This window comes from Georgenia subflava, assembly GCF_009193155.1.
Lineage (GTDB): Bacteria > Actinomycetota > Actinomycetes > Actinomycetales > Actinomycetaceae > Georgenia > Georgenia subflava.
The window spans coordinates 1-56,734 of sequence record NZ_VUKD01000005.1 but is presented as its reverse complement, the minus strand read 5'-3'; the positions used below and the strand labels follow the sequence as shown (position 1 = coordinate 56,734).

The following is a 56,734-nucleotide window of genomic DNA, read 5'->3' as shown; positions in this document are numbered from 1 at the left end:
GCCTGCCGGGCTCCGGGTGGTCAGCGTGGGCACGCTCGGCGAGGCGCGCGACGCCGTCGAGGCCATCGGCTCCGGCGACACGGCCGACCTGCCGACCTGTGTGGGGGCCTCGGACGCCTGACCAGCGGGCACCGCGTCCGGCCCGGCAGTCCCGAGACTCGCACGAAGCCGTACGACGCCGCACGACGCCGCCCGGCGGCGACCGGCGATCAGGAGAGGGTCGCCCGCAACGCCTCGACGAGGCCGGGGACGGCTTCGGGCGAGCCCGCCACCGCGTCGTCGAAGTCGTGGCTGCGGCTGCGCAGCGCGCACCAGGACTCGCCGGTGCGGAGCACGCCGGCCGCCATCCGCACGTCCTGACGGTCGGGGTGCTCCATCAGGTACGCCACGGCGGCATCCGGGTCCTTGGGCATGTCCTGCTCGGCCTCCGGCGGGACCACCATCCGCTCGACGACGATCGCCGCACCGTGGACCTCGTCCGGCCAGGCCAGCTGGCCGAGGAGCTCCTCGATCGTGGACGCCTCCGGGAGACCGTCCTGCTCGATGCTGGTGAGGTGCTCGGGGTCCTCGGCCGCGGCGGCCAGAGCCTCGTCCGGCAGCTCGTCGGCCAGGGACGGCGTCTGCGCCAGCGCCTGGGCGGTGTTCACCAGGGCGAAGACGAAGACTGGGGCGTCCCAGCCGAGAGTGGCCGCGTGCCGCTCGATGTCGTCCACCGCGGACCGCAGTGCGCGTTCGCGAGGAGTCGGGACGGGGGCCGGGGCGTCGGACTCTGAGCTCATGCGGTCCATGATCGCGCACAGCCCGACCGGCGGGCACGTCCGGCTCCCCGTCCACCAGCGGGGTCCCGCGTAGTCACCTTGGTCCCGCAGCGCCTCCCCGGACCTGCAGGCCGTCCCCGCCCGCGGGAGGTTCGTCCGGCACGGCCCGCGGACAGGACCGTTTGGGTTGCGCGAACCGGACCGTTTGGGTTGCAAGGAGCGCGGTATGGGAACCTTTGACCAGGACGACGCGTTGTCCGGGTGGCACGAGTGCCGACCGGACCGCCGTCCGGCAATGACCTGTCTACGCACGACCAACCTTGAGGTGCTGCTCAGTGACGTCCGCATCCGCCCCCCGTTCGACCGGCCCTCAGGCTCCACGGCGCCGCGGAGCGCTCCTGCCCACCATCATCGTGCTGGCCGTCCTCGCGGCGATCGTCATGGCGATGGCCCAGGTGTGGACCGAGGTGCAGTGGTTCGAGCACCTCGGCTTCACCGAGGTGCTCGTGCGCGAGTGGACCACCCGGGTCATCCTCTTCGTCATCGGGTTCGTCGTCATGGGCGGAGCGATCTGGCTGAACCTGCACCTGGCGTACTCCCGGCGCCAGATCTACCCGCCCACCACGCCGGAGGAGCGCAACCTCGACCGGTACCGCGAGAGCGTCGAGCCGCTGCGCCGCCTCATCATGGTCGGCGCCCCGATAGTGCTCGGGCTCTTCGCCGGCAGCTCGTTGAGCGGCATGTGGCGCCAGGTGCTCACGTGGCTCAACCGTGAGGACTTCGGGGTGGACGACCCGCAGTTCGGGATGGACATCTCCTTCTTCGTCTTCACGCTGCCGGTGGTGCGCTCGGTCGTCTCCCTGCTGATGACGATCGTGTTCCTCTCGGCGGTCGCCGCCCTGGTCACCCACTACCTCTACGGCGGCATCTCCCTGGCGCCGCGGCAGCAGCGGGTCTCCCCGGCCGCCCGCGTCCACCTGGCCGTGCTCGCTGCGATCTTCGTCCTGCTCATCGCGGCGAGCTACTGGCTCGACCGCTACTCGATGCTGGTCTCCGAGAACGACAGGTTCGCCGGAGCGTCGTTCACCGACATCAACGCGAACCTGCCCGCGAAGGCGATTCTCGCCGGCATCGCGCTGGTCGTCGTCGTCCTCTTCGTCGTCGCGGCCTTCCGGGGGACCTGGACGCTGCCCGCCGCGGGTATCGCCGTGATGATCGTGTCCGCGCTCGTCGTCGGCACCGCCTACCCGGCGGTCATCCAGCGCTTCGAGGTGGAGCCGAACGCCCAGGAGGTCGAGAGCGAGTACATCCAGCGCAACATCGACGCCACCCTCGCCGCCTACGGCCTCGAGGACCTGGAGACCGAGACGTACTCCGCCACCACCGAGGCGGAGGCCGGCCAGCTGCGCGCGGACAGCCAGTCCACCGCATCGATCCGTCTGCTGGACCCCAACATCGTCTCACCGACGTTCAACCAGCTCCAGCAGAACCGTCAGTACTACGGGTTCCCGGACACCCTCGCGGTCGACCGCTACGACATCGACGGCGAGAGCCGGGACACGGTGATCGCGGTCCGCGAGCTCAACCAGGACGGTCTGGACCCGGCGCAGCGCACCTGGGTCAACGACCACACCGTCTACACGCACGGCTTCGGTGTCGTGGCCGCCTACGGCAACACCGTCACGTCGGACGGCAGTCCGGCCTTCTTCCAGCAGGGCATCCCCAGCGTCGGTGAGCTCGGCGAGTACCAGCCGCGCGTCTACTTCGGGCAGGACACCCCGGCCTACTCGATCGTCGGTGCACCCGAGGGCACCGAGCCGTGGGAGCTGGACTACCCGGACGACGACGCCCCCAACAGCGCCGTCAACAACACCTACGCGGGCGACGGCGGACCGTCCATCGGCACCTTCTTCAACAAGCTGCTGTACGCGCTGAAGTTCGGCGACATGCAGATCCTGTTCTCCGACCGGGTGACCGAGGAGTCACAGATCCTCTTCGACCGCGACCCGCACGACCGCGTCGCCAAGGTCGCTCCGTACCTCACGCTCGACAACCGGGCCTACCCGGCCGTCGTCGACATGGACGGCGACGAGTCCACGCCCAAGGACCTGGTGTGGATCGTCGACGGGTACACGACGACGAACGACTACCCGTACTCCGCGCGCGAGTCCCTCGAGGACGCCACCACCGACTCCCTGACGACGGCGAACGGGCTGCCGCAGACCGTCGGTGTCGCCCCGGAGGAGGTCAACTACATCCGCAACTCCGTCAAGGCCGTGGTCAACGCCTACGACGGCGAGGTGACCCTCTACGAGTGGGACGAGAACGACCCGATCCTGGACACCTGGCAGAACATCTTCCCGGGCCACGTCACGCCGACCGCGGAGATCAGCGGGGACCTCATGAGCCACCTGCGGTACCCGGAGGATCTCTTCAAGGTCCAGCGGACCCTTCTCGAGGACTACCACGTCACCGACGCCGCGACGTTCTACGCCGGCTCGAACGAATGGCGGATCCCGGACGACCCGAACGAGCAAGGTGTCCCGCAGCCGCCGTACTACCTGACCATGCAGATGCCGGGACAGGAGACCGCAAGGTTCTCCCTGACGTCGAGCTTCATCCCTGGCGGTCAGACCGAGCGCAACATCCTCACCGGGTTCCTGGCCGTCGACTCCGAGACGGGTGACAGCCCCGGGGAGGTTCGCGAGGGCTACGGCAAGATGCGCCTCCTCGAGCTGCCCTCCGACATCACCGTCCCTGGACCGGGTCAGGTGCAGAACAACTTCAACGCCAACCCGGAGGTCTCCACCGAGCTGAACCTGCTCAGCCAGGGTGGTTCGGACGTGCTGCTGGGCAACCTGCTCACGCTGCCTGTCGGCGGCGGTCTGCTGTACGTCCAGCCCGTCTACGTGCAGTCCTCGGCGGGTACCCAGTACCCGCTGCTGCAGCGCGTCCTCGTCTCCTTCGGTGACGAGATCGGCTTCGCGTCCACGCTCGACGAGGCGCTCGACGAGGTCTTCGGCGGCGACTCGGGCGCGGAGGCCGGCGATGCCGACGTCGACCCGGCTGAGGAGCCCCCGGCCGACGGCGAGGAGCCTGAGGGCACCACGGAGGTCCCGGCGGCGGCCCAGGAGCGGCTGACCGAGGCCCTGGCCGCGGCCCAGCAGGCGCTGGCAGACGGGAACGCGGCGCTCGCGGAGGGCGACTTCGCCGCGTACGGCGAGGCGCAGGACCGCCTGAGCGCGGCGATCGAGGACGCCCTGGCCGCCGAGGAGGAGATCGCGGCTGCCACCGGCGAGGAGCCCGCGGCGGGCGATACCGCGACCGAGGCTCCGGCCGACGGCGCCACCGCCGAGCCCACCGAGGGTTCGACGGAGGGCTGAGTCGCAGCCGGTGCCGGGCCGCCTGGACAGGGCGGCCCGGCACCGTGCGCGGTCATGTCAGAACCGACCCGACCCGACCCAGGTCTCGGAACCCCGACTGGTGTGACCGAGCGCACGCGGACCGGAGTTGCCCTCGTGGTTCACCGCGACGTAACCTGTAACAGCCGACGCGGGGTGGAGCAGCTCGGTAGCTCGCCGGGCTCATAACCCGGAGGTCGCAGGTTCAAATCCTGCCCCCGCTACGAATCAGGCCCGGGAATCTACGGATTCCCGGGCCTGAGGTGTTTAGAGACTTGATCCACCCTCCGCACAAACCCTCCGCTTTGGCCTCTCCGGCGAGGTTGTGCCGGGTGAGCCGGTACCCGCCGGTCCGAACGTGTGAGTTGCGGCGCGTCCAGCACCAGGGCGTGACCCACACGGGTCCTCGCGGCCCACGTCAAGGTCATCGACGTCGCTGAGCTCATCGGGGCGGGTCGAGTTCCTCGGCGAGGAGGTCCATGAGCAGGCCGTCGTGCCAGCCGGCTCCGTCGGCGTCTCGCTCGTAGCGGCGCATGATGCCGACCGGGCGGAACCCCACGGCGGTGTAGGCGCGGATGGCCGGTTCGTTGTCCGCCGCGGGATCGATCACCAGCCGGTGGTGGCCCCGGTCGTGCACGAGGTGGCGGGCCAGTGTGGCCACGGCGTCGCGGCCGAGCCCGCGGCCGTGGACGGCGGGGTCGAGGAAGATGTCGAGAGAGGCGTGCCGGTAGTCCGGCTCGTCCTCCTCGCCGTACTGCACCATGCCACGTACCGCGCCATCGACCAGCACGGCGAAGCGGGTGGTCGAAGGGTCGTCGAACGGCCACTGCGGCGAGGCGTCCTCATCGCGCCACCGTGCCCGGACCGCGGGAGTGGCGAGGATGCGCCGCAGCTCTTGTACGTGCTCGGCCACGACGGGTTCCAGCACCACGACCCGTCCACGCAGCGTCGGCGGGGTCATGCCGGTACCCGGTGACGTGAGAACGGCGAGCACGGGCTCAGGTCTGGTGCACCACCGGCAACCATGACGGAGTCCATGTCGTCATCATCGCCTGACGGGCTCACCCTCTCCAGGGATCCGGTGATCCCGTTGACCAACCGGAAGCGGCGGTACCACACCAGCATCAGGGCGGTGCTGATCAGGTAGAACGAGTGAAGCAACCAGATCGGTCCGACCGGCAGGCTGAAGATGTAGAGGGAATGGATCAGGTTGCCGATGGTGGCGAGGGCCAGGTGGCCCGTGCTGTACGAGCTCAGGTCCCTGCTTCGGACCGCCTTGACCAGCATCGGGACGTAGCTCGCGACGAAGATGAGGGTCGAGATCGCCCCGGCGAGCACTGGGAGCGCGGGAGTGGACATGCTGGCTTCGATCCTTCCTGCGACTGGTCAGCTGCGGGCAGAGCGCGGCGGGATCGCGATCGCGGAGATCGCTGCGGCGACGAGGGCTGCGACGGCGGCGACCAGGAATGCCTGCCGGAAGCCGGTGTCACCGCCGTCGACAAGGCTGATGGCGGCAATGCTGGAGACGGTGGCCACTCCGACGGTGGCGCCGAGCTCGTGGAAGGTGCTGAGCAGGCCCGAGGCGATGTCGGCCTCTGCCGGTGCGATCTCGCCGAGTGCGGTCGCCGAGGCGACGACGAAGAGCGCGCCGACGCCGAAGGCGCCGAAGCTGACGCCGATAGCGGTGGCGGGCGTGGTGGTCCAGAGCACGGGCACCAGCAGTCCGATTGCGGCGATGACCATGCCGGTCGCGCCGAGGGTGCGCCCGCCGAGGCGGCCGATGAGGCGTCCGCCGAGGTTCGCGCCGGTCATGGTGGCCAGTGCGGTCGGCAGGAACAGCAGGCCGGTGGCGAGGGGGCCGTGGCCGGCGGACTGCTGGAAGTAGAAGGTGCCGAGGAAGAAGACGGCGACCATCAGTGCCGTGGCGATGAGGATCACGAACACGCCTGCCGTCACCGGCCGCCGGCTCAGCAGAGCGAGATCCATCAGCGGGGAGACGGCAGCCTTCTGTCGCCAGCCGAAGAGCGCGTAGAGGACGACGGCGACACCGGCGGCGACGAGCGTCTGCGGCGCGGTCCAGCCCGTCTCGCCCGCGACGGTCAGGGCGTAGATCGCCAGGCCCGTTGCGGCGGTGGCCAGCAGTGCCCCGAGCACATCGAGGGACGACCGTCGAGCGGTCGCCGGCGGCAGGGGTGGCAGGAGCCGCAGCAGGCCCACGAGGACGATCACGCCGACCGGGATGTTGATGAAGAACACCCACGGCCAGCCGGGACCGGCGCTGATGAGGCCGCCGAGCAGCACGCCGATCGCGGCGCCCCCGCCGCCGAGGGCGGACCAGATGCCCAGGGCGCGGTTGCGTTCATCGCCGGAGAACAGCCGCACGACCACCGAGAGCGCCGCCGGTGACAGCATCGCGGCACCCAGTCCCTGCGCTACCCGACCGCAGAGCAAGAGGCCCGCGCCGCCGGCCAGGCCGGCCGCCAGCGACCCGAGGGCGAACGTGAGCAGGCCAGCGAAGAGGACCGGCTTGGGGCCGAAGAGGTCCGCGCTGCGTCCACCGAGCAGCATCAGGCCGCCGAACGTCAGCGTGTAGGCGGCAACCACCCAGGTCACGGCCTCACGCGCCAGGCTCAGGTCCGTGGCCATCTGGGGCAGCGCGATCGCCACGACCGTGACGTCGAGGATCAGCATGAGCTGCGCCGTCCCGAGCAGGCCGAGCGCCAGCCAACGCTGCGGGAGCATTCTCTGTCCGGCCTCGGCCGGCGACCTCGTGGTCGACATCATGGGCTCCTAGCTCGCAGCGGAGAGAGTGGTGAGGGAAAGGACGATGGCCGCCAGGGTGTAGTCCAGGGCTGCACAGAACTGCGCGAACGAGGAGGCCACGACCCGGCCGGTACGGTGGTGGCGCCAGTCCCAGACGGCGTGGGCGAGCAGGCCAAGGGCGGTCACGAAACCGCCGAGCAACGGCGTCGTGACGGCGGCCAGGAGGGCGATGGCACCGAAGCCGATGAGCCCCAGCGTCTGCGCCTGCGTCTCGCGCCGTGTGGCGGGACGGAGGAGCCCGGCTCCGGCCAGCACCGCACCGAGGGCGAGCAGCAGACCTGTGGGGCCCAGGGGAGTGTCGACGAGCTGACCGGCCGTGATCAGCACAACGGTCACGACGAAGACCGGCCATGCGGCCCGCCTACCCATGGCTGCGGCACCCACGTAGACGACGGCCGACGCGGCGAGCACCGGCGCCATTCCTGCACCGGCTGGAAGGTGGAGACTCACATTGACAGCGAAGGCGATGCCGGCCAGCAGAGGCCAGTACCGCAGCAGGCCATGTGTCCCGGCCTGGGGACGGGGCAGAGTTGTCTGGATCATTTTCCTACTCCTCGGAAGTTCATGGCTTGCGAGCTGCTCAGGAAGGCGGCCGACTGCCGGCCCGGTGCGATCGGTCCTGGTGGGATGGCGACGTAGCAACCGAGCCATGTCCTCCCTTCTGGCGTTCGACGGCTGCGTGCTCCGCGCCGGGCCTGTGCCCGGACGTCGATCGGAGTCGCGGCGGCTCATGGGATGGAACAGGATTCCCGCCCTGCCGCCATACCCCCGGGGGGTAGTGCGGCGGAATCCTTGGCATGGATGTCTTTCAGGCAGGGTGAGGCTGCCGAGCGACCCCGTTGCGGTCGCACCTCGCGCTGCTCGAGGTCGCGGGCGGAAACTGCTCGCCACCGTCGACGCCAACGACATCGGGTCGTTCGAGGCGCCCGTCGTCATCCCGTCGGACTCACCGCTCGGGCCCGTCGGGATCAGTGCCGGTCCGGCGTGGGCGGTAAGGGACACGCTCGAGATCGTGAGCAGCGGAGCGGCCCGCTGAGCAGGGGCGGCACTGCGTGACCTGGCGAGAGGTGACTCACACCGGAATACCGTCCACTCCTATTGAGTTGAAACGTCAAGTACTTGTACCGTAGAACCAGCAGCACACCGAACCGACGCGAACGAGGAGAACCAAGGTGACCGAGATGTTCGTCAAGACCAGCCGCCCGACCGAGGACCTGCTCCCCGCCGAGACCAGCATGGGCGCGGTCACGCTCCTCGTCGGTGACCTCGACGGTATGACGCGCTACTACCGCGACGCCGTCATGCTGAGCGTGCTGCGCGCCGAGGGCAACGAGGTCTCCCTCGGTCGCCACGGCACCGAGCTGCTCGTGCTCCGGCACGACCCGTCGCTCCCGCCGGGCTCGCCCCGCAGCGCCGGCCTCTTCCACACGGCGATCCTGTTCGAGGACCAGGCCGCCCTGGCCGCCGCGCTGGCCTCGGTGGCGGTGCGCGCGCCTGGCACCTACGTCGGCTCCGGCGACCACGACGTCTCCGAGGCCTTCTACTTCACCGACCCGGAGGGCAACGGCGTCGAGCTGTACGCCGACCGCCCGCGCAGCACCTGGCAGTGGACCAACGGCCAGGTGAAGATGGGCACGTCCTGGCTCGACCCGAACCGTTTCCTCACCGAGCACCTGACCGACAGCGCCCGGGAGATCATCGCGACCGCCCAGCCCGAGATCCCCACCTCGCCCGCACAGGGACTGGCGGGCGCCATCGTCGGTCACGTCCACCTGCAGGTCGGTGACACCGTCACCGCCCGGCAGTTCTACGTCGACGCGCTCGGCTTCGAGGCCACCACGGAGATCCCGGGGCAGGCGCTCTTCGTCTCCGCCGGCGGCTACCACCACCACATGGCGATGAACACCTGGAACAGCGCCGGTGCGCCCCCGCGTGTCCCGGCCCTCGGGCTCGGCACGGTCGACATCGTCCTGCCCACCACCGAGCAGGTCGCGGCGCTCACCGCCCGGCTCGACGGCCGCGGCGTCGCCACCCGGCACGACGGTGCCGTCCTGCGCGTCAACGACCCGTGGAACAACCTCATCGAGGTCCGCGCCGCCGCCTGACGACGACCGCGACCCGCCCCGATCGCGCTGATTGGCGTTCGGTCGTCGGGTGAGCGCCTGGCCCAGTTTGCCGGCGCCGCCTGGCGACGACGCACCCGCCGCGTCCGGGCAGGCACCCACGGCGAGCCGCTCGAGGAGCCCTCGGGCGGCTCAGCCGTGTCGGACCGGCGGCTCTCGGGTGGCTTCAGCCGTGTCGGACCGACGGCTCACGGGCGGCTCAGCCGTGCCGGACCGGCGGGCTCTCGGGTGGCTTCAGCCGTGCCGGACCGGCGGACTCTCGGACCGCATGCCGGCGAGCAGCACCCAGCCCGCGGCCGCCAGTGCCAGCACAGCTGCCACGGCCAGCCACAGCGGGACGGCGGTCCCGAGCAGCATCGCCCCGGCCACCCCCAGAAGCTGCGCCACCGCCTGCACCACGACGAGGCGCCGACCCGTCGACGCGAGCAGCGCCAGCTCGACCCGGGTCCGCCAGCTCGTCACCGCGGCGAGCCCACCGGTCACGAGCAGCAGATGGATCAGGAGCAGCATCGACGCGCTCTGCCAGCCCAGCCCGCCCGGTGTGCCGAGCATCAGTGCCAGGCCCGTCCAGGCCGCCGCCAGCCCCAGCAGGTAGTGGTTCGGGAGAGCGGTCACGACGGCGGCCAGCACGACGCCGACCACGAGCTGCGGCCAGTCGAGCGTCACCGCACCAGCCGCGACCAGGACCAGCCCCGGCGAGAGTCGGACGAGCCAGCCCGGGACCGAGGGGCCGCTCAGGATGCGGGTGCGTGAGGCGCGCCGTGCCGACGTGCCACCACGGCGCCCGGCCGCCGCCGCGCGATCGCGCCCAGGGCGGATCATCGTCGGCTCCCGGCAGCCGCTCCGGCACGTCGGCGCCCGGCCAGCGCGAGCGCGCCCAGCGCCGCCGTGGCAGGCACCGCGCCCGGCACGTCTGCGGGGCGCCACCTGACGACGTCGACCCCGCCCCGGCGCAGCAGCTCGAGCCTGTCCGCCCGCTCCATGCGCACGAGCCGGAAGGCGGTGCGCTGACCGGGCTCCACGCCCGACTCCCGCAACGGCGGCAGCACGTCCACCGACACCACCTGGTGGCCCGACCGGCGCCAGCTGTGCGCGATCTGGGCCGCCTCCTCGTCCAGGAACGTCGAGAGCAGCACCACCAGCGCGCCCGACGGCAGCAGCGGCGCGCGCACGAGCCGTCCGGCCTGCGGCTCCGGCTGCGCCAGCGCCAGCCGGTGCGTGAGGCGGGCGAGCTGCCGGCTGCCGCCCGCCGGCGGGAGCGCGCGACGGCGCATCCCCAGATCCGCCAAACCAACGCGATCACCCGCCGCGAGATAGCGCCGGGCGATCGACGCCGCCGCCTCACGTGCCAGGTCCAGCGAGGTCGCGTCGTCGGGACGCACCTGCCGGGACCCGCTCCACGTGCCGACGTCGGGGCCCACCTCGTCGCGCGAGTCGACCACCAGCATGACCGTGGCGTCCGCCGTCGCGAACGTCCGGTGCACGTAGAGGTCGCGCACGACCCCGCCGGACGCCCCGGTGCGCCGGGCCGTCGTGCGCCAGTCGATCCGGCGCAGCCGGTCGCCAGGGGCGAACAGCGCCACGTCGCGCAGCTCCCCGCCGTCACCGGCACGGTTGGCGTCGTGGGCACCGGTCAGGCCCTGGAGCCGTCGGGGGAGCGGCAGCCGCCCCAGCGGCACCACGCCGGGCAGCACGAGCGTCGTCACCGGGCCGACGGTGGCCTGCCCGGTGCGCACGACCCCACCGGTCCCCACCCCGGCGTGGTCGACGGTGAAGAGCTGCTGCGCGCCGGTGCGTACGGTGGCGCTGCGCAGCCCCAGGGTGCGCTCCCCGGCGGGGAGGTGGACCAGCGCCTCGGCCGGCGCCAGGCCCGGCGACGCCACGCGCAGCATCATCGCCTCGCACCCAGCAGGCGCCTCGACCACGAGGTCCGCACCGACCTCGCCGGCCGCGACCTCCTGCGAGGCGCTGTGCAGCGCCGTGCGCACCGCCGCCCGGGGGCGAGCCGCCCACCCCCACACGACCGTGAGCAGCAGCGGCACCCCGAGCACGGCGACGTCCGGCCGGCCGAGCACCATCCCGACGAGGAGCAGCAGCACCGCGACGACGACGAAGGCGTGGCTCGCCCCGCTGACCCGCCAGGCACCGGTGCGGGCGCGTGCACCGGCCCCGGTGCCGGCCCCGTTCACGACCGTCGCGCGCCGGCCCCGACGGCGTCCGTCGGCGCGCCGGCTGGCCCGGGGACCGACTCCAGCAGGGTGGCCACGACGTCGGTGCCGGTCGACCCGCCGGCCCAGGCCTGGGCCGTCAGCGTCAGCCGGTGCGCGAGCACGGGGACGGCGACGGTCTTGACGTCCTCCGGCGTCACGTAGTCGCGGCCGTCCAGCACCGCGAGGGCACGGGCCACCAGCACGAGCGACTGGGAGCCACGCGGCGACGCGCCGACCTCGACGGCGTCGTGCCGCCGGGTCGCCGCGGCGAGGTCCACGCAGTACGTGACGATGTCCCGCTCGACGTCGACCGCCTCCACGCCCGCCTGCATCGCGAGGAGCGCCTCGGGGTCGACCACCCGGGCGACGTCGGCCCGTTCCGTCCTCCGGTCCAGCCGCCGGCCGATGACCTCGGCCTCCGCCGCGGCGGACGGGTAGCCGACGTCGAGCCGCACCATGAACCGGTCGAGCTGAGCCTCCGGGAGGGGATAGGTGCCCTCGTACTCCACCGGGTTCGACGTCGCCATGACGTGGAACGGGCGCGGCAGCGCGAAGCTCCTGCCCTCCACCGAGACCTGCCGCTCGGCCATGGCCTCGAGCAGCGCGGACTGGGTCTTCGGCGAGGTGCGGTTGATCTCGTCGGCCAGCAGCAGACCGGTGAACACCGGGCCGGGCCGGAACTCGAACCGCGACTCGGCCGGGTCGAACACGTAGGAGCCGGTGATGTCCGCGGGCAGGAGGTCCGGCGTGCACTGGAGCCGGGCGAAGTCGAGCCCGAGCGCCGTCGCCAGCGACCGCGCGGCCAGCGTCTTGCCCAGCCCCGGGACGTCCTCGAAGAGCACGTGCCCGCCGGCCAGGATCGTGGCGAGCGCCGTGCGCAGCGACCGCTCCATCCCGACGACGGCGGTGCCCACCTGGGCGAGGACCGCACCGCCGAGCCGGGCGACCTCCGGGACGGGGAGTGCGGTCGGGGCGGGGGCGTCGGTGGTCATCGGTTCCTCCGGAGCTGGGTGGTGGGGGTGAGGGACTCGAGTGCGTCGAGGCAGCGGGCCACGTCGGTCTCGGTCGGCGGTGGTCCCCCGTCGAGGAGCACCGCTGCCGGTTCGCCGAGCAGGGCGCGCACGGCGGCGTGGTCGGCGGGGACGGACAGGTCCAGCCCGTGCAGGGCGAGGCGCGTGGCGGCCACGTCGTGCAGCCGGTTGACGACCTGGCCGCGGACGCGGCCGTCCCGGCCGGTCATGCCCGCGGAGAGCTGGGAGATGGTGTAGCGGGTCCCGGCGCGGACGGGCTCGGGCAGCTCGGCGAAGCCGCCGGCGTGCCCGAGCCCACGGGTCAGGACGAGCACGCAGATCACGGCCGTGGCGGCGCCCGCCAGGACGGCGACGCCCGGCGGGCGGTCGAGCACCACGAGGAGCGCGGCCACGCCGACGACCACGGCGACCGCACCGGCGACGGCGCCGGCCGACGGACGGAAGGGGCGGTCAGCCACGGCGCCGGACCCAGCTCTCCGAGAGCGTCGCCAGCGCGGCTCGGGCGGCAGCCACGTCCGCCGCACCCGTGGTGCGTCGTCCGGCGGTGGTGAACCGGGCGCGCAGGTAGAGCCGCAGCAGGGTGTCCACGGCCTCCCGGTCGGCCCCGGTGGCGTCGAGTACCGTCGTCGTGAACTCCGTCGGCGTCTGCGCCGGCTGACGGCTGGCGCCGGATCCCGCAGCCGCGGCCTCGAGGGCGAGCCAGGCGGCGACCACGGCGTCCCGAGGGTCCTGCACGTCGTCGAGGAGCTGCTCGGCGGCGCGGGCGCCCTCCATCAGCACCGGCACCTCCGGGGCGCGACCGACGTCCAGGAGACTGCTCGCGCCGGCGATCGCGACGCCGTCGCCGGCCTCCTCCGGGCGGTCGCGCTGCCGCAGCGCCCGCAGCAGCCGCGGGACGAGGAGGGCGAGTGCCACGACGGCGACGGCGCAGACGAGGGCGGCGCCTATCCAGTCCGCCGACGCGAAGTCAGGTCGCAGCTCCTTGTCCCGCTCGATCGGGTCCGAGTAGAGCGGCGGGTTGTCGACCCCCATCTCGTCGCCGGCGCCGGTCTCGGGCGTCTCCACGACCGTGACGGCGGACCGCTCGCTCAGCGCGGGGCCGGTGGCTGCCACGACGGCGAGGAGGCAGACCAGCAGGGTCAGGGCCAGCGCTCCCCACGGGGCGGCCGGCCGGCCGGACGCCGTCTCCGCGGCACGGGTGCCCGGCTCGACGGCACGGTCGGCCGGGCCACCGACGCGGTCGCGTCCCCCGGTCGCCGTGCCGAGCATCCGTGCCCCCGTTCGTCCAGTCCTTGCCGGTGACCACGGTAACGGCTGTGACGTGGGTCTCGTGCCGCCACCGCCGTGACGGGGGCGGCACGGCCGTCATCGACCTCGGGCGGCGAGGGGTGGTCGGACGTAGGTCGTGATGCGGTAGCGCAGCCCCGTCTCGGAGGTGTGCCAGCCGTCGTCGGGGTCCGTCCGCTCGGGCACCCAGGCGGTGTGCTCGATCCTCGGGGCACGGGCGTCGCCGTCGACGTCGAGGTCGATGTCGGTCACCACGAGCCGGTCGGCCCGGGGCATCGCCTCGGCGTAGACCTGGGCGCCGCCGATCACCCACACGTCGGAGTCGCCGACGAGGCGCAGCGCGGCCTCGAGGTCGTGCGCGACCTCGGCGCCGGGCAGCTCGAGCCCGCTCTGGCGGCTGAGCACGATGTTGCGGCGACCGGGCAGCGGCCGGAACCGGGCCGGGAACGACTCCCAGGTCGTGCGCCCCATCACGACGGCGGTGCCGGTGGTGGTGCGGCGGAAGTGGGCCAAGTCCTCGGGCAGCCGCCAGGGCATCGCGCCGTCGGCACCGATCACCCGGTCGTGGGCCTGGGCCCAGATCATGGCGATCACTAGACGGCGACCGGCGCCTTGATCGCGGGGTGGTGCCGGTAGTCCACCACGTCGACGTCGTCGAAGGTGTAGTCGAACAGCGAGCCGGCCTTGCGCAGCCTCAGCTCGGGGAAGGGGAACGGCTCGCGGGAGAGCTGCTCGCGGACCTGCTCGTGGTGGTTGTCATAGATGTGGCAGTCGCCGCCGGTCCAGACGAAGTCGCCGACGTCGAGGCCCACCTGCTGGGCGACCATGTGGGTCAGCAGCGCGTAGGAGGCGATGTTGAACGGCACGCCGAGGAACAGGTCGGCGCTGCGCTGGTAGAGCTGGCAGGAGAGCCTGCCGTCGGCGACGTAGAACTGGAAGAACGCATGGCACGGCATCAGCGCCATCTGGTCCAGCTCGGCGACGTTCCAGGCGGAGACGATGATGCGGCGTGAGTCCGGGTTGGCCCGGAGCGTGTCGAGGACCTGCTGCAGCTGGTCGACGTGGCCGCCGTCAGGCGTCGGCCACGAGCGCCACTGCACGCCGTAGACCGGGCCGAGCTCGCCGTCCGCGTCGGCCCACTCGTTCCAGATCCGGATGCCGTTCTCCTGCAGCCAGCGCACGTTCGAGTCGCCGCGGAGGAACCAGAGCAGCTCGCCGACGACCGACTTCAGATGCACGCGCTTGGTGGTGACGAGCGGAAAGCCCTCGCTGAGGTCGAACCGCATCTGGTGCCCGAAGACGCTGCGGGTCCCGGTGCCGGTGCGGTCGGCCTTCGCGGCCCCGTGCTCGAGCACGAGCCGGAGCAGGTCCTCGTAGCTGGTGCTCGGCGGGGCGGCGGAACGGGCGGGCGCGGGGGCTGTGCTGGTCTCGCTCACCCGTGCATCGTAGGCGCCGGAGCCGGGTGTCCACGGGATCCGAGTCATGTGTCCCTGGCATCACAATGAGGCGCGGCTTCACCGTGACGCAGGAGAACCCGCCCAAGTGATCCCGGACGGGTTCTCGCTACGACACTCATGGCATCAGTTTCGGGCAGACACCCACCCAGCTTCGAGCTCGGCAGCCACCTCACCGAACTTCTGGTCGAACGTGTTGAATGTGACCGACGAGGATCCGCCGTCGACGGGGATGGTCACGCCGCTGACGAAGGCCGAGAGGTCACTGGCCAGGAACAGGGCGGGGCCGGCGATGTCGGCGGGGACCCCGGTGCGGCCAAGGGGCTGCTCGTCCTGGGTCAGCTCCTCGAGCCGAGCGAGGAACTTCTCGGAGTCCTCCTCGCTCAGCCCGGCGTAACGGGTGAAGATCGGCGTCATGATGATGCCGGGCGCGATCACGTTGGAGCGAATGCCGAACTTGCCCAGCTCGACGGTCGCGACACGGGCGATGCCGAGGACGGCCGCTTTGGCGGAGGAGTAGCCGATGTCTCCCCAACCCCCCTGCAGACCGGCGAGCGACGAGGTGGAGATGATCGAGCCGCCGGTGCCCTGGGACTTGAACTGTCGGGCAGAGTACTTGTGGCCGAGCGCGACGGACCGCACGAACAGGGAGAGCGCCTTGTCGAGGTACTCGACGGAGAACTCGGTGATGGGCGCCGGGGCAGACGGGGCGCCAGCGTTGTTGAACATCACGTCGAGCTTGCCGTAGGTCTTCACGGCGGTGGCGACCAGGTTCTCGACGTCGGTCTCGTCAGTGACGTCGGCGTGGACGTAAACGGCGGAGTCGCCGAGCTTGTCGGCGAGGGCCTTGCCAAGGTCGTCCTGAATGTCACCGATGACCACCTTGGCGCCGTTGTCGACGAACGCTTCCACGGTGGCCTGGCCGATGCCGCTTGCGCCGCCCGTGATGACGGCGACCTTGTCGATGAGCAGATTGGTCATGGTGTCTCCTTTGATATTTGGGGGTTATCCCAGTGCTCGGTATAACCGACGGTTACTGGGTCGGTATTCCAAATATCAACGCTCGTCGACTCCGGACAGCAGCTCGTCAAGGGCGAGTCCACCACTCCGGCTCCGCGGCGTAGGCGAACCGCCCCGGGTTTCGTGGAGGGTTCCTTCCTTGAAGGCAGCGGACGGCAGCGCTCTGGAGACAGCGACGGGCGCCCCGAGTGGTCGGGGCGCCCGTGCTGGGTGAGATCAGGCCGCGTCGGTGGCCTGCTCGATGGTGGTGGGCCGCTCGGCGTGCGTCACCTGGATCTTGCGCGGCTTCGCCTCCTCCGCCACCGGGATGGTCAGCGTGAGGACGCCGTCGGTGTAGCCGGCCTCGATGCGGTCCAGCGCGAGGCCGTTGCCCAAGGTCAGCTGCCGCGCGAACGTGCCGGCCGGGCGCTCGTGGGTGAGCCACTGGACGTCGTCGCCGACGCCGTTGGTGCGCTCGGCGCGCACGGTCAGGGTGCGGTCCTCGACGTCGATGTCGATCGAGGCCGGGTCCACCCCGGGCAGGTCCAGCTTCGCCACGAAGCTCTCGCCCTCGCGGTAGAGATCCAGCGGCATGCCGGGGGAGGACGGCGTCGTGCGCAGCGCGCCTGCCAGCCAGCGGTCCATGTCTCGGAACGGGTCGTATCGGGTAGCCATGAGATCCACCTCCACTGTGTCGGCCCGGACCATCCGGGTCGTCGGTCCCGTCCGGGGCGAGGGGGTCGCCCCGGTCGGCTACTGACATCAGTTTTAGCACTCGGCACCAGAGAGTGCTAAGCCTGATCGCCCAGGGCGAAAAAGTTGAGTGCCCTCGACTCACTGTTGGTCGTAACCGCAGGTGAGCGAGGTGTGTGGGGCACTCTTTTGACTACCTCGCGTGCGCCACACGGGCTGGTCGTCCGGGTCCTGCCTCGCGCGCGGCGCCTGCCGGGCCGACTCGCACTGAGCTCGGCGGCTCAGGCGCCCAGGGCGTCCAGGGAGTCCATCTCGGCGGAGGACAGCTCCAGGTCGAGGACATCGAAGTTGGCGGCGATGCGATCGGCGTGGACCGACTTCGGGATGACCACGAACCCGTGCTGGAGGTGCCACCGCACCACCACCTGCTGCGGCGTCACGTCGTGCGCCTGGGCGACAGCTGCCAGCGCGGGTGCGCCCATGTCGGTGCGCTTGAACGGGCTGTAGCCCTCGAGGACGACGCCGCGGTCCCGCAGCGCGGCCACCAGGTCGGGGTCGTGGTCCGCGGGGCTCCAGGGGATCTGGTCGATCGCGGGCGCGACACCGGTGGCGTCGATGAGCTCGTCGATCTCGGCGGGGGAGTAGTTCGAGACGCCGATCGAGCGGGCGCGGCCGGTCTGCTGCGCCTCGACGAACTTCTCCCACATCTCTGGGGTCGCGCCGGTGTGCGGCGGCCAGTGCACGAGCCAGAGGTCGACGTGGTCGAGGCCGAGGTCGCGCAACGAGGCGTCGAGCGTCTCCTCCTCCCGCCCGACGTGGTCAGGCGGGCACTTGGTGGTGACGAACAGGTCGGCACGGTCGATCCCGGAGTCTGCGACCGCCCGTCCCACCTGCGCCTCGTTGCCGTACATGGTGGCCGTGTCGATGTGCCGGTACCCGACGTCGAGCGCCGTCCGGACGGCGTTGTAGACCTCCTCGCCGCGGGCCTGCCACGTGCCGAACCCCAGCAGCGGGATACGCGGTGAGTCCTCGGCGCCGAGCGCCACGGTGGGCACGGCGCCCGTCATTGGTTCGCGCCCGACTCGACGGGGAACCGGTGGGGCACCGGGCCGAAGGCCTTGCGTGCACCCTCGAGGACGTTCTTCCCGACCGTCTTGGTGCCCTTGTAGCCGATGACGGCGCCGATGCCGAACGGGGCCAGCCGGCCGAGCGCGAGCAGGCCCCCTCGCGCGGCACCAGCGGTCAGCAGGCGACGGGTCAGGCCCTTGTTGACCGACCGGACCAGTCCGATCGGCAGCTTGGTCAGCGCGGCCTTGCCCCAGTACAGGGTGCCGAGCCCCAGCTGCCCGGAGACCGCGTGGGCGCCCTCCTCGCCGAGGAGCGAGGCGAGCAGGAGGGTGCGGCGTCGCTCGACGTCGTCGACCCGGATGCCGTGCAGGCTGGCGACCGCCATGACGTGCGCCGCCGAGGACCGCAGGAACGCCGCGGTCTGCGCCGTCGTGAGCACCAATGCGGCCGCCGTGCCGAGCGCCGGGACCGCCGCCACGGCACCGACCGCACCGCCGAGGCGGGACACCCGCCGCAGGTACCGCTTCTCGAGCTTGCGCAGCAGCTGCTCGGGGGAGGCGTCCGGGTTCTCGCGGCGCAGCTCGGCCACGCGGGACTCGGCGCCGGAGCTGCCGGCGACGGCGCGGTCGAGCAGGCGGTCGAGGAGCGAGGACCTCTTGGCCAGATCGGCGTCCTGGGGATCCGCGCCCGTGGTGGTCAGGTCGGTGCTGCGCCTGCTTCGACTCATCCGGCAACCTCGTCAGTGAAGAGAATGGTGTGGGGCGCCCCCGCGGCGAGGGTGCGTCCCACCGTGCACTGCTTCTCGATCGCCAGCTCGGCGCGCTCGAGGGTCTTCGCGCGGGTCGCGTCGTCCAGGCCGGACAGGTCGGTCACGATCTCGACGGTGAGGGAGTTGTAGCGGTTCTCGTCCCGGTTCTTGTCGTTCGAGACGCCGGCGACCGCAGTGAAGTCCTCGCCGAGGGCGTGGGCGAGCCGGTGGTCCGCGGAGAGGGTGCTGCAGGTCGCCAGTGCCAGCTGGAGCAGCTCGCCGGGGGAGAACTCGCCCTCGCCGTCGCCGACGAGCACCTGGGCGCCCCGCGAGTTGCGCCCGGTGTAGGCCCGGGTGCCGGTGCGCTCCGCCCACAGCGCGCGCGCCGTCGCGTCGTCGTTCTCGGACAGGTCGGTCTCGCTCATGGTGACGATCGTGGCACGTCATCCGCGCGGGGGCGCGTCCATGACGGCAGCGGGGCATCCGCGCGGAGGCGTGTCCGGGACGGTGCCGGAATCGCCGGTGCCGGGCTCCGCCTGCGACCGAAGGTGGCGCCGCGTAGGTTGGCACCGTGACCGAGACGACCGCCGCGCACACGCTCCCCGACTCCGTGATCATCGTGCTCTTCGGGGCCACCGGCGACCTGGCCGGCCGGATGGTGCTGCCGGCGCTGGCCGAGGTGCACGGCCGCGGCCTCATGCCGGAGCGGTGGCGCCTCATCGGCTGCGCGACCGAGGAGTTCGACGACGACCACTTCCGTGAGGTGGTCCGGTCCTCCCTCGAGCGCAGCGAGAAGGGGGTGCCGTCCGACTGGGCCAGCTTCAGCCCCTCGGTGCGATACGCCGGCGGTGCGTTCGACGAGAAGGACGCGGGCGAGCTGCCGGGTCTGCTGGAGCGCGCCCGGGCCGAGCTCACGGAGGGCGGCCGGGGTGAACCTCTCGTGCTGTTCTTCCTCGCCGTGCCGCCGCGCGCGTTCAAGTCGATCGCGCGCGGGCTGGGTGCCCACGGCCTGGCCGACGGCGCCCGAGTCGTCTTCGAGAAGCCGTACGGCACCTCGCTCGAGTCCTTCGAGGACCTCGACAGCGCCGTCAAGGAGGTGCTCGACGAGGAGCAGGTCTTCCGCATCGACCACTTCCTCGGCAAGGAGGGCGTCCAGACGATCTACGTCATGCGGTTCGCCAACCAGCTCTTCGGCTCGGAGTGGAGCCGGGCCAGCATCGAGCAGGTCCAGATCGACGTCCCCGAGGACCTCGACGTCGCCAACCGGGCCTCGTTCTACGAGGCCACCGGGGCGGCGCTGGACATGATCGTCACGCACCTGTTCCAGGTGGCGGGCCAGGTGGCCATGGAGCCGCCGGCCGACCTGCGCGACCCCACGAGCGTCCTCGCCGCCCGGGAGGCGGCCCTGCGCGCGTTCCGGCCGCTGGACCCGACCGAGGACGTCGTCCTGGGCCAGTTCGAGGGCTACACCGACATCGACGGCGTCGCGCCGGACTCCACCCAGGACACCTACGTCGCCGCGCGGCTGTGGGTGGACACCGAGCGGTGGCGCGGTGTGCCGTTCCTCCTGCGCACCGGCAAGCGCATGGCGCGCAGGACCCAGCGCATCACGCTGGTGCTGAAGCCGCCGTACGGACCGCTCGCGAACGAGCTGACCGACCCGAACACGATCGAGATCTGCTTCGCCGGCGACGGCGAGATCCAGCTGGGCATCACCGTCAAGACGCCGGGACCGGACCTGACGTACTCCTCCGGCAAGGCGGTTCTCGAGCTCGACGACGTCCCCGGTGGCGAGCCCATCTCCCCGTACGCCTCGCTGATCCACGACGCCCTGATCGGCGACCGGTCGCTCTTCACGACCGCCGAGGGGCTGCGCGCGGCGTTCACCGCGTTCGCCCCGCTCCAGGGGCCGGACCGGCCGACCCCGCTGCCGTACGCACCCGGCTCCTGGGGGCCGAAGGAGGCCGACCGCCTCGCCGTCCCGCACCGGTGGATGCTGGGCGGGTAGAGGTCCGTGCCGCCCCGGCGCGATACCCCGGCAGGGACCGCGCACCGGAACCGTCCGTGGTGTGGGTCACGTTCGGGTACGGTGTGGGTGCTCCTGGTTCAACGGCGAACCAGGTGCCTCAGCCTTTGCCGTCATTCGCTGCGCGCGAGGTGTTCCAGACCGAGGCGCCGCTCGACGGCGACCACCTTGTCCACCGTGTCCACCGCCGCCTGCTCCACCGGGCGCCCGAAGAGCGGGATCTTGGCCGTGACCTCGCCCTCGTAGGTCTCGGTGCAGCCGGTCGCCGTCGGCTCGAGGCGCTGGCTGCCGGCGATGCGCACCGGTACGCCCTGGATGTCGAGGGCCAGCGTGGACGAGCGGGAGCCGTCAGGGTCCGGCGCCTCCCAGGCCTCGACGAGCCGTACGTCGAGGAAGTCCCCGACGAGGGACCGGAAGGCCGCGGGCACCGCCGTCGTCGGCATCTTCGCCCGGGTGGTGACCGTGAAGGAGCCGCCCTCGTGGTGGATCTCCACCTCCGACTCCTCGGCGCCGGCCGCCGCCATCTTGCGCCGGACGAACCCCTCGTCGGCCAGCATCGCCGCGACGGTCTCGACGTCGGCGGGGTAGCTGATGGTGGCGGCGAAGTGCACGAGGGCTCCCGGGTGCGACGGTCGGCAGGACGGCGCCAGCGTATCGGCGCGCGGATCGACGTGCCTTCGGCCGATGACGCTCGCCTACGCTTGGCCCGTGCCCACGACCCTCGCCAACATGATCGCCGAGTCCGGGATCGATCCTCACGACGCCGAGTGGCTGCACCAGCTCGTCGGAGACTGGCAGGTCGTGGCCGACCTCGCCTTCGCCGACCTCGTGCTGTGGCTGCCCACCCAGGACGGCAGCTTCGTCGTCGCCGCGCACAGCCGGCCCTCCACGGCCGCGACGGTGCACTACGAGGACATCGTCGGTCAGCGGCCCACGGAGGTGCGGCGCCAGCTCATGCGCCAGACCATGTCCGACCGGGGCATCCACGTGCGCGCGGACCCGGTCCAGCGCGGGGCGGACGCCGTGCGGGAGGTGGTCCTGCCGGTGGTGCACGAGGGCAACGTGATCGCCGTGATCACGCGCGAGGTCAGCCTCCCGATGTCGCGGGTGCCCTCGCGCCTGGAGATCTCCTACATCGAGATCGCCGACGTCCTGTCCGGGATGATCAGCCGGGGCGAGTTCCCCCAGCAGGGGGCGCCCACCGGGTCGCGACGCGGCGCCCCACGCGTCGGCGACGGCCTCGTCCGGCTCGACTCCGACGGCCGGGTGGTCTACGCCAGCCCGAACGCCCTCAGCAACTTCCACCGGCTGGGGGTCATCGGCGAGCTCAAGGGCCAGGTGCTCGCGGAGGTGGTCACCGAGCTCATCGAGGACCACACGACCGTCGAGGAGACCATGGCGGTGGTGGTCATGGGGCGGGCGGCCTGGCGCACGGAGGTCGAGTCGCGCGGCGTGACGCTGACCCTGCGCGCGGTGCCCCTGACCGACCGGGGGGAGCGGCGCGGTGCGCTGCTGCTGTGCCGCGACGTCTCCGAGGTGCGCCGCCGCGAGCGTGAGCTCATCACCAAGGACGCCACGATCCGCGAGATCCACCACCGGGTAAAGAACAACTTGCAGACCGTCTCGGCGCTGCTGCGGCTGCAGGCCCGGCGCAGCGACATCCCCGAGGCGCGCGCCGCCCTCAAGGAGGCCGAGCGGCGGGTCGCCACGATCGCCCTCGTGCACGAGACCCTCTCGCAGAACATCGACGAGGTCGTCGACTTCGACGAGGTCTTCGGCCGGGTGCTGCGACTGGCCGGCGACGTCGCCTCCCCGGACTCGTCGGTCCGCACGGTCGTCGACGGCACGTTCGGGGCGGTCGGGGCGGAGGCGGCCACCTCGCTGGCGGTGGTGCTGACCGAGCTCGTGGCCAACGCCGTCGAGCACGGCCTGGCCGGTCGCTCGGGCACGGTCACGGTCGACGCCCGGCGCACCGGCGCCCGGCTCGAGGTGCGGGTGCGCGACGACGGTGCCGGCATCGAGGAGGGCCGGGTGCTGGCCGGTCTCGGCACGCAGATCGTCAACACCCTGGTGACCGGGGAGCTGCGCGGGTCGATCAGCTGGACGCGGGTCCCCGAGGGCGGCACGGAGGTCGTGCTGCGGGCGCTGCTGGGGGAGGCGCGCCAGGTCGGCTGACCTCGGCCGTCACGTCGTTCGGCGGACAGACCGGCGCCTGACCGGCGGAACGACCCGGGGCGGCGACCTACGTCGTGCGGTGGACGGGCCTGCGCCCGACCGGCCGAACGGCCCGGGGCAGCGACCTACGTCGTGCGGTCGACGGACCGGCGCCTGACGGCGAAACGGCCCGGGCGACCGGCTCCGCGCCGGCCGGAGAAACGACGACGCCGCCGGTCTCCCGGCGGCGTCGTACGTAGTTCGGTTCTGGTTCAGCCCGCGCGGCGGGCGCGAGCGGTGCGGCGCTTGAGCGCACGCCGCTCGTCCTCGCTCAGCCCGCCCCAGACGCCGGAGTCCTGGCCGGTCTCGAGAGCCCACTTCAGGCACGTGTCGACGACCGGGCAGCGCTGGCAGACAGCCTTCGCCTCTTCGATCTGCACGAGCGCCGGACCGGTGTTGCCGATCGGGAAGAACAGCTCGGGGTCCTCGGTCAGACAGGAGGCGCGGTGACGCCAATCCATAGGGGCTCCTTAGCGCATGCGTCGGACCACCAGGTCATGGAGGGAAGCAGCGGTCCGGACGCTCGGGTTCAAACTGCTCGGACAAGATTCGCACGCGGCCGGACGGACGACAAGAGGTTTCGGGAAAATGACGGTCCGGTTACCGGAGTGGTCTTCGTCACAGCCGGGCGGCCGCCGGGGCCGCGCGGTACGGAACCCTGCGTACCCTTCAGACGTGCCCGTTCCTCCCGCCGAAGAGCCCGTCCCGACAGCGAAGCCGACCTCCCGACGGGTGCCCCCGCCGCTGCTCGTCGCCTGCCTGCTCGTGGCCCTCGAGTCCGCCGCCCTGGTGGGTATGGCGGTCACCTTCGTGGTGGACGTGGTGCGGGGTGCGACGGCGGACACCCTGAGCCCGCTCGCCCTGGCGGTGTTCTTCGTCGGCTTCGCGCTGCTCATCGGCGGTGCCGCACGGGCGCTGTGGCGCGGCCGCCGGTGGGGCCGCGGACCGGTGGTGACCTGGCAGGTGCTGCAGGCCGCGAGCGTGCTCACCCTCGCCGGCAGTCTCTCGGCCGTGGTGGTGGTGCTCGTCGTCGCGGTGTCGCTCGCCGTGGTCGTCGGGGTCCTGTGGCCCTCGTCGCGTGAGCACGCGTCCGCCGTCGGGGCGCCCACCACCGTCGTGTGACGTTCACGGGGCGGCTACCTGCACCGGGGTCGCCCGTCCGCGCCTGAGCAGCACCCCCAGACCGGGGTGGAACGGTCGGGTCGGGTCCGTGGCTGCCGCCAGCCCCGGTTCCGCCAGCTGCGCCGTGGCCGGGTGGGCGGGCTGGAGCACGAGCAGCGTGGCGCCGGTGCGCCACGTGGCCAGCGGGCCACGGAAGGCGCCCGCCACCGACTCGGTGCGGGCCGCCGCCACCACGGCGAGGTCGTCACGGGAGACGACGAGCGCCTCGAGCGCGGCCATCGCCTGCAGCGGCCAGCGGTCGACGTCGTCGAGGAGCAGCACGACCGGTCCGGCTGGAAGACGTGGATCCTCGGCCGGCGCGACCTCGACGACCCGGCGGCCGTCGAGCTGCTCACGCACCGCGGCGAGGACGGTGCTGCGGCCGCTCCCGGCCGGCCCCACGACGAGGAGGACATCACCGGGCCGGAGGTACGCCCGGACGGCTCCGGCGTCGTCGCCACCGAGCCCGACGACGACGGCACCGTCCTCGACGGGTGTGCCGCGGTGGAGCAGGTCCGGCAGGCGGACCATGGTGGGCAGCGGCGCCAGGCGCAGGGGCCCCGACGCCGTCCCGTCGGCCCCGGCTGCCCCGGCTGCACCGGCTGCTCCGGCTGCTCCGGCGCCGGAGGGTTGCGCAGCACCGGACGGCCAGGCGGCGCTGCTCTCGGCCACCTGCACGACCGTCGCACGGCCGGGCTCGAGCAGCACCCCGCGCCCCGGAACGGGGCGTCCGGCCACCAGGGCGCGGGGCACGCCGGCGAGCAGCGCCTCGGTCTCGTCCCGCGGTGCCAGCACCAGCCGGGTACGCACGCCCTCGACCCAGCGCGCGCCGGCGAGCGACGGCGGTCCGGACAGCACCGGTGCCAGTCCCGCGCGGCGGGCGTCGCGCAGCAGCTGTCCGAGAACCGCCGTGCCGTGGCCCGGTGGTCCCATCAGGTCCAGCCGCTCCGCCACGGCCTCGGCGTCGTCCACGAGCAGCAGGGACGGCGTCGTGCCGGCCTCGCGGTTCGTGCGCAGCAGCTCCAGCAGCCGGGCCGCCCGGCGGGGGTCGTCGGCCCCGACGACGGTCCCCAGCCCCGGACCCCGCAGGTCGGCGAAGCGCGCAGGCTCGGCGGCGACGACGTGCACGCAGCGGCCGGCGGAGAGGCCGGCGACGGCGACCGTCCGGAGCGTCTCGGTCCGTCCGGTCCCCGGCCCACCGGTCACGAGCATCCCGTCCGGCACCCACGTCCACACGCCGAGGCGCTGCTCGGCCGGCAGGTCGGTGAGACCGAGCGCCAGCCCGGCGCCCGGGTCGGCGCCGGGGACGTCGAGCTCTGCGGGCCGGACCCGGTCCGGCAGCTCGGGTGCCCACGGCCGTCCGGGCACCGGCCCACGGGCCTCGACGAGCCACGCGCGGCGGGTGGCCTCGACGACATCGCCGGCCCAGCCGTCCGCGCCGCACCACGGGGTCTGCACGGCGCGCAGCCGGTCGGTGCGCACCAGTGCGCGGCCGGGCAGCGCGGGCAGGTCGGCGGCCGCGGCAGTGCCGACCACGTCCTGTGAGTCGGGCGCCTCGAGGACCCGGAGGCAGATCCGTACGGTCAGGTTGGCCCGGACGTCCGGCCCGACCGAGCCGCCCGGCCGCTGGGTGGCCAGGACCAGGTGGATGCCGAGCGAGCGCCCCTGGGCGGCGAGCCGGACGAGCGCCTGCAGCACGTCCGGGTGGGTCTCGCCGAGCGCCTGGAACTCGTCGACCACCAGCAGCAGCCGCGGGAGCACCTCGTCCGGCCTGAGGCGGCGGAAGCTCGCGAGGTCGGCGGCCCCGACGTCCGCCAGCAGGCGCTCGCGGCGGCGGACCTCGGCCCGCAGGCTCGTGAGAGCACGGTCCGTCCCCGCGGGGTCGAGGTCGGTGAGGACGCCGGCGGTGTGCGGCAGCGGCGCGAGCCCGGTGAAGGTCGCGCCGCCCTTGTAGTCGACCAGCACGAGCTGCAGCGCCGTGGGCGCGTACCGCAGCGCGAGGCCGAGCAGCCAGGCACGCAGCAGCTCGGACTTGCCCGAGCCGGTCGTGCCCGCCACCAGCGCGTGCGGTCCGTCGGCCACGAGGTCGAGCTCGAGGACACCGTCGGCGGTCACGCCGAGCGGCGCGGCCAGCCCGCCGTGCGCGGCCGCCCACTCCGGTAGGACCCGGTCCGGCCCGCCGACGAGGTCGGCGAGACGGACCTCCTGCGGCAGCTGCGCACCCGTCGGCCCGGGCGCCGCCGCGGCGAGCAGCCGGACGACCTCACGTGCCCAGGCGACTCCGACCGCACCGGCGCGCCCGGGCACCCGGACGACCCGCGTGCACCAGGCGGGGACCTGGTCCATGCGTTCGGCGAGGACGACGAGGCTGCTCCCCGGGACGTGCTGCGGCACGGGCTCGTGCTCGGGGGACCAGGCCGGGCGGACGCCGACCCGCCGGCCAGGGGCGGTGACGTGCTCGCCGTCGCGGTGCGGCAGCGTGGCGGCCCACCGCCAGGCCGGGGGCAGGTCCAGGACGAGGTCTGGTGGAGCGTGCCACGTCGCGAGCTGGCAGACGATCCAGCGGGCGGCCCCGAGCACCGCCGTCCGGCTGCCAAGGAGGGCGACGTGCTCGCCGTCGGCCAGGTCCAGGACGGTGGGTGCCGGTTCCTGGCGGGGTCGCCGTCGTGGTGGCCGCCGCGGCCGTCCCTCCTCCGGCGGGGCGACGGTGACGCGCAGGGTCTCGGCGGGCGGGGCGGCGGCCGCTCCGGCGGCCGCCGTGAGCACCAGCGCAGCGGGGTCGGCGACGGCGGCCTCGACGTCTGCGGGCGCGGCCCCCCGGACCGCGGAGGTGATCGCCACTGCCACGACGAGCAGCGGCAGGGCCAGCAGCGCCCACCGCCACGGCCCCGCGCCGGCGCCGAGCAGCAGGGGCACCATCGTCAGGGACATCAGCAGGGGCAGGGCGACCCGAAGCAGGTCGGGGCGGTGCCGTGCGGTGCCTGCTGCGTCCGTCGGGCCGGCGGGCGGTGGAGAGACGGGCCGGAGCGGTCGCGCGCGCACCTCCAGCACGGTGGTCCCGATCCGCAGCCGGCCGCCGGCCGGGATCTCCCGCCAGCGGTGCGGGCGCAGACGCCGGGCCCGGCGTCCGGGCCGTCGCCGGCGGCTCGCGCGGGCGGGACGCCGCCCCGGCGGGATCCATCGGGTGCCGTTGGCCGAGCCGGTGTCGCGGACCTGGACGCGGTCCCGGCGCGTGCGCACCCGCAGGTGACGGCGGGACACCCGCGGGTCGCTCAGGGCCAGGTCGCCGACGCCGCGACCGACCTCGGCCGCACGTCCCAGCGGGAGGCACCACCCGGTCTCGGGCCCGGCGACGACGGCGAGGTGCCACGCCGTGCGCAGGGCCTCGTGTGCGTCCGGCGGGCCCGGGGCGTCGTCGGCGGGTGTGGTCGTCGTGACCGGGCCGGGGGCCGGTGGCGCCGCCGGCCCGGCGGCCCGCTCGGGAGCTGTGCGCACCGGTCCAGGCTGGCGCCGGCGCTCCCCGGCTGCAGCGACCCTGTGGACGGCCCGGGGTCAGTGGCCGTCCACAGGGGCGTTCGGACGTCAGGCGGCGAGCGCGGCCACCGGCGGCGTGCGCACCGCGGACCGGGCCGGCAGCACCGACGCGGCGAGGCCGGCGACCAGCGCGACGACGGCCACCGCGCCGAGGTGGGGCCACGGCACGACCAGGGCGAGCCCGCCGGTGCCGCCGAGCAGGACGGCGCTGCCCGCCCAGCCGTACAGCAGGCCGAGCACCATCCCGAGCCCGGTGCCGACGGCGGCGATGAGCAGCCCCTCGACCACGAGCGTCCCGCGCAGCTGTCCGCGGGTCATCCCCACCGCCCGGAGCAGGGCGTGCTCGTGCCGGCGCTCGATCACGGACAGGGACAGCGTGTTGGCCACCCCGATGAGCGCGATGACCACGGCCACGCCGAGCAGCCCGATCACGATCGCGAGCAGCGTGTCGATGATCTGGGTGTACCCCTCCCGCTCGACGGCGGCGCCGGTCACGAAGGGAGCCGCCGAGTCGCTGACCTCTGCCACCGCGTCCTGGACCGCCTGGATCGTGGCACCGGCGGGGGCGTCGGCGGCCAGCCGGGCCCACACCTGCGTGACGGCGGCGTCCTGGTCCAGGATCGCCGTCGTCGCCGGCGTGACCACGCTCGTCCAGCCGCCGTCGGGCAGCACCCGCACGGTCAGCTCCGTCGAGCCGTCCACGCCCGCGACCGGCACGCGCTCGCCGTCCGCCGTGCCGGTGGCCTCGGCCAGGTCCGCACCGATGACCACCGTGTCGTCGCCGAGGCCGGCGACGAGGGCGGCGTCGCGGAGGACCTCCCGGCCGGCGGGGTCGAGACCCACCACGGCGGCCTCGACCGCGGAGCCGCCGTCGCCGACCGTTGCGTGCGTCCGGCGCACCGCGACCGCCTCGGCGACGCCGTCCACGTCACCTACCGCGGAGATCTGGGCGGCCGTGAGCGCCTGGTCCCCGGTGCCGACCATGACGTCGACCGGGAAGGTGGAGTCGAGCGTGGCGTCGAGGCTCGCCCGTGCGCTGCCCGCGCCGGTGGCCATCATCGTCACGAGCGCGACGCCGATGACCAGCGCGGTGGCCGTCGCCGACGTGCGCCGCGGGTTGCGCCGGGCGTTGACCGTGGCGAGCCCGACCGTGGCACGTGCCCGGCGGGAGACCGCCGCGGCAGCCGCCCCGACGGCGCGCACGGCCTGCGGCACGACGAAGACCGCGCCGACCATGACGCCCGCGAAGGAGAGCATCCCGCCGAGGATGCCGACAGCGAGGGCGAGCATGACCACCATGTCTGAGTCGTCGGTGAGGAGGGCCGCGCCGACCGCGCCGGCCAGCATCGCGGCGCCGGTCACGGTCAGCACGACGGCGCTCCAGCGGCGCAGGCGTCCGCCGCCGGCCCGCGTGCCGGGGTCGGCCGCCGGCCGCAGCGCGCTGACCGGCGCGACCCGGGTGGCCGCGCGGGCCGGGCCGAGGGCGGCCAGCAGGGTGACGGCCGTGCCGGTCAGCAGCGGCACGGCGACCACGGCCGGCGTCGGGCTGATCGCGGCCGGGAGCGCGATGCCCAGATCGGCGCTCTGGAGGAACCACAGGGCGACCTGACCCAGTCCGAGGCCGGCGGCGAGGCCCGCGAGCGAGGCGAGCAGGCCGAGCGCCGCGGCCTCGAGGAGGACCGAGCGGTGCACCTGTGCCTTGGTGGCCCCGACGCAGCGCAGGAGCGCGAGCGTGCGGGCACGTTGGGCGACGAGCACCTGGAACGTGTTGGCGATGACGATGGCGGCGACGAACATCGCCACGCATCCGAAGCCGAGCACGAGCGCCGTCAGGGACTCGGTCGACCCGGTGAGCTCCTCGGTCCGGGCGAGCGCCTCCTCCTCCGCGGTGCGCACGAGCGTGTCCGGCACGGCGGAGCGGAGCGTGTCGGCGAGCGCGTCCGGAGCGGTGCCGTCGGCAGCGGCGACGAGCACCGACTCGTAGGTGACGGTGGCGTCCGGCCGGAGCTCGGCGGCCCACGTCTCGACGTTCGCACGGGAGACCAGCACCGTGGAGAACGGGGCGACGATGGCCGGCGGGTCCGCGACGGTGCCGGACAGGACGAGGTCCACGCCCCGTGTGACCCACTCGTCGTCGGTGGTGAGCACGTCGCGCTCGACGCGCACCTCGTCGCCCGGGGCGACGCCGAGGCGCTCGGCGGCGGACTCGGTGAGGGCGAGCTCGCCATCGTCCGCGGGTGCGTCGCCGGAGACCCACTCGTAGGGGTCGAGCTCCGCCGAGGCGGCCACCGGGGTGAGCAGGGCGGAGTCCTGGGTGCCGCCTGCGCGCACCTGACCGTAGACCTGGACCATGCCCTCGGCGGCGCTCACGCCGTCGAGGGAGTCGAGCCCGGAGACCACCTCCGGCGTCAGCTCCGTGCCGGCCGGGCGGACGATGACGTCGGCGTCACCGAGAGACGCGGTGACCGCACCGTACGTGGCGTCCTTGATGAGGGAGCCGGCGAGGAGGGTGGCGGCGACGAACGCCGTCCCGACGACGATGGCGACCGCGGCGGCGGCGAGCCGCCCGGCCGAGCGGCGCGTCTGCGCCCAGGTGAGGCGGATCAACGTGCCACCTCCGCGCCGCGCAGGGCGTCGAGCCCGGCCAGGACGGAGTCGGGCGTGGGGTCGGAGATCTCGCCGGCGAGGGTGCCGTCGGCGAGCAGCACCACGCGCTCGGCATAGGCGGCGGCCGCGGGGTCGTGGGTGACCATCACGATGGTCTGGCCGAGCTCGCGCACGCAGGTGCGCAGGAAGGACAGGACCTCGGCGCCCGCGCGGGAGTCGAGGTTGCCGGTGGGCTCGTCGGCGAAGACCACGTCGGGTCGGGTGATCAGCGCCCGGGCGATCGCGACGCGCTGCTGCTGCCCGCCGGACAGCTCGGACGGACGGTGGCCCAGGCGCTCGGTGAGCCCGAGGATGCCGACGAGCTCGTCGAACCAGGCGCGGTCGACGGCGGTGCCGGCCAGCTCGCAGGGCAGGGTGATGTTCTGCTCGGCGGTGTACATCGGCAGGAGGTTGAAGGACTGGAAGACGAAGCCGACCCGCTCGCGGCGCAGCAGCGTCAGGCGCTTGTCGTCGAGCTGGCTCAGATCGGTCTCGCCCAGCAGCACGCGGCCGGAGCTGGCCTCGTCCAGGCCGGCGAGCAGGTGCATCAGGGTGGACTTGCCCGAGCCGGACGGGCCCATGATCGCGGTGAAGCGGCCGGCGGCGAAGGAGACGTCCACCCCGCGCAGCGCGTGGACGGCGACGTCGCCGCTGCCGTAGACCTTGCTCAGACCGACGGCCGTGACGGCTGCTGGCGGGTTCGTGGGACTCATGGTGCTCCTGCGGTCGACTGCCGCGCGGCGAGGCGCCGCGGCCGGGCGTGTCCCGGCACCTTCGACGCTACGGACGAGCGCCCGGGCAGTCGTCGGGCCCCGGGCTGGTCCTTCAGTCATCCCGCAGGTGGACCTCGGCCCTCGCAGCTCCTCCCGACGGCGCCGTCCTCGCCCAGTGGCACGAAGTGGTGGGGTTTCGGCGCGCGGAGGGGTGTGGAAGGTGTCGTTCGGCGCGTGGGTTCGTCGAGTGGCACGTAGTGGTGGGGTTTCGGCGCGCGGGGTGGTGTGGAAGGTGTCGTTCGGCGCGGGTGCTCGTCGAGTGGCACGTAGTGGTGGGGTTTCGGCGCGCAGGGTGGTGCGGAAGGTGTCGTTCGGCGCGTGGGTTCGTCGAGTGGCACGAAGCGGTGGGGTCTCGGCGCGCACGGTGGTGCGGAAGGTGTCGTTCGGTGGCCGCGGCGGTGGCGGGTCGACGCGCGCTGGAGCTCACGAACCCGGGGTGACCAGGCCGGTTTCGTAGGCGACGACGACGGCCTGGACCCGGTCGCGGGCGCCGAGCTTGGCCAGCACTCGCCCGACGTGGGTCTTCACGGTCGCCTCGGCGACGAAGAGGTCGGCGCCGATCTCGGTGTTCGACCGGCCCCGTGCCATGAGCACCAGCACCTCGCGCTCGCGGTCGGTGAGGGACTCCAGGACTGCGGGGGAGGCCTTCTGCTCGTCGGGCAGCACACCGGCGAGGTGCTCGATCAGCCGACGGGTCGACGACGGGGCGATGACGGCGTCGCCCCGGTGGACCGTGCGGATGGCGGCGAGCATCTCCTCCGGCGGGGCGTCCTTGAGCAGGAAGCCGCTCGCGCCCGCCTTGATCGCCTGGAGCACGTACTCGTCGAGGTCGAAGGTCGTCAGGATGATGACCCGCGGGGCCGAGCCAGTGGGTGCGGCGCCCGAGGTGAGCCGGGCGGTGGCGTCCAGACCGTCCATGGTGGGCATGCGCACGTCCATCAGGACGACGTCGACGTCGTGCGAGCCGAGCAGCCGCAGGGCCTGGGCGCCGTCGCCGGCCTCGATGACGACGTCCATGTCCGGCTGGGACCCGATGACCATGGCGAAGCCGGCACGGACCAGCTGCTGGTCGTCGACGAGAGCGACGCGGATGGGGGAGGTGGACGGCTCGGCCTGGCTCATCGATGTCCTTGGTCGGGCCGGCTGTGGCCGGCGGGTCGTGCGGGGTCAGGTGGGACGACGGCGGATCGTGCGGGGTCACGTGGGTCGACGGCGGTGTGCCCGGAGGCGGCCTCGGCGCCCGGCGCGGGGAGGCCAGCCGCGGGTGCAGACGCGGCGCCAGGGGTCGGCGCGGGCGGGGCAACCTCGGGTGCGGACGCGGAATCCCGGGGCGGCACCGGGACTCCTGCCGTGTATGCGGTCGCGGCATCCCGGGGCGGCGCGGGTGCGGCAGCCACACGTGCGGACGCCGCACCCTGGCTGGCGGAGGCGGTGCCCGGCAGCGGGATCTCGGCCAGCACACGGTAGCCGCCACCGGGGCGCGGGCCGGTGGTCACGGTGCCGCCGAAGAGCGTGGCGCGCTCGCGCATCCCGACGACCCCCTGCCCCAGACCGTCGGAGGTGGCGGCGGCGCCGCGGCCGTCGTCGTCGACCTGCAGGACGAGGCCGTCAGGACGCCACTGCTGCACCACGGTGACCCGCGCGTCCGGGCCGGCGTGCTTGAGCACGTTCGTCAGCGCCTCCTGCACGATCCGGTAGACGCTGAGACCGGCGCCGGGCGGCAGCGGCTGGGGGCTGCCGGTCCGCACGAGGGACACCGCCAGCCCGGTCGCGCGGACCTGCTCGACCAGCGCGTCGAGGTCCGCGTCGTCGGGCTGCGGCTGGTGCTCCGCGGGGGCGCCGCCCGCGGTGCGCAGGACCCCGAGGATGCGCCGCATGTCCGCCAGGGCGTCGCGTCCCATCCCGGCGATGGTCTCCAGCGCGCGCTCGGCCGCCGCGGGATCGGTCCGGGCGGCGTAGCGGCCGCCGTCCGCCTGGGCGATCACGACCGAGAGCGAGTGGGCGACGACGTCGTGCATCTCGCGGGCGATGCGGGTGCGCTCGGCCGCCGTCGCGATCTGCACCTGCTGGTCGCGCTCGACCTCGAGCCGGTGCGCGCGCTCGACCAGCGCATCCATCCGCTCGATGCGGCTGCGCCGCGCGATCGCCAGGGCCCAGGTCGCGAAGACGATGCCCGCCACGGCGAGGGTGCCCGAGGCGAAGCTGAGCCAGGAGAAGTCGCCGGACCAGGGACCGGACACCATCACGCCGATCAGCAGCGCCCCGGTCAGAGCGCCGAGCAGGCCGGCTCGCCGCGCCCAGCGCGGCGCGTAGATGGTGACCGAGTACAGGGCCACCAGCACGAGCACGTCGGTGGGCAGCAGGGGCGCACCCAGGACGAGGTGCAGCAGGGCCGCGGCGTACACGGTGGCCGCGGACGCGGCGGGGCGGGTCCGTCGCCAGGCCAGCGCGCCGCACATGACGACGGCGCAGACGCCCGCGACCGTCGGGGCGAACGTGGTGCCGTAGCTGTACGCGTGCGCGTTCGCCATGCTCGGTGCGCCGAGGAGGAAGACGAGCACGACGGCGACCAGCGAGTCGACCGTCCGCACCCGGGTCGCGGGGTCGCGAAGGCGCGCGCGCAGGCCCTCGATCGCTCCCATGGTTCCCAGCGTAAGGAGTGCCGGGCCGGCGCGGATCAGCCTCCGGGCTGAGGTGCCCGCGACCGGCAGTCATGCCACGGTGGGACGGACGAGGCTCAGCGAAGTCTCATCATTCGGTCAAGGAATCGCCTAGAAGGTCTCGGCTGGATAACGAAACTCTTGTCAAATCGCTATGATGTGGTTCACATCCGCACGCCTGCCCACACGGCGGGAACGGTGGTGTGGCAACGGTTTCCGCCTGCAACGGTGGGCGGCGACCGGTGACGGGCGGGCCGGAACACAGAGGTTGTGGCCCGTCGCAAGGGTCCATAGCGTGACTGAGCACCATGACCACTCGGGGTGACCCGTCCGGTGCTGCGCGCCCCGGGGGAGCGGCAGCCGCCGGGAGGCTCTGCCTCGTCCAACCGAAGGGACCATGATGACAACCACCTCACGCCGCAAGGCCGCGATCGCCTCGCTGGCGGGCGCCCTCGCCCTGGGGCTCGCCGCCTGCGGCAGCTCCGACGACGGCGACGACACCGGCGCCGACGGCGGCGCCACCGGGGGCGGAGAGGCCGGCGACGTCCTCACCCTCGAGCAGCTCCAGGAGGACGGCACCATCACCGTCGGCTTCGCCGGCGAGGCGCCGTACAGCTTCCAGGAGGGCGGGGAGCTCACCGGCGCGACCGTCGCCCTGCACGAGCGGATCTGGGGAGAGCTCGGCATCGACAACGTCGAGGGGCAGCAGGCCGAGTTCGGCCAGCTGATCCAGGGCCTCAACGCCGGACGCTTCGACGTCATCGCCGCGGGGATGTCGATCCTGCCCGAGCGCTGCGAGCAGGCCTCCTTCTCCGACCCGGAGTTCATGTACACCACTGCGCTCATGGTCGAGGAGGGGAACCCGCTCGGTCTGTCCGACATGCAGTCCATCGCCGACGCCGACGGGGTCCAGATGGCCGCCATGACCGGCGCCATCGAGTCGACCTACGCCGACTCCCTGGGGCTCGAGACCCTGCAGGTCGGCAACCCGCAGGACGGGATGGACGCCGTCGTCAACGGCCGTGCGGACGTCTTCGCCCTCACCGGCATCTCCCTGAACTGGATGGCCGACAACAACCCCGACGCCCCGGTCGAGGTGACCGAGTCCTTCGTGGCGGTCATCGACGGCGAGGAGCAGGTGGGGGCCGGCGGCACGGTCTTCCGCGACGCCGACACCGACCTGCGCGACGCCTACAACGAGGAGCTCGCGAAGATCGTGGGGGACGAGGCCACCTACCTCGAGGTCGTGGGTGACTTCGGCTTCACGGCCGAGGAGCGCCCCACCGGTGACCTGACCACCGAGCAGCTCTGCGCCGGCGACCTGGGCTGACCCTCTAGTCCATGGACAATATCGACGCACTGATCGCGCGGCTGCCGAGCCTGGGCGAAGGGGTGCTGGTCACCCTGCAGCTCACGCTCGGCGGCGGCGTGCTCGCCTTCGTCATCGCGGTGGTGCTCGGTCTGTCGGCCCGTAGCCGTCTGATGGTCGTCCGCGGCGCGGCCCGGGTCCTGATCGAGTTCTTCCGCGGAACCTCGCTGCTCGTGCAGCTGTTCTGGCTCTTCTACGTGCTGCCCCTCTTCGGGGTCCAGCTGAGCTCGCTGTTCTGCGGTGTGCTCGCGCTGGGCCTCAACTACGGCGCCTACGGTGCCGAGGTGGTGCGCGGGGCGATCAACTCCGTGCCCAAGGGCCAGTGGGAGGCCACGACCGCGCTGAGCATGAGCCCGGCCCGCACGATGGTCAAGATCATCTGGCCGCAGGCCTGGGCGATCATGATCCCGTCCCTGAGCAACCTGCTCGTCATGCTGCTGAAGGGCACCGCCGTCGCCTACATCATCCTCATGCACGACCTGACCTTCGTGACCGAGCGGCTGCGCCAGGCCACCAACGACACGTTCTTCTCCTACGGCGTCGGGATGGTCATCTACTTCCTCATCGCGTACTGCCTCGTGCTGATCGCCAACGCGCTCGAGATCCGGGCCAAGCGCCGGCTGGGGCAGGCGCCCCCGAAGCGCGGCCGGTTCGAGGCGAAGGCGCCCACCGCCCATGCCGGGGAGGTGGCCTGATGGGTAACGACATCTGGAGCTGGGAGCGAGCGGGCGAGGTCTTCCCGCAGCTCATCGAGACGTTCCTGCAGGTGACCCTGCTGGCCACGGTCGTCGGCTCGATCATCGCCGCCGTGCTCGGCCTGATCGTGGCGATGGTCCGCCGACTCGCACCGGTCTGGATCGCCAAGCCGCTGCACTGGGTGATGGAGTTCATCCGGATGACCCCGTTGGTCATCCAGCTGCTCTTCGCCTACTACACCTTCTCGGCGTTCGAGGGCCTCACCATCGGCATCACCGTGCTGGGCATCCACTACGCCGCCTACATGGCCGAGGTGTACCGCTCCGGCATCGACGCCGTGCCGAAGGGGCAGTGGGAGGCCACCACGGCGCTGTCGATGTCGAAGTCCCGGACCTGGCGGAAGGTGATCATCCCGCAGGCGCTGCGCACCACGGTGCCGGCGCTGGGCACGTGGGTGATCTCGATGTTCAAGGACACCCCGTTCCTCACGGTGATCTTCGTCGTCGAGATGCTCACCCGGGCGGAGGAGTACGGCGCACGCACGTTCGTCTACACCGAGGCCATCACCCTGGCGGGTCTGATCTTCCTCGCCGCCAGCTACCCCACGTCCGTCCTGCTGCGCAGATTGGAACACCGCCTTGCCCGATACTGAGAACGAGACCGTGCCGGGCGGCACCGACGTGCCTGCCCTGCGTTTCGAGAACGTCGTCAAGAAGTTCGGCGAGAACGTCGTGCTCAACGACCTGAACTTCGACGTGCGGAAGGGTGAGCGCGTCACGCTCATCGGCCCCTCCGGCTCGGGGAAGACGACGATCCTGCGTCTGGTCATGACGCTGGAGGAGCTCACCGGCGGCTTCATCTACGTCGACGGCAAGCCGCTCACGCACGAGCTGCGCGACGGCAGGCGGGTCGAGCGCAGGCCCAAGGACGTCGCGAAGATGACCACGATGATCGGGATGGTCTTCCAGCAGTTCAACCTCTTCCCGAACATGTCGGTCCTGGAGAACATCACCGAGGCGCCAGTGCACGTGCTCGGGAAGTCCAAGGAGGAGGCCGACCGCCGGGCTCGCGAGCTGCTCGACCTGGTCGGCCTCGGGGACAAGGCCGACGCCCACCCCACCCGGCTCTCCGGCGGTCAGCAGCAGCGGGTGGCCATCGCGCGGGCGCTCGCGATGGACCCGGAAATCCTGCTGCTGGACGAGGTCACCTCGGCGCTCGACCCCGAGCTGGTCGGGGAGGTGCTGACCGTGCTGCGCGACATCGCCCGCAACACGGACATCACCATGCTGATCGTCACGCACGAGATGCAGTTCGCCGCCGAGGTCTCCAACCGGGTGCTGATGTTCGACGGCGGCCGGATCATCGAGGAGGCGTCGCCCGACGTGATGTTCTCCGACCCCAAGCAGCAGCGCACCAAGGACTTCCTCCAGGCCGTCCTGTAGCCAGCGACACGCAAGGGCGACGCCGCTGCGGCGTCGCGCCGTCGGGCGCTGGGGCGCCACCGGATCCGGTGGCGCCCCAGCGCCTCGGTGGTGCGGCTCGCTCAGCGCACCACTGTGTACCGGGCGCACGTGAAGTCACGGTTGCGCGCGACCTCCTCCAGCCTCAGCTCGATCCGTCGCGGCAGCAGCGGTGCCCCGCCCCCGAGGGTCACCGGGGCGTACTGCACGAACAGCTCGTCGAGCAGTCCCAAGTCGGCGAACTGGCCGGCGAGGTCGCCGCCGCCCACGACCCAGAGGTTCTTGCCGGCCGCGGCCTCGGACATCCGCCGGTGGACGTCGCGGACGTCGTCGCTCGTGAAGGTGATGTCCGCGCCGGGCCCGCCCGGCAGGTCCCGGTGCGTGAAGACCCAGGACGGCATGGTGTAGGGCCACGTCGCGCCCTCCTTCGAGAGCTCGTGCTCGAGGAGCCACTCGTAGGTCGTCGCGCCCATCGCGACCGCACCGACGTCGGCGATGAACGAGGGATAGCTCATCGGCCCCTTCTCGTCGATGTCGCGGGTGAGGAGCCAGTCGAGCGAGTTGTCGGGGTCGGCGATGAATCCGTCGACGCTGGACGCGGTGTAGTACTGGGTTCGCATGCCTCCCACCTCACCGTGCGGCGGGCGCCTCTGTCGAGGGTTTACCGCCGTCGAGCGCCGGCGGCGCGGACGGTCCGATCAGCTCGCCGGCTCGATCAGCTCGCGGGCTCGATCAGCTCGCCGGCTCGATCAGCTGCGGCCCGTTGTTGCGCACGGAGTTGACCGTGGTGGACACCTCGTGCCACGCCAGCCGCGGTGCCGGCTCGGACAGCGCCGCCAGGGCCTCGTCCGCATTCGTGACAGAACGGTCGAGCCAGTGGTCGACCGCGTCGGGACGCAGGACCACCGGCACGCGGTCGTGGAGCTCGGTCATCGGTCCGGCGGCGGCGGTGGTCAGGATCGTGCAGGTGAGCAGCCACGGGGCGGCGTCGGCCTCGTCGTGTCGGGCCGGGTCACGCCACCAGGCGTACAGGCCGGCGAAGGCGAGCGGGGAGGAGTCCTCGGTCCGGATGAAGTACGGCGTCTTGGTCCCACCGCCGGCGGCGGGGTCCGGCTTCTGCCACTCGTAGTAGCCGTCGGCCGGCACGATGCAGCGCTTGGTCCGCAGCGGCGTCGCGAACGCGGACTTCTTCGCGACCGACTCCACCCGCGCGTTGATCATCCGCGCCCCGACCGAGAGGTCCTTCGCCCAGTGCGGCACGAGGCCCCAGCGCGCCACGTGGAGCTCCCGGCGCACCGCGCCGACCTCCTCCGGCTGCGGCGCGTCCTCCGCAGCGGGCACGGACCGCTCGAGGACCACCCGCACGCCGTCGGTCGGGGCCACGTTCCAGGAGGGCGGGACGTCGGCCGCCTCGTCGGCCACGACGGAGACGTCGAAGATGTCGGCCAGGTCCTGTGCCTGGCGGAAGGAGGCATATCGACCGCACATGGCTCCAGCCTGCCACCAGCCGCCCACAGGTCCCGTCACGCCACCAGCTGAGCAGCCCTCCCGGGCCCGGACCGGTCGGCGTCGGCCGGCTCGCGCAGCGCCGCGGCAAGCAGGTCCGCGTACCTCCCGCCGGCCCCGGCGAGCGTGGCGTGGTCGCCCACCTCGACGACGCGGCCGCCGTCGAGGACGGCGATGAGGTCCGCGTCGCGCACGGTGGAGAGGCGGTGCGCGATGGTGATCGTCGTCCGGCCGCGGCTGACGACGTCGAGCGCGGCCTGCACGCTGCGCTCGGTCCGGGTGTCCAGCGCGGACGTCGCCTCGTCCAGGACGAGGACGCGCGGGTCGCGCAGGAGCGTGCGGGCGATGGCGATCCGCTGCTTCTCCCCGCCCGAGAAGCGGTGGCCCCGGGCCCCCACGACGGTGTCGTAGCCCTGCGGGAGGGAGACGATGAGGTCGTGGACCTGCGCGGTGCGCGCGGCCCGCTCGATCTCGGCGTCCGTGGCGTCCGGCCTGGCGTAGCGCAGGTTCTCCCGCACCGTGGCGTGGACGAGGTAGGTCTCCTGGGAGACGATCCCGACGATGCCGGCCACCGTCTCCAGCCGGAGGTCGCGCAGGTCGACGCCGTCGATGCTCACGGCGCCCGTCGTCGGGTCGTGCAGGCGTGCCACCAGGGACGCGAGGGTGCTCTTGCCCGAGCCGGTCGCCCCGACCAGGGCGAGGCTGCTGCCGGCGGGGACGACCAGGTCGACGTCGGCCAGCGCCGGACGCTCGCCTCCGGGGTAGGTGAGGCCGACGCCGTCGAGCCGGACGGTGCCGGCGACCGTGCTCGGGTCGAGGTCCACCGGGTCCGCAGGGTCGGCGATCTCGACCGGGAGGTCGAGGTACTCGAAGACCCGGCTGAACAGCGCCAGCGAGCTCGTCACCTGGACGCCGACGTTGAGCACGCCCATGAGCGGACGGAAGAGCGCCGCCTGCAGCGCGGTGAAGGCGACGAGCGTGCCGATCGTCATCCCGCCCGAGGTGGCGGGCAGACCCGCGGCGAGGTAGATGAGGGCGGGGATGGCGGCGAAGACGACGCTCATGGTCGCCATCCGCCACCGGCCGGCGAGCTCGGCGCGGACCTCGAGGTCGAGCAGGTCCGCGGAGCCCCGGTCGAACCGCTGGGACAGCGCCGGGCCGGCGCCCATCGTCTTTCCGAGCAGCACGCCGCTGACCGAGAGCGACTCCTCCACCTGCCCGTGCAGGTCGGCCAGGGCCCGCTGGCGGCGGGCGGTGACCGCGCGGCGCATGAGCGCGACCTTGCGGGTCAGCCAGATGGCCGGGGGCAGGACGACGAGCGACAGCAGGGAGAGCCGCCAGCTCAGCGCGGCCATCGCGACGGCGGTCCCGACGGCGGTGGTGACGTTCGAGGCGATGGAGGTCGCCGCCGTCGTGACGACGGACTGCATCGCGCCGATGTCGTGGGTGAGCCTCGACTGGACCTCGCCCCCGCGCGTGCGGGTGAAGAAGTCGAGCGACTGGCGCTGCAGGTGGGTGAACACCTGCGTGCGCAGGCGGTGCATGACGCTCTGCCCGACGGTCGTGGACAGCCAGGTCTGGAAGACGCCGAGGACCGAGCCGATCACCGTGACGGCGAGCATGCCGCCGACCAGCCACAGCAGCAGCGGCACGTCCTGGTGGGGGATCGCCTCGTCGATGAGGCGGCGGGTGAGGAACGGCGTCGCCAGGCCGATCGCCGATGCCGCCACGATGAGGGCGACGACGACGGCGAGACGTCCGCCGTAGGGACGGAAGAGGGCGCCGATGCGGCGCAGGCTGACGGGGTGGGACTCGAGCTGGACGAGGTCCTTGGGGTCCTTGCGAGCCGGACCGCCGCCGCGGGGGCCGCCGTGCGGCCCGATGATGACGTCACTCACGGACATCACCTCAATTCTTGTTCAGAGGTTCACGATGGTGAGGTTACCTCACAATGAGGCTTTACATCTACAGGTACGCTGGTGTTGTGCCCGACGACACGTCCCCGCCCCACGACACGCCGCAGCCCGCCGACCGCGAGCCGACCGATCTGCTGCTCCATGCGGGGCGTGCGCTGCGCCGGCTCTGGGCCGAGGCGATCGCGCCGTGGGACCTGTCGCTGCACCAGTCGCGGGCGCTGCGGGTCGTGTGTGCCCGCGAGCAGGCGCCGCGGCTGGCCGACGTCGCCGACGTGCTGCGGATCGCGCCACGCTCGGCCACCGAGGTTGTCGACGCCCTGGAGTCCAAGGGCCTGGTGCGACGCTCACCCAGCCCGACCGACCGTCGAGCCGTGGTCGTGGAGCCGACTCCCGAGGGCCTGCGGGTCCGGGCCGCCGTGGAGCACGCCCGGGTCGAGGCTGCCGAGCGCTATCTGTCCCCGCTCGACGCGGGCGAACGGCAGACCCTCGCCACGCTGCTCGGGCGCCTGGTCCAGGAGCACCACCGAGGCCACGACGGCCGCCGCGGTGGCGTGGGCCGCGGCGACGGACGAGGCGGTGCTGACCACGACCACGCCCACGATCACGAGCGCCACCGCGACCACGAACGCGGTCACGGCGCTGCCGGCCGGCCCCACGGGAGGCGCGGGCCGGTCCCGGGGCCTGCGGGCGACGAGCGGTAGACCCGCCGGGTCGGGAGGCGCGGGCCGGTCCCGGGCCTGCCGGCGACGAGCGGTAGACCCGCCGGGTCGGGACGCGCCGGTGTCACTACCGTGCGTCATCATGGGGGCGTGACTGCCGAGAACCCTGTCGCCGAGCACCCGGCCGAGGCGGCTGCCGAGATCCCGACCGACCCCGAGGGTGCCGTCGTCGAGGTCCCCGAGGCGGCGGACGCCGACGCGCGCCAGCGGTGGACCGAGCTGGCCGAGACCCTCGACGCCGCCCAGTTCGCCTACTACGTCCGCGACGCCCCGACGATCTCGGACGCCGAGTACGACGCCCTGCTGCGCGAGCTCGAGGCGCTGGAGGCGTCCCACCCCGATCTCCGCGTGCCCGAGTCACCCACCCAGCGCGTCGGCGGGACGTACTCCACCGACTTCGCCACGGTCGAGCACCGCCAGCAGATGATGAGCCTCGACGACGTGTTCTCGCTCGAGGAGCTGCGCGAGTGGGCCGCCCGGGTGCACGCCGAGGCCGGACGCACCGACGTCGCCATGACCTGCGAGCTCAAGATCGACGGGCTCGCCGTCAACCTCCTCTACGAGGACGGCCGTCTCGTGCGGGCCGCGACGCGCGGGGACGGCCGCACGGGCGAGGACGTCACGCTCAACGTGCGCACCATCGGCACGATCCCTCAGCAGCTTGCCGGCACCGACCATCCCGCGAGCATCGAGATCCGCGGCGAGGTGTTCTTCCCGGTGGCCGCCTTCGCCGAGCTCAACGAGTCCTTGGTCGCCGCCGGCAAGGCGCCCTTCGCCAACCCGCGCAACTCCGCCGCGGGCTCCCTGCGGCAGAAGGACCCGAGGGTCACCGCGTCCCGGGCGCTCGACATGATCGCCCACGGCGTCGGCGCGGTGGACTGGGCGGGCCGCCCACGGCCGGAGACCTGGCGCTCGCAGGCGGACCTGTACGACCAGCTCCAGGCGTGGGGCGTGCCCGTCTCCAGCCACACCCGGGTCGTGCGGTCCGAGGCGGACGTCGAGGCGATGATCGCCCACTACGGCGAGCACCGGCACGCCGTCGAGCACGAGATCGACGGCATCGTCATCAAGGTCGACGACTTCGCGCTGCAGCGCCAGATGGGCTCCACCTCGCGCGCCCCTCGGTGGGCCGCCGCCTACAAGTACCCGCCCGAGGAGGTCAACACCAAGCTCCTCGACATCCGGGTGCAGGTCGGCCGTACCGGGCGGGTCACCCCCTACGGCGTGATGGAGCCGGTCCTCGTCGCCGGCTCCACGGTGGCGCAGGCGACGCTGCACAACGCCAACGAGGTGCGCCGCAAGGGCGTGCTCGTCGGGGACACCGTCGTGCTGCGCAAGGCCGGCGACGTCATCCCCGAGATCGTCGCCCCGGTGGTGGACCTGCGCGACGGCACCGAGCGCGAGTTCGTCATGCCGGAGGACTGCCCGTCCTGCGGTACCCGGCTGGCCCCGGCCAAGGAGGGCGACGTCGACCTGCGCTGCCCCAACGCCCGCTCCTGCCCCGCCCAGCTCACCGAACGCGTCGCGCACGTCGCCTCGCGCGGGGCGCTGGACGTCGAGGCGCTCGGGGGCGAGGCAGCCCTCGCCCTCACGGACCCGGAGGCCGGTCGCGAGCTGGCTGCTGCCGCGCGCGCCCGGGCAGCGGGGGAGGACCCGCACGACGGCGCCGCGCTCGCCGCCGCCGAGGCGGACCTCCCGCCGCGCCAGCTGCCGGTCCTCACCACGGAGGCTGGTCTCTTCGAGCTCACCGCCGAGGATCTGGCCGACGTGCGCGTCTGGCGCGAGATCAGGAAGGACGGTGTGGGCACCGGACGGTGGGAGCAGCGGCTGTTCTTCTGGACGACGCCGGCCCGCAAGAAGGACGGGACCCTCGAGCGGGCGTCGAAGCCCGCCGCCAACACCGAGCGGATGCTCGCCGAGCTGGACAAGTCCAAGGCACAGCCGCTGTGGCGGGTGCTGGTCGCCCTGTCGATCCGGCACGTCGGCCCCACCGCGGCCCGTGCGCTGGCCACCGAGCTCGGCTCCCTCGACGCGATCCAGGCAGCCACGCCCGAGGCCCTGGCCTCGGTCGACGGCGTCGGTCCCGTCATCGCCGAGGCCCTGGCGGAGTGGTTCGCCGTGGACTGGCACCAGGAGATCCTGCGGCGGTGGGCGGCCGCGGGAGTGCGTACGGCCGACGAGCGCGACGAGTCGCTCGTGCGCACCCTCGAGGGCCTGACCGTGGTGGTGACCGGATCGCTGGAGACCTTCACGCGGGACTCCGCCAAGGAGGCGATCATCGCCCGTGGCGGCAAGGCGGCCGGGTCGGTGTCGAAGAAGACCGACTTCGTCGTCGTCGGCGAGAACGCCGGCACGAAGGAGGCCAAGGCGCGCGATCTCGGGCGGCCCATCCTGGACGAGGCCGGCTTCGTGACCCTGCTGGAGGGGGGCCCGGAGGCTGCCGCCGAGGTGGTCCAGACCTGACGGTCCGAGGCGGTTTCACGGCCCCGTGGCTGCGCCGGCCCGTGAAGGCGCTGCGTCGGTCCAGCCATAATGGGCCGGTGCAGCACACCGTCCGCATCACCGTCGAGACCGCCCGCCCCGAGGACTTCTCCAGGATCGGGGAGATCGGCGTCGCCGCCTATGCCGGCGTCCAGCTCCTCAGCGACGAGTACGCCGCCGTCCTGCGCGACGTCGCGCGCCGGGCCGCCGAGACCGTCGTGCTCGTGGCGCGCGCCGGGGGCGAGGTGCTCGGCTCGCTCACGCTGGCGGCCGCCGGCGGCCCGTACGCGGACCTGGCCCGGGACGAGGAGCTCGAGGTGCGCATGCTCGCCGTCGATCCGACGGCCCAGCGCCGGGGCGTGGCGGAGGTGCTGCTGCGCGCCGCGGCCGAGTGGGCGCAGGAGCACGGCTACCCAGCCCTCGTGCTCTCGGTGGTGACCACCGACGGGCCACGCACGCCGCACCGCCTCTACGAGCGGCTCGGCTACCGCCGGGACCCGGCGCGCGACTACGTCGGCTACTGGGAGGGGCACCCGCAGATGTGGTTCTACGAGCTCGCGCTCTGAGCCAGGGGCAGTATCACGACGCCCACCGAGCGTCAGCGCACCGACGAGGCAACGAAAGGTCTGCGTCCGGCAGCGTTCAGAGCAGCGGACCGAGCGGGCGCAGGATGCGCTCGAAGACGCGCTCGAGCGCACTGCGGCTCTGCCACTCCTCCCGGGTGAGCTCGCGGCAGTTGGTCAGGTCGGTCGCGAAGATCGACTCCATCTGCGCGGCCAGGTCGTCGTCGTAGAGCTCGAGGTTGATCTCGAAGTTGCCCGTCATGGACAGCCGGTCGATGTTCGTGGTCCCCACGGTCGTCCACCGCCCGTCGACGGTCATCGTCTTGGCGTGGACCATCGCCCCCTGGAACAGCCACAGGGTCACGCCGGCCTCGAGGAGCCGGCTGTAGTAGCTACGCGCTGCCCAGTCCGCGATCACGTGGTTGGACACCTCGGGGATGAGCACCTTGACGTCGACGCCGCGACGCGCCGCGGACATCAGACCGTTCAGGATCTCCCGGTCCGGGATGAAGTACCCCTGCGTGATGTAGATGTGGTCCTGCGCCCGGTCGATCGCCTCGAGGTAGATGCCCCGGACCGGGAAGAGCAGACGGGCCGGGGCGTTCTGCGCCGAGCGGATCCGCGCGTCCCAGGATCTCGCGCCCTGGTCGGGGATCTCCGGGTGACGCCGGCGCCTGCGGTGGTCGTTCCAGAAGTCGACGAACGCGTTCTCCAGCTCCCAGACCGACGGGCCGTCCACCCGGAGGTGGGTGTCGCGCCACTGCGTGGCGTACAGGGACCCGATGTTGTAACCGCCCACGTAGCCGATCGCCCCGTCCACGACCAGGAGCTTGCGGTGGTCCCGGCCGGTCTTGCGGATGTTCATCGTCAGCAGGCCGGGGCGGAAGAACGGGAACCGCAGCACGTGCAGGTTCGCCAGCTCCGGGAAGCGCTTGAACGACGGCGGCACCACGAAGTTGCCCCAGCTGTCGAAGGCGATGTACACGTCGACGCCGCGACGGGCCGCGGCGAGGAGCGCGTCCTTGAAGGCCTGCCCGGTCTCGTCGGACTTCCAGATGAACGTCTCGAAGTAGATGGTGCGCTCCGCGCTCCTGATCGAGGCGAGCATGTCCTCGTACAGGTCGGCGCCGTACGTGAAGGTCGTGACCGTCGAGTCGGCGACCGGAATTGTCGCCGGCGCGGTGCGTGGGAACTCACCGGTCGGGGGTTCGCGACGCTTGCGGATGCGGTCCACCGTCACGACGGTGGTGATCGCAGCAGCCTGGACGGTCGCGACCGCGCCGACGTACCACCGGACCGCACGCCACACGTCGCGACGGCTGATGTGCTGAAGGTCGAGGATCGCGTGGCCCAGTCGGCTGCGGAGCGGCATGTCGCCAACCTAAGGGACACGTGAGACTGGCGGGAACTCCGGGCGGCGTGCCCGCACGAGCGCCGCCGCCCGTGGTGGGCCGGTGCGACCAGGTCGCCCCCGGTGCGCGCGGGTCGCCCCGGTGCTCTCGGAGCGTCGATACTGGACGGATGATCTCTCTCGAGCTGGCCGTCGAGCTCCAGGCCGCCGGGCTGCGCTGGCATCCCGAGGCCGGTGACCGCTTCACCATCGACAAGCCCGGGCTGGTCGGCGACGTCTTCACCCTCTCCGAGATGACGGTCGAGGCGCACACCTACCCGACCGGCACGATCCTCGGGTTCAACGGCACCACCGAGTGGGCGCTCGACTCCGTGGCGCTGGAGGAGACCTTGTGGCTGCCCCGCGAGGACCAGCTGCGCGAGCTCCTCGGCGGCACCTTCCGCGGCCTGGACCGCGACGACGGACTCTTCCGTGTCACGACGACGCCGCCCGGCACGAGCGGGCCGGGAGTCGCCGAGCACGCCGCCGAGAACGCGGCCGACGCGTACGCCCTCGCGCTCCTGGACCTCATCGGCCGCTCCTCGGACTGACCGCCGCCACACCAGGACGACCTGTTCGCCGTCCGGATCGCTGCGAGGTCGTGCCGCATGCGCCGCGCCCTCCACGCGATGGCCGGCACGGCGCCCGCGCACGACCGCGTCGCGACGATCGGCGACGTCGTTCCGACCCATCGGTCCGTCGGCGGCGCCGGACCGGACGGACGGGGCGTCCGGACGTTTAGACTCGCGTGCATGTCCACCATCTCTTCCGACGAGGTCGCGCGCGTCGCGGCCCTGGCCCGGATCGCCCTGACCCCCGACGAGATCGACCGGCTGGCCGGCGAGCTCGACGTCATCGCCTCGGCGGTGGCCCGGGTCAGCGAGGTCGCCACCCCCGACGTGCCCGCCACCTCCCACCCCATCCCGCTGACCAACGTCATGCGCGAGGACGCGGTGGTCGAGACCCTCGACGTCGACGCCGTCATGGCCGGCGCTCCCGCGGGCCGCGACGGCATGTTCGTCGTCCCGCAGATCCTCGGGGAGGACGCATGAGCGACCTGACACGGCGCACCGCTGCCGAGCTCGCCGAGCTGCTCCGGACCAAGGAGGTCTCCAGCGTCGAGGTCACCCAGGCGCACCTGGACCGGATGGCCGCCGTCGACACCGACGTTCACGCCTTCCTGCACGTCAACACGGACGAGGCGCTCGCCGCCGCGGCCGACGTCGACGCCCGCCGCGCGGCCGGGGACGAGCTCGCCGAGCTCGCCGGCGTGCCGATCGCCGTCAAGGACGTCGTCGTGACCAAGGGGCAGGTCACCACCGCAGCCTCGAAGATCCTGCAGGGCTGGGTCCCGCCCTACGACGCGACCCTCGTGACGCGGCTGCGAGCCGCCGGCATGCCGATCCTCGGCAAGACCAACCTCGACGAGTTCGCCATGGGGTCGAGCACCGAGCACTCGGCGTACGGCCCCACCCGCAACCCCTGGGACCTCGGACGCATCCCGGGCGGCTCGGGCGGTGGCTCCGCGGCCGCCGTCGCCGCCTTCGAGGCGCCGCTGGCCATCGGCACCGACACCGGCGGCTCGATCCGTCAGCCCGCCGCCGTCACCGGCACGGTCGGCGTCAAGCCCACCTACGGCGGGGTCTCCCGGTATGGGCTGATCGCCCTGGCCTCCTCGCTGGACCAGGCCGGCCCGGTCTCGCGCACCGTGCTCGACTCCGCCCTGCTGCACGAGGTCATCGGCGGCCACGACCCGCTCGACTCCACCTCCCTCGCGGGCCGGGCCACCGGCTACGTCGACGCCGCCCGCTCCGGCGACCTCACCGGGCTGCGGGTCGGTATCGTCAAGGAGCTCGGTGGGGAGGGCTACCAGGACGGCGTCCGCGCCTCCTTCGAGCACTCCGTGGACCTCCTGCGCTCCGCGGGCGCCGAGGTCGTCGAGGTCTCCTGCCCGAGCTTCGACTACGCGCTGGCCGCCTACTACCTGATCCTGCCGGCGGAGGCGTCCTCCAACCTGGCCAAGTTCGACGGCATGCGCTTCGGCCTGCGGGTCGAGCCCGAGGACGGTCCGCTCACCGCCGAACGCGTGATGGCCGCCACCCGCGGCGCCGGCTTCGGCGACGAGGTCAAGCGCCGCATCATCCTGGGCACCCACGCCCTCTCGGCCGGGTACTTCGACGCCTACTACGGCTCGGCCCAGAAGGTGCGCACCCTGATCCAGCGCGACTTCGCCGCCGCCTTCAGCCAGGCGGACGTCCTGGTCTCGCCCACCGCGCCGACCACCGCCTTCCGGTTCGGCGAGAAGCTGGACGACCCGATGGCGATGTACCTCAACGACGTCGCCACCATCCCGGCGAACCTCGCCGGCGTGCCGGGCCTGTCGCTGCCGTCCGGCTTGTCCGACGACGGCCTGCCGGTCGGCTTCCAGGTCCTCGCGCCCGCGCGGGAGGACGTCCGTCTGTACCGGGTGGGCGGCGTGCTCGAGCGCCTGCTCACCGCCGAGTGGGGCGGCCCCATCCTCGACCGCGCCCCCGAGCTGGAGGTGGCTGCCCGATGAGCACCGACACCGTCGACCTCGTCGACTACGACGAGGCGGTCCGCCGCTACGACCCCGTGCTGGGCATCGAGGTGCATGTCGAGCTGGGGACGGCGTCGAAGATGTTCGACGGCGCCCCGCAGACCTTCGGTGCCGCTCCCAACACCGCCGTCACGCCCGTCTCGCTCGGCCTGCCCGGCGCCCTGCCGGTGGTCAACGGCACCGCGGTGGAGTACGCGGTGCGCATCGGGCTGGCGCTGAACTGCACCATCGCCGAGACGTGCCGCTTCGCCCGGAAGAACTACTTCTACCCGGACGTGCCGAAGAACTTCCAGACCTCGCAGTACGACGAGCCCATCGCCCACGACGGCTACCTCGACGTCGAGCTCGCCGACGGCACGGTCTTCCGAGTCGAGATCGAGCGCGCCCACATGGAGGAGGACGCCGGGAAGAACACCCACGTCGGCGGCGCCACGGGGCGGATCCACGGGGCGGAGTACTCGCTGGTGGACTACAACCGCGCGGGCATCCCGCTCGTGGAGATCGTCACCCGGCCGATCGAGGGCGCCGGTGAGCGGGCGCCGGAGGTGGCGCGGGCCTACGTCAACACCCTGCGCGACATCTTCCGCACCCTCGGCGTCTCCGAGGCGCGGATGGAGCGCGGCAACGTCCGCGCCGACGTCAACGTCTCGCTGCGGCCCACCCCGGACTCGCCGCTGGGCACCCGCACGGAGACCAAGAACGTCAACTCCTTCCGCTCCGTCGAGCGGGCCGTGCGCTACGAGATCTCCCGCCAGGCGGGCGTGCTCGACGTGGGCGGCACCGTCATCCAGGAGACCCGCCACTGGCACGAGGACTCCGGGTCCACGTCACCGGGCCGGGTGAAGTCCGACGCCGAGGACTACCGCTACTTCCCCGAGCCGGACCTGGTGCCGCTCGCCCCGCCGCGCGAGTGGGTCGAGGAGATCCGCGCGAGCCTGCCCGAGCTGCCGGCCGTGCGCCGTCGCCGCCTGCAGGGGGACTGGGGCTTCACCGACGCCGAGATGCGCGACCTCGTCAACGCCGGTGCCGGTGACCTCGTCGAGGCCACCGTCGCGGCGGGCGCGGCCCCGGCGGCCGCGCGCAAGTGGTGGATGGGCGAGCTGTCCCGCACCGCCAAGAGCGAGGGCGTGGGCCTGGAAGAGCTGGCCGTCACCCCGGAGCAGGTCGCCGAGCTCACCAGGCTCGTCGACTCCGGCCGCATCAACGACAAGCTCGCCCGGCAGGCGCTCGAGGGCGTCCTGGCCGGCGAGGGCTCGCCGGAGGAGGTCGTCGTCGCCCGGGGGCTCGAGGTCGTCTCCGACGACGGCGCGCTCGAGGCCGCCGTCGACGAGGCGCTGGCCGCCAACCCCGACGTCGTGGAGAAGATCCGCGGCGGCAAGGTGCAGGCAGCCGGGGCCATCGTCGGTGCCGTCATGAAGGCCACCCGGGGTCAGGCCGACGCCGCCCGGGTGCGCGAGATCCTGATGGCGCGTATCGGCTGACCGACGCCCGACCGACTGGCGGCGGCCCCTTTCCCGAGCAGGGGGAGGGGCCGCCGTCCGTTGTCCTCCCGACCTCCCACGGCGCATTGCGCGATCGGCCGGCGAGCCCCGTACTCCAGGAGCGCCCGCTCCACCGACGCCGCGGGATCCGCGCATCGCGGGGCCGGGTCGCGCCGTCCCACCCGGGCGGGCCACCGACAAGATGTGCCGTCGCGCTCGCACGGCACGCCGCCGAACGGAGCGGTGGGCTGCCGGCCGGCGCTGCCGGGATAAACTGCGACCTCCGTCACACGTCGAAAGGTCGCCCCACATGGCTCTGCCCAGTCCTAGCTACACGATCACTTTGCGGGTGGAGGTGCCTGCGTCTCAGCGGGCGACGTCGACGGTGGTGGCGGCTGTCGCGGAGGCGGGGGGTGCGGTGATGGGGGTGGATATCGCGCACTCGACGAACACGCAGCTGGTTGTTGATGTCACGTGTGACACGGTTGATGGTGAGCATGGTGAGCGGGTGCGTGCGGCGTTGGACGCGCTCGAGGGTGTGCGGGTGCTGAAGATGTCGGACTCGACGTTCTTGATGCATCTGGGTGGGAAGATCGAGGTGACGGCGAAGGTGCCGTTGAAGACGCGGCGGGATCTGTCGCGGGCGTATACCCCGGGTGTGGCGCGGGTGTGTCTGGCGATCGCGGAGAAGCCGGAGGATGCGCGTCGGTTGACGATCAAGCGGAACACGGTGGCGGTGGTCACTGATGGGACGGCGGTGCTGGGGCTGGGGGATATCGGGCCGGCGGCGGCGTTGCCGGTGATGGAGGGCAAGGCGGCGTTGTTCAAGGAGTTCGCCAATGTGGATGCGTGGCCGGTGTGTCTGGACACGAAGGACACCGAGGAGATCATCTCGGTGGTGAAGGCGTTGGCGCCGGTGTACGGGGGTGTGAATCTGGAGGACATCTCGGCGCCGCGGTGTTTTGAGATCGAGCGGCGGTTGCGGGAGGAGCTGGACATCCCGGTGTTCCATGATGATCAGCACGGTACGGCGATCGTGGTGCTGGCGGCGTTGATCAACGCGTTGAAGGTGGTGGGCAAGGAGCTCGCGGACGTGCGGATCGTCGTCTCCGGCGTCGGCGCCGCCGGCACCGCGATCATCAAGCTCCTGATGGCGCAGGGCGCCCGGAACATCGTCGGTTTCGACCGGTACGGCGCCCTCCACGCCGGCACGCGGAACGGGGACGAGCACCGCAGCTGGATCATCGACCACACCAACCCCGAGGGCTTCGAGGGGTCCTTGAAGGAAGGTCTCGCCCGCGCCGACGTGTTCATCGGGGTCTCGGCCGGTGACATCCTCACGGGTGCGGACGTGGCGCGGATGAACGAGGGGGCGATCGTGTTCGCGCTGGCGAACCCGACGCCGGAGGTCGACCCGATCGAGGCGGGGCAGAGCGCGGCGGTGGTGGCGACCGGGCGCAGCGACTACCCGAACCAGATCAACAACGTCCTGGCGTTCCCGGGGCTGTTCCGCGGGCTGCTCGACGCCGGTGCCTCGCACATCTCCGACGAGATGCTGCGGGTGGCGGCGGTGGCGATCGCCGAGGTCGTCGGCGACGACGAGCTCAACCCCGCCTTCGTCATCCCCGGCGTCTTCGACACCCGCGTCGCCGAGGCCGTCGCCGAGGCCGTCCGCGCCGAGGCGCAGCGTCACCTCGACGAGCAGGCGACCGCGGTCCCCTCGGCCTGAGCAGGCCGCGCCGGTACCGCTGCCCGAGCCTGGTCGGTACCGGGGAGCGTGCCGGACGGCCCTGGTCGCAGGACCAGGGCCGTCGCGGTCACCGGGGGAGCGGGGACCGGGAGGGTCAGACGGTCAGCGCAGCCAGCCGTTGCCGACCTTGCCGGCCCACCACCGGCCGAGGCCCCAGGTGTCGCCCGAGAGGGTGACGGCGGAGATGATCAGGACCAACGCCTCGATCCAGTGCGAGTCGGTGACCGGGTTGGTGCCCGGCTCACCCACGAAGGGCAGGGCGGCCAGGTACATGAAGAACATCAGCAGGGTGCCGGTGATCGCGGCGATCTTCAGGCCGGCGCCGGTGATCATGGCGACCCCGATGCCCAGCAGTCCGAGCATGAAGAGCCAGTCACCGAAGGGGTTCGAGAAGATCTGGAAGAAGTCGGTGAACGGACCGTAGACGGCGTTGTCCAGGTAGCCCTGGGCAGGCTCGCCGCCGTTGATCCAGGAACGCTCGGCCGGGGTGGTGAAACCGAGGCCGAACGTCTTGTCGAGGAAGGCCCACAGGAAGACCCAGCCGATGATGATCCGGCCGGCTGCCAGGGTCTTGCGGGCGCCGGCAGCGGAGACGATCTCCTCCTGGTACATCCTGCCGGCGGTGGGACGGTGCTGAGTGGTGGTGGCCATCACGGTCTCCTTCGAACGTTGGGGATGACGTCTCACGCACAGCATGGACGCGGTTCTCGCCCGAATCGCGGGGCCTTCGTCCCGGTCGGGGCCCCGCCCGTCGTCCCTGCGGCCGTGAGGCCCGTCCCCTCCTCCGTCCCGGCTGGAGTCGCGGACGGTCGACACCATCCGGCTGGAGTCGCGGACGGTCGACACCATCCGGCCGGACCGCGGACGGTCGACACCACCTCGAGCTGCTTGACAGCCGCGGCGCGGGGGAGTGTACTGCCATCGGTTGGAACGAAACTTCCATTGAGTGAAATCGAAGTCGATCGACAGGCGGCGGACGGACCCACATGACATCGCCAGGACTGGAGCGGTTCAACACAGCCTCCGACGAGGCCGTCCGCCGGCTGCTGCTCGGTTGTGCCGACGTCCCGCGCTGGGCGGACGAGGTCGCCGCCGGCCGCCCCTACGCGGACGTCGAGGCGGCCCTGCGGGCCGCGCGCACGGCTGCCGAGCCCTGGACCGACGGCGAGGTCGACGCCGCGCTCGCCCGTCACCCACGCATCGGTGAGCGCGCCGAGGGGCAGGCGCGCGACGCCGCCCACTCCCGTCGCGAGCAGTCCGGTGTCGACCCCGCCGACACCGACGTCGCCCGGCGCCTGCGCGAGGGCAACCGCGCGTACGAGGACCGCTTCGGTCACGTCTTCCTCATCCGGGCGGCCGGGCGCAGCGCCGCCGAGATCCTCGCGGCGCTGGACCAGCGACTCACCCACGACCCCGAGACCGAACGCCGGACGGCGGCCGAGCAGCTGCGCGAGATCGCCGTCCTCAGACTCCAGGGAGAGCTGGCATGACCTCGCACGTCACCACGCACGTCCTCGACGCCGTCCGCGGCGTCCCCGCCGCCGGCGTGGGTCTCACGCTGTCCCGCCACGACGAGGACGGGCTGACCGAGATCGCCGCGGGCGTCACCGACGCCGACGGACGCAACCGGGAGCTGGGACCCGACGCGCTCGAGGCCGGCACGTACCGCCTGGTCTTCGCCACCGGCGAGTACTTCGACGCGCAGGACCGCCCCGCGTTCTACCCCGCCGTCACGATCGACTTCCGCGTCGAGGACGGGCAGGGGCACTATCACGTGCCGATCCTGCTCAGCCCGTACGCCTACTCGACCTACCGGGGCAGCTGAGCCCACGCCGGCCGGGCGAGGGCGGCCGGACCGAGGAAAGCACGTACGAGCGAGCAGCACGAGCAGTCGCACCACTACCGAAGGAGCTAGAGATGAGCGACACGAGCACGACCACCGTCGGCGCAGCGGCGGAGCAGGACACGATCGTGCTGGGCGAGAACCAGTACGGCAAGGCCGAGGTCCGCCTGGTCAAGGTCGACCGGGACACGCCGCGCCACCGCATCACCGACCTGTCGGTGACCTCACAGCTCCGCGGGGACTTCGGCGTCGCGCACACGGAGGGTGACAACTCTCCGGTCGTGGCCACGGACACCCAGAAGAACACGATCTTCGCGCTCGCGAAGGACGGCATCGCCTCGCCCGAGCAGTTCGCCATGCGCCTCGCCGAGCACTTCACGTCCTCCTTCGACTGGGTCACCGGCGGACGCTGGGGCGTCAAGCAGTACAGCTGGGCGCGCATCCCCACCTCGCTGACGGACGACGCGGCGGACGGCGAGCACAACCACTCCTTCGTCAAGGGCGGCACCGAGACCCGGACGGCGGTCGTCCAGCGCGACGGCGACGAGGTCTTCGTCGTCGCCGGCCTGGAGGACCTGTCGGTCCTGAAGTCCACCGGCTCGGAGTTCCACGGCTTCCCCCGCGACCGGTACACGACCCTGGTGGAGACCGACGACCGCATCCTCGCGACCTCGGTGACCGCGCGCTGGCGCTACTCGAGCGTCGACGTCGACTTCAACGCCGTGTACGAGGACGTGCGCCGCGTGCTGCTGGAGACCTTCGCCGACGTGCACTCGTACGCACTCCAGCAGACGCTGTACCAGATGGGCAAGCGAGTCCTGGAGGCGCACCCCGAGATCGCCGAGATCAAGTTCTCGATGCCCAACCTCCACCACTTCCTCGTCGACTTCGCGCCGTTCGGCATGGAGAACCCGAACGAGGTCTTCTACGCCGCCGACCGGCCGTACGGGCTGATCGAGGGCGAGGTCAAGCGCGCCGGCGCCGCCCCGGAGCCGCGTGCCTGGGCCAGCGTCACCGGCTTCTGCTGACGACGACGCACCGCCGTCGACGCCGTGAGGAGCAACGCGATGCGGTGGCCCTGCGACGCGGGCGGCAGAGTGCCGGACGCCGCCCGGTCAGCCGGCGCTGATCAGCTCGGTGGAGATCTGCTCGGCCACCCGGTGGAGGAGCGGCAGGGCGTTCTCGCCGAACTCGTAGGTCACGCGGGCGGCGGGTCCGGAGACGGACAGCGCCGTCGGCGTGGGGGCGTGGGGGACGGGCACCGCGAAGCAGCGCACGCCCACCTCCTGCTCGCCGTCGTCGATGGCGTAGCCCTGGGAACGGATCCGGGCCATCTCCGCCAGGAGCGCGTCGACGTCGGTGATCGACTGGTCCGTGGCGGGCGGCATGCCCACCCGGGCCACGATCTCCCGGACGGTGGTGTCCGGCAGCTGCGCGAGGACCGCCTTGCCCACCCCGGTGCTGTGGCAGAACACCCGGCGGCCGACCTCGGTGAACATCCGCATCGAGTGCGACGACGAGGCCTGGGCCACGTAGACGGCCATGTCGCGGTCGATCATCGCCAGGTTGGCGGACTCGCCGAGCTCACGGGCGAGCAGCTCCAGGTGCGGCCGGGTGCCGGCGCCGAGCTGCCGTCCGGCGCTCTCGCCCAGCCGGATCAGTCGCGGGCCGAGCGCGTACCGTCGGGACGGCAGCTGCCGGGCGTAGCCGCGGACCACGAGGGTGCGCATCAGCCGGTGGATCGTGGGGAGCGGCAGGCCGGAGCTGCCGGCGAGCTCGCTCAGCGCCGCCTCGCCGCCGAGGTCGGTCAGGATCTCCAGCAGGTCGATCGCCCGGTCGACCGACTGCACGGCGGTGCCGTTTGCCATCGCGATGCCTTCCCGTCAGCGCCGGGCGCGCCCGGCGGGTCTAGCGGACCAACGAAACCGATCCGCAGAAGTAGTCTTCCACATGTCGGAAACCACGTCACCAGTTGTCATCAGTCGAAGGGAAGCACCCATGGCTCTGCCCAGTCCTAGCTACACGATCACTTTGCGGGTGGAGGTGCCTGCGTCTCAGCGGGCGACGTCGACGGTGGTGGCGGCGGTCGCGGAGGCGGGGGGTGCGGTGATGGGGGTGGATATCGCGCACTCGACGAACACGCAGCTGGTTGTTGATGTCACGTGTGACACGGTTGATGGTGAGCATGGTGAGCGGGTGCGTGCGGCGTTGGACGCGCTCGAGGGTGTGCGGGTGCTGAAGATGTCGGACTCGACGTTCTTGATGCATCTGGGTGGGAAGATCGAGGTGACGGCGAAGGTGCCGTTGAAGACGCGGCGGGATCTGTCGCGGGCGTATACCCCGGGTGTGGCGCGGGTGTGTCTGGCGATCGCGGAGAAGCCGGAGGATGCGCGTCGGTTGACGATCAAGCGGAACACGGTGGCGGTGGTCACTGATGGGACGGCGGTGCTGGGGCTGGGGGATATCGGGCCGGCGGCGGCGTTGCCGGTGATGGAGGGCAAGGCGGCGTTGTTCAAGGAGTTCGCCAATGTGGATGCGTGGCCGGTGTGTCTGGACACGAAGGACACCGAGGAGATCATCTCGGTGGTGAAGGCGTTGGCGCCGGTGTACGGGGGTGTGAATCTGGAGGACATCTCGGCGCCGCGGTGTTTTGAGATCGAGCGGCGGTTGCGGGAGGAGCTGGACATCCCGGTGTTCCATGATGATCAGCACGGTACGGCGATCGTGGTGCTGGCGGCGTTGATCAACGCGTTGAAGGTGGTGGGCAAGGAGCTCGCGGACGTGCGGATCGTCGTCTCCGGCGTCGGCGCCGCCGGCACCGCGATCATCAAGCTCCTGATGGCGCAGGGCGCCCGGAACATCGTCGGTTTCGACCGGTACGGCGCCCTCCACGCCGGCACGCGGAACGGGGACGAGCACCGCAGCTGGATCATCGACCACACCAACCCCGAGGGCTTCGAGGGGTCCTTGAAGGAAGGTCTCGCCCGCGCCGACGTGTTCATCGGGGTCTCGGCCGGTGACATCCTCACGGGTGCGGACGTGGCGCGGATGAACGAGGGGGCGATCGTGTTCGCGCTGGCGAACCCGACGCCGGAGGTCGACCCGATCGAGGCGGGGCAGAGCGCGGCGGTGGTGGCGACCGGGCGCAGCGACTACCCGAACCAGATCAACAACGTCCTGGCGTTCCCGGGGCTGTTCCGCGGGCTGCTCGACGCCGGTGCCTCGCACATCTCCGACGAGATGCTGCGGGTGGCGGCGGTGGCGATCGCCGAGGTCGTCGGCGACGACGAGCTCAACCCCGCCTTCGTCATCCCCGGCGTCTTCGACACCCGCGTCGCCGAGGCCGTCGCCGAGGCCGTCCGCGCCGAGGCGC

At 72.5% G+C, this 56,734-nt stretch carries 52 protein-coding genes and 1 tRNA gene (1 of these 53 cut by a window edge); 23 read left to right on the top strand and 30 right to left on the bottom strand.

The genetic code is table 11. The features are described from left to right. Positions 1–121 carry the end of a YlbL family protein gene (locus GD748_RS16235; RefSeq protein ID WP_226921484.1) on the top strand. Its footprint begins 1,328 nt before the window's first position, so the window shows 121 of its 1,449 coding nt (coding positions 1,329–1,449); the start codon falls outside the window, past its left edge; it ends in the stop codon at positions 119–121. Positions 122–209: 88 nt separating this feature from the next. Here GD748_RS16235 and GD748_RS16230 read toward each other — a convergent pair whose 3' ends face one another. Continuing rightward, positions 210–779 (bottom strand): PPA1309 family protein, encoded by a 570-nt coding sequence (locus tag GD748_RS16230; protein WP_226921482.1) that lies wholly within the window; start codon positions 777–779, stop codon positions 210–212. A 314-nt stretch (positions 780–1,093) separates the two neighbouring features. Between GD748_RS16230 and GD748_RS16225 the strand changes: the two genes are divergently transcribed. Together GD748_RS16225 and GD748_RS16220 are read left to right on the top strand one after the other, a co-directional pair. Beyond that, complete coding sequence (locus GD748_RS16225; protein WP_226921480.1) at positions 1,094–4,141, top strand: UPF0182 family membrane protein; 3,048 nt, start codon at positions 1,094–1,096, stop codon at positions 4,139–4,141. Positions 4,142–4,309: 168 nt separating this feature from the next. After that, a tRNA-Met gene (locus tag GD748_RS16220) sits at positions 4,310–4,383 on the top strand. Positions 4,384–4,601: 218 nt separating this feature from the next. Here GD748_RS16220 and GD748_RS16215 read toward each other — a convergent pair. From GD748_RS16215 to GD748_RS16200, 4 genes are read right to left on the bottom strand one after another with little or no spacing between them, the layout of a single operon-like run. Further along, entirely contained in the window at positions 4,602–5,120 is a 519-nt protein-coding gene (locus tag GD748_RS16215; protein ID WP_152196287.1) for a GNAT family N-acetyltransferase, read from the bottom strand. Beyond that, positions 5,117–5,518, bottom strand: coding sequence for a hypothetical protein (locus GD748_RS20035; RefSeq protein ID WP_226921478.1), 402 nt, complete (start codon positions 5,516–5,518; stop codon positions 5,117–5,119). Before GD748_RS20035 ends, GD748_RS16215 begins: the two co-directional genes overlap by 4 nt. Positions 5,519–5,545: 27 nt before the next feature. Then, the gene (locus tag GD748_RS16205; RefSeq protein WP_152196286.1) at positions 5,546–6,940 is read right to left on the bottom strand and encodes an MFS transporter; all 1,395 of its coding nucleotides are present in this window, start codon (positions 6,938–6,940) and stop codon (positions 5,546–5,548) included. Between the two features lie 9 nt (positions 6,941–6,949). Further along, positions 6,950–7,525: a hypothetical protein gene (locus tag GD748_RS16200; RefSeq protein ID WP_152196285.1), complete on the bottom strand. Its 576-nt coding sequence runs from the start codon at positions 7,523–7,525 to the stop codon at positions 6,950–6,952. A 638-nt stretch (positions 7,526–8,163) separates the two neighbouring features. On the opposite strand from GD748_RS16200, the gene GD748_RS16195 reads away from it, so the two are divergent. Then, a complete protein-coding gene (locus GD748_RS16195) occupies positions 8,164–9,087 on the top strand; it encodes a VOC family protein (protein WP_226921543.1) in 924 nt (307 codons plus the stop codon). 252 nt (positions 9,088–9,339) lie between these two features. On the opposite strand, the gene GD748_RS16190 is transcribed toward GD748_RS16195, so the two are convergent. The 12 genes from GD748_RS16190 to GD748_RS16135 all read right to left on the bottom strand — a co-directional run bounded on the left by GD748_RS16190 (position 9,340) and on the right by GD748_RS16135 (position 19,020). Next, positions 9,340–9,927 (bottom strand): hypothetical protein, encoded by a 588-nt coding sequence (locus tag GD748_RS16190; RefSeq protein ID WP_152196284.1) that lies wholly within the window; start codon positions 9,925–9,927, stop codon positions 9,340–9,342. Then, on the bottom strand, positions 9,924–11,294 hold the full coding sequence (locus GD748_RS16185) for a DUF58 domain-containing protein (protein ID WP_152196283.1): 1,371 nt from the start codon (positions 11,292–11,294) through the stop codon (positions 9,924–9,926). Before GD748_RS16185 ends, GD748_RS16190 begins: the two co-directional genes overlap by 4 nt. Next, a complete protein-coding gene (locus GD748_RS16180; protein WP_152196282.1) occupies positions 11,291–12,307 on the bottom strand; it encodes an AAA family ATPase in 1,017 nt (338 codons plus the stop codon). The genes GD748_RS16185 and GD748_RS16180 overlap by 4 nt, the downstream gene beginning before the upstream one ends. Then, the gene (locus GD748_RS16175; RefSeq protein ID WP_152196281.1) at positions 12,304–12,804 is read right to left on the bottom strand and encodes a hypothetical protein; all 501 of its coding nucleotides are present in this window, start codon (positions 12,802–12,804) and stop codon (positions 12,304–12,306) included. Before GD748_RS16175 ends, GD748_RS16180 begins: the two co-directional genes overlap by 4 nt. Next, on the bottom strand, positions 12,797–13,615 hold the full coding sequence (locus GD748_RS16170) for a DUF4129 domain-containing protein (RefSeq protein WP_152196280.1): 819 nt from the start codon (positions 13,613–13,615) through the stop codon (positions 12,797–12,799). The genes GD748_RS16175 and GD748_RS16170 overlap by 8 nt, the downstream gene beginning before the upstream one ends. 96 nt (positions 13,616–13,711) lie before the next feature. Continuing rightward, positions 13,712–14,218: a dihydrofolate reductase gene (locus GD748_RS16165; protein ID WP_152196279.1), complete on the bottom strand. Its 507-nt coding sequence runs from the start codon at positions 14,216–14,218 to the stop codon at positions 13,712–13,714. 8 nt (positions 14,219–14,226) lie between these two features. Then, complete coding sequence (locus tag GD748_RS16160; protein WP_226921476.1) at positions 14,227–15,069, bottom strand: thymidylate synthase; 843 nt, start codon at positions 15,067–15,069, stop codon at positions 14,227–14,229. Positions 15,070–15,213: 144 nt separating this feature from the next. Continuing rightward, positions 15,214–16,068 carry an SDR family NAD(P)-dependent oxidoreductase gene (locus GD748_RS16155; protein WP_152196277.1) on the bottom strand — a complete coding sequence of 285 codons (855 nt, stop codon included), beginning with the start codon at positions 16,066–16,068 and terminating at the stop codon, positions 15,214–15,216. A 255-nt stretch (positions 16,069–16,323) separates the two neighbouring features. Further along, on the bottom strand, positions 16,324–16,761 hold the full coding sequence (locus tag GD748_RS16150) for an Hsp20/alpha crystallin family protein (RefSeq protein WP_152196276.1): 438 nt from the start codon (positions 16,759–16,761) through the stop codon (positions 16,324–16,326). Positions 16,762–17,060: 299 nt separating this feature from the next. Then, entirely contained in the window at positions 17,061–17,846 is a 786-nt protein-coding gene (locus GD748_RS16145; protein WP_152196275.1) for an aldo/keto reductase, read from the bottom strand. Further along, the gene (locus GD748_RS16140) at positions 17,843–18,574 is read right to left on the bottom strand and encodes a hypothetical protein (RefSeq protein WP_152196274.1); all 732 of its coding nucleotides are present in this window, start codon (positions 18,572–18,574) and stop codon (positions 17,843–17,845) included. Before GD748_RS16140 ends, GD748_RS16145 begins: the two co-directional genes overlap by 4 nt. Beyond that, entirely contained in the window at positions 18,571–19,020 is a 450-nt protein-coding gene (locus GD748_RS16135) for an OsmC family protein (RefSeq protein ID WP_152196273.1), read from the bottom strand. The genes GD748_RS16140 and GD748_RS16135 overlap by 4 nt, the downstream gene beginning before the upstream one ends. Positions 19,021–19,166: 146 nt before the next feature. Here GD748_RS16135 and GD748_RS16130 point away from each other — a divergent pair, with 146 nt between their 5' ends. Further along, entirely contained in the window at positions 19,167–20,603 is a 1,437-nt protein-coding gene (locus GD748_RS16130; protein WP_226921473.1) for a glucose-6-phosphate dehydrogenase, read from the top strand. A gap of 131 nt (positions 20,604–20,734) precedes the next feature. On the opposite strand, the gene GD748_RS16125 is transcribed toward GD748_RS16130, so the two are convergent. Next, positions 20,735–21,232 carry a DUF2505 domain-containing protein gene (locus GD748_RS16125; protein WP_152196272.1) on the bottom strand — a complete coding sequence of 166 codons (498 nt, stop codon included), beginning with the start codon at positions 21,230–21,232 and terminating at the stop codon, positions 20,735–20,737. Between the two features lie 118 nt (positions 21,233–21,350). Between GD748_RS16125 and GD748_RS16120 the strand changes: the two genes are divergently transcribed. Continuing rightward, positions 21,351–22,796 (top strand): sensor histidine kinase, encoded by a 1,446-nt coding sequence (locus GD748_RS16120; RefSeq protein WP_405002697.1) that lies wholly within the window; start codon positions 21,351–21,353, stop codon positions 22,794–22,796. A 251-nt stretch (positions 22,797–23,047) separates the two neighbouring features. Here the strand turns inward: GD748_RS16120 and GD748_RS16115 are convergent, their stop codons facing one another. Continuing rightward, positions 23,048–23,296, bottom strand: coding sequence for a WhiB family transcriptional regulator (locus tag GD748_RS16115; protein ID WP_123913725.1), 249 nt, complete (start codon positions 23,294–23,296; stop codon positions 23,048–23,050). Positions 23,297–23,510: 214 nt separating this feature from the next. Between GD748_RS16115 and GD748_RS16110 the strand changes: the two genes are divergently transcribed. Continuing rightward, the gene (locus GD748_RS16110) at positions 23,511–23,957 is read left to right on the top strand and encodes a hypothetical protein (protein WP_152196270.1); all 447 of its coding nucleotides are present in this window, start codon (positions 23,511–23,513) and stop codon (positions 23,955–23,957) included. Positions 23,958–23,960: 3 nt separating this feature from the next. On the opposite strand, the gene GD748_RS16105 is transcribed toward GD748_RS16110, so the two are convergent. The 5 genes from GD748_RS16105 to GD748_RS16085 form a co-directional block, all read right to left on the bottom strand. After that, positions 23,961–27,491 carry an FtsK/SpoIIIE domain-containing protein gene (locus tag GD748_RS16105; RefSeq protein WP_152196269.1) on the bottom strand — a complete coding sequence of 1,177 codons (3,531 nt, stop codon included), beginning with the start codon at positions 27,489–27,491 and terminating at the stop codon, positions 23,961–23,963. Positions 27,492–27,578: 87 nt separating this feature from the next. Beyond that, positions 27,579–30,137, bottom strand: coding sequence for an ABC transporter permease (locus GD748_RS16100; RefSeq protein ID WP_152196268.1), 2,559 nt, complete (start codon positions 30,135–30,137; stop codon positions 27,579–27,581). Further along, positions 30,134–30,889, bottom strand: coding sequence for an ABC transporter ATP-binding protein (locus GD748_RS16095; protein WP_152196267.1), 756 nt, complete (start codon positions 30,887–30,889; stop codon positions 30,134–30,136). Before GD748_RS16095 ends, GD748_RS16100 begins: the two co-directional genes overlap by 4 nt. 483 nt (positions 30,890–31,372) lie before the next feature. Continuing rightward, a complete protein-coding gene (locus GD748_RS16090; RefSeq protein ID WP_152196266.1) occupies positions 31,373–32,071 on the bottom strand; it encodes a response regulator in 699 nt (232 codons plus the stop codon). Beyond that, entirely contained in the window at positions 32,068–33,591 is a 1,524-nt protein-coding gene (locus GD748_RS16085) for a sensor histidine kinase (protein WP_226921471.1), read from the bottom strand. The genes GD748_RS16090 and GD748_RS16085 overlap by 4 nt, the downstream gene beginning before the upstream one ends. Positions 33,592–34,006: 415 nt before the next feature. On the opposite strand from GD748_RS16085, the gene GD748_RS16080 reads away from it, so the two are divergent. The 4 genes from GD748_RS16080 to ehuA are packed head-to-tail and all read left to right on the top strand — an operon-like array spanning position 34,007 to position 37,116. Further along, positions 34,007–34,939: a transporter substrate-binding domain-containing protein gene (locus tag GD748_RS16080; RefSeq protein ID WP_405002693.1), complete on the top strand. Its 933-nt coding sequence runs from the start codon at positions 34,007–34,009 to the stop codon at positions 34,937–34,939. Between the two features lie 11 nt (positions 34,940–34,950). After that, positions 34,951–35,673: an ectoine/hydroxyectoine ABC transporter permease subunit EhuC gene (gene ehuC, locus GD748_RS16075; RefSeq protein WP_152196264.1), complete on the top strand. Its 723-nt coding sequence runs from the start codon at positions 34,951–34,953 to the stop codon at positions 35,671–35,673. After that, the gene (gene ehuD / locus GD748_RS16070; protein ID WP_152196263.1) at positions 35,673–36,326 is read left to right on the top strand and encodes an ectoine/hydroxyectoine ABC transporter permease subunit EhuD; all 654 of its coding nucleotides are present in this window, start codon (positions 35,673–35,675) and stop codon (positions 36,324–36,326) included. Before ehuC ends, ehuD begins: the two co-directional genes overlap by 1 nt. Beyond that, positions 36,313–37,116 carry an ectoine/hydroxyectoine ABC transporter ATP-binding protein EhuA gene (gene ehuA / locus GD748_RS16065; RefSeq protein WP_152196262.1) on the top strand — a complete coding sequence of 268 codons (804 nt, stop codon included), beginning with the start codon at positions 36,313–36,315 and terminating at the stop codon, positions 37,114–37,116. The genes ehuD and ehuA overlap by 14 nt, the downstream gene beginning before the upstream one ends. A 101-nt stretch (positions 37,117–37,217) precedes the next feature. Here the strand turns inward: ehuA and GD748_RS16060 are convergent, their stop codons facing one another. From GD748_RS16060 to GD748_RS16050, 3 genes are all read right to left on the bottom strand, one after another. Beyond that, positions 37,218–37,754: a dihydrofolate reductase family protein gene (locus GD748_RS16060; protein ID WP_152196261.1), complete on the bottom strand. Its 537-nt coding sequence runs from the start codon at positions 37,752–37,754 to the stop codon at positions 37,218–37,220. A 112-nt stretch (positions 37,755–37,866) separates the two neighbouring features. After that, entirely contained in the window at positions 37,867–38,622 is a 756-nt protein-coding gene (locus tag GD748_RS16055) for an SOS response-associated peptidase (protein ID WP_152196260.1), read from the bottom strand. A 35-nt stretch (positions 38,623–38,657) separates the two neighbouring features. Beyond that, positions 38,658–40,538 carry an ABC transporter ATP-binding protein gene (locus GD748_RS16050; RefSeq protein ID WP_405002692.1) on the bottom strand — a complete coding sequence of 627 codons (1,881 nt, stop codon included), beginning with the start codon at positions 40,536–40,538 and terminating at the stop codon, positions 38,658–38,660. A gap of 86 nt (positions 40,539–40,624) precedes the next feature. Here GD748_RS16050 and GD748_RS16045 point away from each other — a divergent pair, with 86 nt between their 5' ends. The 3 genes from GD748_RS16045 to GD748_RS16035 all read left to right on the top strand — a co-directional run bounded on the left by GD748_RS16045 (position 40,625) and on the right by GD748_RS16035 (position 44,322). Then, a complete protein-coding gene (locus GD748_RS16045; protein ID WP_226921469.1) occupies positions 40,625–41,257 on the top strand; it encodes a MarR family winged helix-turn-helix transcriptional regulator in 633 nt (210 codons plus the stop codon). Positions 41,258–41,416: 159 nt separating this feature from the next. Continuing rightward, a complete protein-coding gene (ligA, locus tag GD748_RS16040; RefSeq protein ID WP_226921539.1) occupies positions 41,417–43,738 on the top strand; it encodes an NAD-dependent DNA ligase LigA in 2,322 nt (773 codons plus the stop codon). Positions 43,739–43,815: 77 nt separating this feature from the next. Further along, the gene (locus GD748_RS16035; protein WP_152196256.1) at positions 43,816–44,322 is read left to right on the top strand and encodes a GNAT family N-acetyltransferase; all 507 of its coding nucleotides are present in this window, start codon (positions 43,816–43,818) and stop codon (positions 44,320–44,322) included. 76 nt (positions 44,323–44,398) lie between these two features. On the opposite strand, the gene GD748_RS16030 is transcribed toward GD748_RS16035, so the two are convergent. Next, a complete protein-coding gene (locus GD748_RS16030; protein ID WP_152196255.1) occupies positions 44,399–45,691 on the bottom strand; it encodes a phospholipase D-like domain-containing protein in 1,293 nt (430 codons plus the stop codon). A 149-nt stretch (positions 45,692–45,840) separates the two neighbouring features. Between GD748_RS16030 and GD748_RS16025 the strand changes: the two genes are divergently transcribed. The 5 genes from GD748_RS16025 to GD748_RS16005 all read left to right on the top strand — a co-directional run bounded on the left by GD748_RS16025 (position 45,841) and on the right by GD748_RS16005 (position 51,497). Then, positions 45,841–46,260, top strand: coding sequence for a pilus assembly protein CpaE (locus GD748_RS16025; protein WP_152196254.1), 420 nt, complete (start codon positions 45,841–45,843; stop codon positions 46,258–46,260). Positions 46,261–46,461: 201 nt separating this feature from the next. Beyond that, the gene (gene gatC, locus GD748_RS16020) at positions 46,462–46,761 is read left to right on the top strand and encodes an Asp-tRNA(Asn)/Glu-tRNA(Gln) amidotransferase subunit GatC (RefSeq protein ID WP_152196253.1); all 300 of its coding nucleotides are present in this window, start codon (positions 46,462–46,464) and stop codon (positions 46,759–46,761) included. Then, the gene (gene gatA / locus GD748_RS16015) at positions 46,758–48,266 is read left to right on the top strand and encodes an Asp-tRNA(Asn)/Glu-tRNA(Gln) amidotransferase subunit GatA (RefSeq protein ID WP_152196252.1); all 1,509 of its coding nucleotides are present in this window, start codon (positions 46,758–46,760) and stop codon (positions 48,264–48,266) included. Before gatC ends, gatA begins: the two co-directional genes overlap by 4 nt. Then, positions 48,263–49,768 (top strand): Asp-tRNA(Asn)/Glu-tRNA(Gln) amidotransferase subunit GatB, encoded by a 1,506-nt coding sequence (gene gatB / locus GD748_RS16010; protein ID WP_152196251.1) that lies wholly within the window; start codon positions 48,263–48,265, stop codon positions 49,766–49,768. The genes gatA and gatB overlap by 4 nt, the downstream gene beginning before the upstream one ends. A 508-nt stretch (positions 49,769–50,276) precedes the next feature. After that, entirely contained in the window at positions 50,277–51,497 is a 1,221-nt protein-coding gene (locus tag GD748_RS16005) for an NAD(P)-dependent malic enzyme (RefSeq protein WP_226921468.1), read from the top strand. 123 nt (positions 51,498–51,620) lie between these two features. On the opposite strand, the gene GD748_RS16000 is transcribed toward GD748_RS16005, so the two are convergent. Next, positions 51,621–52,169 (bottom strand): DoxX family protein, encoded by a 549-nt coding sequence (locus GD748_RS16000; RefSeq protein ID WP_152196249.1) that lies wholly within the window; start codon positions 52,167–52,169, stop codon positions 51,621–51,623. A gap of 335 nt (positions 52,170–52,504) precedes the next feature. Between GD748_RS16000 and uraD the strand changes: the two genes are divergently transcribed. The 3 genes from uraD to pucL all read left to right on the top strand — a co-directional run bounded on the left by uraD (position 52,505) and on the right by pucL (position 54,389). Continuing rightward, positions 52,505–53,008 (top strand): 2-oxo-4-hydroxy-4-carboxy-5-ureidoimidazoline decarboxylase, encoded by a 504-nt coding sequence (uraD, locus tag GD748_RS15995; protein ID WP_152196248.1) that lies wholly within the window; start codon positions 52,505–52,507, stop codon positions 53,006–53,008. Next, positions 53,005–53,343 carry a hydroxyisourate hydrolase gene (gene uraH / locus GD748_RS15990; RefSeq protein ID WP_152196247.1) on the top strand — a complete coding sequence of 113 codons (339 nt, stop codon included), beginning with the start codon at positions 53,005–53,007 and terminating at the stop codon, positions 53,341–53,343. The genes uraD and uraH overlap by 4 nt, the downstream gene beginning before the upstream one ends. Before the next feature lie 92 nt (positions 53,344–53,435). Next, entirely contained in the window at positions 53,436–54,389 is a 954-nt protein-coding gene (pucL, locus tag GD748_RS15985; protein WP_152196246.1) for a factor-independent urate hydroxylase, read from the top strand. An 87-nt stretch (positions 54,390–54,476) separates the two neighbouring features. Here pucL and GD748_RS15980 read toward each other — a convergent pair whose 3' ends face one another. After that, complete coding sequence (locus GD748_RS15980; protein WP_152196245.1) at positions 54,477–55,229, bottom strand: IclR family transcriptional regulator; 753 nt, start codon at positions 55,227–55,229, stop codon at positions 54,477–54,479. Positions 55,230–55,359: 130 nt separating this feature from the next. Between GD748_RS15980 and GD748_RS15975 the strand changes: the two genes are divergently transcribed. Continuing rightward, positions 55,360–56,734 (top strand): NAD-dependent malic enzyme (locus tag GD748_RS15975; protein ID WP_152196465.1); only part of this gene is annotated, 1,375 nt, incomplete at its 3' end.

Excerpts from the sequence above, each read along its gene's own strand:
- GD748_RS16165 (WP_152196279.1), bottom strand. The coding sequence starts at position 14,218 with ATGATCTGGGCCCAGGCCCACGACCGGGTGATCGGTGCCGACGGCGCG.
- GD748_RS16085 (WP_226921471.1), bottom strand. The coding sequence starts at position 33,591 with ATGGGAGCGATCGAGGGCCTGCGCGCGCGCCTTCGCGACCCCGCGACC.
- GD748_RS16180 (WP_152196282.1), bottom strand. The coding sequence starts at position 12,307 with ATGACCACCGACGCCCCCGCCCCGACCGCACTCCCCGTCCCGGAGGTC.
- GD748_RS16135 (WP_152196273.1), bottom strand. The coding sequence starts at position 19,020 with ATGAGCGAGACCGACCTGTCCGAGAACGACGACGCGACGGCGCGCGCG.
- GD748_RS16060 (WP_152196261.1), bottom strand. The coding sequence starts at position 37,754 with ATGCGAACCCAGTACTACACCGCGTCCAGCGTCGACGGATTCATCGCC.
- uraH (WP_152196247.1), top strand. The coding sequence starts at position 53,005 with ATGACCTCGCACGTCACCACGCACGTCCTCGACGCCGTCCGCGGCGTC.
- GD748_RS16080 (WP_405002693.1), top strand. The coding sequence starts at position 34,007 with ATGATGACAACCACCTCACGCCGCAAGGCCGCGATCGCCTCGCTGGCG.
- gatB (WP_152196251.1), top strand. The coding sequence starts at position 48,263 with ATGAGCACCGACACCGTCGACCTCGTCGACTACGACGAGGCGGTCCGC.
- GD748_RS16095 (WP_152196267.1), bottom strand. The coding sequence starts at position 30,889 with ATGAGTCCCACGAACCCGCCAGCAGCCGTCACGGCCGTCGGTCTGAGC.
- uraD (WP_152196248.1), top strand. The coding sequence starts at position 52,505 with ATGACATCGCCAGGACTGGAGCGGTTCAACACAGCCTCCGACGAGGCC.
- GD748_RS16025 (WP_152196254.1), top strand. The coding sequence starts at position 45,841 with ATGATCTCTCTCGAGCTGGCCGTCGAGCTCCAGGCCGCCGGGCTGCGC.
- GD748_RS16155 (WP_152196277.1), bottom strand. The coding sequence starts at position 16,068 with ATGACCAATCTGCTCATCGACAAGGTCGCCGTCATCACGGGCGGCGCA.
- GD748_RS16205 (WP_152196286.1), bottom strand. The coding sequence starts at position 6,940 with ATGTCGACCACGAGGTCGCCGGCCGAGGCCGGACAGAGAATGCTCCCG.
- GD748_RS16215 (WP_152196287.1), bottom strand. The coding sequence starts at position 5,120 with ATGACCCCGCCGACGCTGCGTGGACGGGTCGTGGTGCTGGAACCCGTC.
- GD748_RS20035 (WP_226921478.1), bottom strand. The coding sequence starts at position 5,518 with ATGTCCACTCCCGCGCTCCCAGTGCTCGCCGGGGCGATCTCGACCCTC.
- GD748_RS16120 (WP_405002697.1), top strand. The coding sequence starts at position 21,351 with ATGATCGCCGAGTCCGGGATCGATCCTCACGACGCCGAGTGGCTGCAC.
- GD748_RS16195 (WP_226921543.1), top strand. The coding sequence starts at position 8,164 with ATGTTCGTCAAGACCAGCCGCCCGACCGAGGACCTGCTCCCCGCCGAG.
- GD748_RS15980 (WP_152196245.1), bottom strand. The coding sequence starts at position 55,229 with ATGGCAAACGGCACCGCCGTGCAGTCGGTCGACCGGGCGATCGACCTG.
- ehuC (WP_152196264.1), top strand. The coding sequence starts at position 34,951 with ATGGACAATATCGACGCACTGATCGCGCGGCTGCCGAGCCTGGGCGAA.
- pucL (WP_152196246.1), top strand. The coding sequence starts at position 53,436 with ATGAGCGACACGAGCACGACCACCGTCGGCGCAGCGGCGGAGCAGGAC.
- GD748_RS16140 (WP_152196274.1), bottom strand. The coding sequence starts at position 18,574 with ATGAGTCGAAGCAGGCGCAGCACCGACCTGACCACCACGGGCGCGGAT.
- GD748_RS16200 (WP_152196285.1), bottom strand. The coding sequence starts at position 7,525 with ATGATCCAGACAACTCTGCCCCGTCCCCAGGCCGGGACACATGGCCTG.
- GD748_RS16150 (WP_152196276.1), bottom strand. The coding sequence starts at position 16,761 with ATGGCTACCCGATACGACCCGTTCCGAGACATGGACCGCTGGCTGGCA.
- GD748_RS16000 (WP_152196249.1), bottom strand. The coding sequence starts at position 52,169 with ATGGCCACCACCACTCAGCACCGTCCCACCGCCGGCAGGATGTACCAG.
- GD748_RS16170 (WP_152196280.1), bottom strand. The coding sequence starts at position 13,615 with ATGCTCGGCACGGCGACCGGGGGACGCGACCGCGTCGGTGGCCCGGCC.
- ehuD (WP_152196263.1), top strand. The coding sequence starts at position 35,673 with ATGGGTAACGACATCTGGAGCTGGGAGCGAGCGGGCGAGGTCTTCCCG.
- GD748_RS16090 (WP_152196266.1), bottom strand. The coding sequence starts at position 32,071 with ATGAGCCAGGCCGAGCCGTCCACCTCCCCCATCCGCGTCGCTCTCGTC.
- GD748_RS16055 (WP_152196260.1), bottom strand. The coding sequence starts at position 38,622 with ATGTGCGGTCGATATGCCTCCTTCCGCCAGGCACAGGACCTGGCCGAC.
- gatC (WP_152196253.1), top strand. The coding sequence starts at position 46,462 with ATGTCCACCATCTCTTCCGACGAGGTCGCGCGCGTCGCGGCCCTGGCC.
- GD748_RS16115 (WP_123913725.1), bottom strand. The coding sequence starts at position 23,296 with ATGGATTGGCGTCACCGCGCCTCCTGTCTGACCGAGGACCCCGAGCTG.
- GD748_RS16230 (WP_226921482.1), bottom strand. The coding sequence starts at position 779 with ATGAGCTCAGAGTCCGACGCCCCGGCCCCCGTCCCGACTCCTCGCGAA.
- GD748_RS16145 (WP_152196275.1), bottom strand. The coding sequence starts at position 17,846 with ATGACGGGCGCCGTGCCCACCGTGGCGCTCGGCGCCGAGGACTCACCG.
- gatA (WP_152196252.1), top strand. The coding sequence starts at position 46,758 with ATGAGCGACCTGACACGGCGCACCGCTGCCGAGCTCGCCGAGCTGCTC.
- GD748_RS16030 (WP_152196255.1), bottom strand. The coding sequence starts at position 45,691 with ATGCCGCTCCGCAGCCGACTGGGCCACGCGATCCTCGACCTTCAGCAC.
- GD748_RS16190 (WP_152196284.1), bottom strand. The coding sequence starts at position 9,927 with ATGATCCGCCCTGGGCGCGATCGCGCGGCGGCGGCCGGGCGCCGTGGT.